Below are 57671 nucleotides of genomic sequence, written 5' to 3' on the forward strand. Positions count from 1 at the left end.
CCGCCGTGGCCGAAACCGCCGTCAGCGGCACGCAGGTCAAACTGAGCGAGGCGCAGGCGCGCCTGATGCAGCCTGGCACCCAGGATATCGATATGGGTCGGGTCGAGGCCATCAAACAGGCGATCCGCAACGGTGAACTGAAGATGGACGCCGGCAAAATCGCCGATGCGCTGCTGCAAGACGCGCAGAGCGATGTTCAATGGATCGCCGGACGCGACTGACAGCGCGCGGCGAGTAGCGGTAAAGGATAAGTCATTACTATGGAAAAGCTGGCACAACTGCTGGATAAACTGTTGGAAACGCTGCAGGCGCTCAATGGCGTGCTGGAGGAAGAGCACGACTTGCTGTGCTCCGGCCAGTTGCCGGGCGTGGCCTTGCAGCGCGTCACCGATGCAAAAAGCCAACTGCTGGCGACGGTCGCTTATCTCGAACAACAGCGCCTGGGGCAGGAAAAAACCTGCGGACAACGCGCCCCCTATGCCAGCCAAGCGCCCCTGGCCGATCGTTGGCAGCGCGTTCAATTGCTGAGCCAAACGCTGCGCGAAAAGAACCAGCACAACGGCCTGTTGCTCAATCAGCAGATCGACCATAACGCTCAGGCGCTGGCCATCCTCAGCAAAAACAACAAATCGCTGTATGGCCCGGACGGCCAGTCGCACGCCGGCAGCCTGCTCGGCAGAAAAATCGGCGTTTGACCTGACTCATTTGCCCGGTGAGCCTATCACCGGGCATGCGTTCACCGGCTTCTGCGCATCCCGTCGCATTTTCTCCCTATCACCTCCTGAATTCCCTTAACGTTATGCGCGAGGCTGCGCAGAACGGATATTTACCTGTTCCCTATCACTGCCTGTTTCGTCATCTTAGCTCGGTCGTTAAACATCTTGATCTGTACCCATTAAGGGTATATTTTCACGCGGAGAGTGAATGACCGACATTTATCTCACAAAAGCCTTCCAGACATTTGCCGGCGATGAACGCATCAGTGATGCCACGATAGTGAAAGCGGCGCGAGAGATGCAAAATCAGCTGTATGACGCCAATCTCGGTGGTTGCGTTTACAAAAAACGCCTCGCCCGGATGGGGAGTGGGAAACGGCGCGGGTATCGGGTATTAATCGCAACGGCAGATGAAGGCAGGATTTTTTTCATGTATGGCTTTGCCAAAAACGAAAGAGACAACATCAATCAGGAGGAGTTAATTTCCTGGCGGCATTTGGCGGCGCTGTATCTGGATTATTCACCATTCAGACTGTATCAGCTGGTCAACTGCGGGGAATTAATAAGGTTACAACTATGAGCAAGATGCTGAAATCGATCCACCAGGAAGTTCAGGGCCTGCACCGCGCCGGTTTCGTCGACGACGTGACCATGCGCACTTTCGACATGCTGTGCCTGCGGCCGGTGAAGCAGTTCGGGCCGGCCGAGATCCGCGCGTTGCGCGAACGGGAAAACGTCAGTCAGCCGGTGTTTGCGCTGTATCTCAACGTCAGCAAAAAGGCGGTGCAGAAATGGGAGCGCGGCGAAGCGCAACCGAACTCCGCCGCGATGAAACTGCTGACGCTGGTGGAACGCAACGGCCTGCAAATTCTGGCCTGATGTTACTGATAATTGACGATCACCTGATTGCCAATCACCCGCAGCGGCGGATTCAGCCCGCCTTGCGACTGCACGTAATAGACAAAGCGCAATTCCGCATTGGCCGGCTCGCCCTGCAGACCGATGCTGCTGCCGCTGCCGCCGCCGAGCGGAATGCAGCGGTTTACCGTGCAAAGCTGGGCCTGCAGCCCCACGGGCTCCGGCCCCAGCAAACGGTAGCGCCAGCTGACGCTGGTGATGCGCGCGCTGGCGTCCGGCAGCGCGTTCGGCGGCCGCAAAGCGGCGGATTCATCGCGCATCCCGCCCTGTTCCAGCGTGACCCCCGCCCCTTCAGCCACCCAGGAGCCGGACACCGCGCCGGCGGCTAGCGGCGCCAGCAAACACAACAAGGACAGACAGCGTTTCATCAGGCGGCTCCAATGGTCGAGGTCATGCGAATCTGGCGATCGTCGTTGATCTCCAGGTTGGACAGCACCACGAGCTGCGGCAGGCTGCGACGCAGGAAGCGCGCCAGTAAAGGACGCAGCGCATGGTTAACCAACAGTACCGGCGGCGCGCTGAGCATCTCTTGCCGTTGCAGCGCCTGACGCGCCTGCTCCAGCAGACGGTCAGCCAGCCCCGGCTCCAGACCGCCGCCGCCCTGCAACGCCTGCAGCAACAGACGCTCCAACTGGGTATCCAGGCCGATAACCTGAATCTCGCCGTTGCCCGGGAACCACTGCTGCGTGATCGCCCTGCCCAGCGCCACTCGCACCACGGTGGTCAATTCATAAGGATCGCTCTGCGCCGGGGCATGTTCCGCCAGCGTTTCGACGATGGTGCGCATATCGCGAATGGACACGCGCTCGGCCAGCAGATTTTGCAGCACTTTGTGCAGCGTCGTCAGCGACACCACGCCCGGCACGAAGTCTTCGGTCAGCTTCGGCATCTCCTGCGACACGCGATCCAACAGCTGTTGGGTCTCCTGGCGGCCGAACAACTCGCTGGCGAACTGGCCAATCAGGTGATTGAGGTGCGTCGCCACCACGGTGCTGGCTTCCACCACGGTAAAGCCCTGGATCTGCGCCTGTTCGCGCAAGGCGCTGTCGATCCACACCGCTTCCAGCCCAAAGGCCGGATCGACGGTTTTATCACCCGCCAGCTCGCCTACGGCATTGCCGGGGTTGATCGCCAGCCAGCGGCCCGGCTGCGCTTCACCGCTGCCGATCTCGACGCCTTTCATCAGGATGCGGTAGCTGGCGGGCGGCAGTTCCAGGTTGTCACGAATGTGCACCACCGGCGGCAGATAGCCCATGTCCTGGGCGAATTTCTTGCGGATACCGCGAATACGCCCAAGCAGTTCGCCGTTCTGCTGAAAATCGACCATCGGAATCAGCCGGTAGCCTACTTCCATCCCCAGCGGGTCTTCCAACTGCACGTCGGCCCAGCTGGCTTCGGCGGCCTGCGGATTCTCTGGCATCACCGGCGCCTCTACCGTCTTCGGCGCCTGTTGTTCACGGCCGCGCAGCCACCAGGCCAGGCCCAGCAGAGCCGCGGTAAACAGCAGGAACACCAGGTTCGGCATGCCCGGCACCAGGCCCAACAGCCCCAGCACCCCGGCGCTCAGCAGCATCACGCGCGGATTGTTGAACAGCTGGCCAACCATCTGCTCGCCGACGTCCTGATCGGTCGCGACGCGGGTGACGATGACGCCGGCGGCAGTGGAGATCACCAACGCCGGGATCTGCGCCACCAGGCCGTCACCGATGGTCAGCAGCGTATAGCTTTCCGCCGCCGCCCCCAGCTCCATGCCATGTTGCACCACGCCGACCAACAGGCCGCCGACTACGTTCAGCACCATGATCATCAGGCCGGCGATGGCGTCGCCGCGCACGAATTTACTGGCGCCGTCCATTGAGCCGTAAAAGTCGGCCTCCTGGGTCACTTCGGCGCGGCGTTTCTTCGCTTCGTCTTCACCGATCAGGCCGGCGTTCAGATCGGCGTCGATCGCCATCTGTTTACCCGGCATGCCGTCCAGCACGAAGCGCGCGCCCACTTCGGCGATACGCCCCGCCCCTTTGGTGATCACCATGAAGTTAATCAGCACCAGGATGATGAACACCACGATGCCGATGGCGAAGTTGCCCCCCACCAGGAAGTGGCCGAAGGCTTCCACCACGCGGCCGGCGGCGGCGGAGCCGGTGTGCCCTTCCAGCAAGATGATGCGCGTCGACGCGACGTTGAGCGACAAACGCAGCAATGTGGAGAACAGCAGGATGGTCGGGAAGGCGGCGAATTCGAGCGTGCGCTGGGTGAACATCGCCACCAGCAGCACCATGATCGACAGCGCGATGTTGAAGGTAAACAGCAGGTCGAGGATAAACGCCGGCAACGGCAACACCATCATCGACAGGATCAGCAGGATCAGCACCGGGCCGGCCAGCACCTGCCACTGCGTATCTTTAAAATTGCCCGGCAAACGAAGCAGGGAGGCCAAATTAGCCATCAGAGTCACTCTCTTTTGCAAAATCCAGTGCTTCCGGCACCGGTAAACGTTCAGGTTTTTTCGGGATCAGGCCGCCCTCACGCCGCCAGCGGCGCAGTTGGTACACCCAGGCCAGCACCTCGGCGACCGCGGCATACAGGGTGGCCGGAATATGCTGGCCGATCTCGCTGTGCCGATACAGCGCGCGCGCCAGCGGCGGCGCCTCCAGCATCGGGATGCGGTGTTCCGCGCCAAGTTCGCGAATGCGCAAGGCGATTTCGCCAGCCCCTTTGGCCAGCACTTTCGGCGCACTCATTTTTTTGTCGTTGTACTGCAACGCGACGGCGTAGTGCGTCGGGTTGGTGACGATCACGTCCGCCTTGGGCACGTCGGCCATCATGCGGCGCCGGGCGATCGCCCGCTGCTGCTGACGAATGCGTCCCTTGACGTGCGGGTCCCCTTCCTGGTCTTTGAACTCGTCGCGAATATCCTGCTTGGTCATCTTCAGCTTCTTGAAGTGACTCCACAGCTGATAAAACACGTCGAATGCCACCATCGGCGTCAGCCCCAGCACCACCAGAAAACCGCAGAACAGGATCATCTGCAGCGCGTTGCCCAGCGCATCGAGCGGCTGCTGGGTCATCAGATGCAGCATCGCCGCCCAGTTGTGCCACAAATAGAGGCCGGTCACCCAACCGACCAGCGTCGCTTTCAGGATCCCTTTCAGCAGCTCGGCCAGCACCTGGGTAGAAAAGATGCGCTTCAACCCGGATAGCGGGTTCAGCCGCTTCAAATCGAACTTGATCGACTTGCCGCTGAACAAAATGCCCCCCAGCAACATCGGCGCGGCGAGCGCCACCAGCACCAGCCCCGCCATGATCGGCAGCAGCGCCAGCACCGCCTGGCGCAGCAACATGCCCAATTGGCGCAGCATCTGTTTATCGTTGCTGACCATGCCGTGATCGAAGTTCAGACCTTGCGTGAGCATCGCCGCCAGCTGTTGCGCCATGTTGCTGCCGGACATCAGGATAATCGCCAGGCCCGAGAGCAGCATCAGTACCGAGGTCAGCTCGCGCGAGCGCGGGATCTGGCCGTCTTCACGCGCCTTCTCCAGCCTGTGGGGCGTGGGGGCCTCGCTTTTTTCCAGATCGCTGTCTTCAGCCACGAAACGCCGTTCCTGTGTCGGGAGGGTAAAGAATGGCGGTCAGCATGCCAAAAAATTGGCGATGTCATTGGCGGAACAACGGGGAAAAAGGCGGGTTATTTAGGGGATGAGGCAATCAAGGGGGAGACGTTACAGCCAATTTTCCAGCCGTAAGCCATCAACGCGCTCAAATTCGCGTCGGTTATTGGTCACCAGAATCAATCCTTCGCTGCGCGCATGCCCGGCGATATGCAGATCGTTTACGCCAATAGGCGTTCCCTGACGTTCCAGCGCAGCCCGAATGTTGCCGTAGTGCGAAGCCGCTTTGGCGCCGTAATCGAGAATGTCCAATCGGGAGACAAAATCCTCAACCACTCTGGCGTTAACCGCCGGACGCGAGCTTTTCTCCACTCCGTGAACCAATTCGCCATAGGTGACCGACGAAATGACCATTTTGCCCGCATAGCGATTGAACGCCTCCAGCACTTCCAGCGGCCGGCGCTTGATGACATAGATAACAATGTTGGTGTCCAGCATATGGCTGAACATCAAAGTTCTTCCCGCTCGCGCTGGTGTTGCCCGGCACGTTCATTGAGGAAGTCATCGCTCACCTCATTTTCCGCGCAGAAGAAACTGTCCCAGGTATTCTCCACCGGCGCAAGAATGCGCTCTTTGCCCACTACGCGGACGGTCACTTTAGAAACGGTATCGGGGAAACGCACCTCTGCAGGCAAACGCACGGCCTGCGTCCGATTATTGGTAAAGACAGAACCTAACGTCATGGCGACCTCCTTTAACTGGAGTACAAATTATAATCGCCACAGTGTATATAGCAACGCTATATACTCAAATCTTTGCGCGACGCTGCGCAACTTTCGGGGCGCGCCGTCGCGCGCCCCGAAAGTCCTCAGAAACCGAGGCTGTCGAGCAGATCGTCGACCTGCGCCTGATTGGCGATCACGCCGACGCCGTTCTGGTCAAGCTGCGGGCCGTTCAGCAGGCTGTCGTTCGGCCGTTTTTCCTTCACCGGCTGCTCCGGCATGTTTTCCATCAGCACCATCAGCAGCTGCTTTTCGATCTCCTGCACCACGTCCATCATGCGCTTGATCACCTGACCGGTCAGATCCTGGAAGTCCTGCGCCATCATGATCTCCAGCAACTGGGCGTTGGTGAAGGCCGTATGGCCCGGCACCTGATCCAGATACTGGCGCGTGTCGTTGACCAGAGAACGCGCGTCGTCCAGTTCGATGGGATTGGCGAACCACTCGTCCCAGCGCCCTTTCAACGCGTTGGCGCCGGATTCCAGCTCCGCCTGGCGCGGTTGCGCCGCCTCCACGCAGTTCAACGCCCGTTCCGCCGCCTGCGCCGTCATGGTTACGACATAGTCAAGACGGTCGCGCGCATCCGGGATCGCCTCTGCCGCCTGGGCGATCGCCTGATCGAGCCCCAGTTCGCGCATGCTGTCGCGCAGCATTCGGGTCAGTTGGCCGATGCGGGAGATGATCTCTCCCGCGGTCGCTGCATCGCTGGCAGGCATTGGAATGTCTCTCATCGCCCTCTCCTTACATGCCCAATTTTTCAAAAATCTTGTTGAGCTTTTCTTCCAGCGTCGCCGCCGTAAATGGTTTCACTACATAACCGCTGGCGCCGGCCTGCGCCGCCGCGATGATATTTTCTTTCTTGGCTTCCGCGGTCACCATCAGTACCGGCATCGCGGCCAGCGCGCTGTCGGCGCGGATGGTTTGCAACAGCTCAAGCCCGTCCATGTTCGGCATGTTCCAGTCGGACACCACGAAGTCGAAACCGCCGGCGCGCAGCTTGTTCAGCGCATCCGCACCGTCTTCAGCTTCTTCGACGTTGTTGAAGCCCAGCTCTTTGAGCAAATTTCTGACGATGCGACGCATGGTGGAGAAGTCGTCCACAACCAGAAATCTGAGGTTCTTGTCTGCCATTGTTACTCCTGAAATAGTTAACCGTTTAATGATGCAACACCGCAGGCCGCCGCACGGCGAACCTGGGTCATATCGCCGCCGGGAAGACCCTGCGGACTGAAATCAAATGCGCAATGCCTGGCCGCCGGCGATCTGCGCCAGCATTCGCTGGCTCATTCTGTCCAGCTCGACCACTTCGCTGACGCCGCCGCTGGCGATCGCCTCGCGCGGCATGCCGAACACCACGCAGCTCGCCTCGTTCTGCGCCAGGGTATAAGCCCCGGCGCGGTGCATCTCCAGCATCCCCGCCGCCCCGTCGTTGCCCATGCCGGTGAGGATCACCCCCACCGCATTGCGGCCGGCGTATTGCGCCACCGAGCGGAACAGCACATCGACCGATGGGCGATGGCGGTTGACCGCCGGGCCGTCATGCAGCTTCACCTGATAGTTGGCGCCGCTGCGCGTCAGCTCCAGATGGCGGTCCCCCGGGGCGATGTAAGCGTGGCCCGGCAGCACGCGCTCGCCGTCCTCCGCTTCTTTCACCGTGATCTGGCAAAGCTTGTTCAGCCGTTCGGCGAACGAACGGGTGAAACCCGGCGGCATGTGCTGGGTGATCAACAGCGCCGGACTGGTGGCCGGCAGCGGCTGCAGCACCTGGCGGATCGCTTCGGTGCCGCCGGTGGAGGCGCCGATGGCGATCAGTTTTTCACTGCTCAGCAGCGGCGCATGGCTGAGGATCGCCGGCGCCGAGCTGCTGGAGCGCTGAGGCAGGCGCGCTCTGGCCGCGGTGCGGATCTTCTCGGCAATCAGCTCGCTGTAGGCCAACATGCCCTCGCGAATGCCGAGTTGCGGTTTGGTGACGAAATCCACCGCGCCCAGTTCCAGCGCGCGCAGCGTGATTTCCGAGCCTTTGCCGGTCAACGAAGAGACCATCACCACCGGCATCGGCCGCAGGCGCATCAGCTTCTCGAGGAAATCCAGCCCGTCCATGCGCGGCATCTCGACGTCCAGCGTCAGCACCTGAGGATTAAATTTTTTGATCAGATCGCGCGCCACCAGCGGATCCGGCGCGGTCGCCACCATTTCCATGTCGGCATGGCCGTTCACGATTTCCGTCATCAGCTGGCGCATCAGTGCCGAATCGTCTACGCATAACACTCTGATTTTACTCATTACCTCTCCTTGGTCAGCCCATACACGGTCTGCCCACGCAAGTAGAAATCCCGGCTGATCTGGCTGAAATTCTCGGAGTGGCCGGCGAACATCAGCCCCCCCGGCTTAAGCAAGGGAACGAAGCGGCGCAGGATGCGCTCCTGCGTCGCCTTATCGAAATAGATCATGACGTTGCGGCAAAAAATGGCGTCGAATTGCCCCGGCAGCGCCCACTCCGGCGCCAGCAGATTCAGCGGCTGAAAGTTCACTCGCGCCGCCAACTCCGGCCGCACGCGCACCAGCCCCTGATGCGGACCGGTGCCGCGCAGAAAATAGCGCTGCATTTGGGTCGGCGTCAGGGTGCGCAGATCTTCCTGGCGGTAAACGCCCGCCTCCGCTTTTTCCAGCACCTGCGTATCGATGTCGCTGGCCCAGACCTGGCAACTGCCGGCCCGCTGCCCCAGGGCATCGCTCAGCGTGATGGCGATCGAATACGGCTCTTCGCCGGTCGAGGCCGCGGTGCTCCAGACGCTGTAGCCGTTCGGCCGCGAGCGCGCATGCTCCGCCAGGATCGGGAAGTGATGCGCCTCGCGGAAAAATGCCGTCAGGTTAGTGGTCAATGCGTTGATGAACGCCTGCCATTCCGCGCTGTTCGGATCGCTTTCCAGCAGCGCCAGGTAATCGCCGAAATCGTGCAATCCCAACAGCCGCAACCGGCGCACCAGGCGGTTGTAAACCATCTCGCGCTTATGCTCCGCCAGCACGATGCCGGCGCGTTGATAAATCAACTGGCTGATACGGCGAAAATGCACGTCCGACAGCGGCAGGCGCTGCACCATTTGCGTCAACATCGACGCAGTATCCCGGTTAGAAGTTGACGGCGCCTGTTTCATGCCGCCTCACCGGAGTAAAACGTGCTGCTTATGCGGTTTGACAATCTTGGGCTTCCTTTACCACGGGTGAAACTGCGTTGTTGCTGTTACCTGGCGCGACGAAGTTATCGTCCGCCAGACGGAATACCGCGACCGCGTCGGCCAGGGTAATGGCCTGCTCTTCCAGCGCGGTGGCGGCAGAAGCGGACTCTTCCACCAGCGCGGCGTTCTGCTGGGTAACCTGATCCATCTGGGTCACCGCCTGCGTCACCTGCTCGATGCCGCGGCTCTGTTCATCCGAAGCCGACGCGATCTCGCCCATGATGTCGGTGACGCGCGTCACCGAACGCACGATGTCCTGCATGGTGGCGCCGGAATTTTCCACCAGCACCGAGCCGTGTTTGACGCGGCTGACCGATTCGTCGATCAGCACCTTGATCTCTTTCGCCGCCTGCGCGCTGCGGCTCGCCAGGTTGCGCACTTCGCCGGCGACCACGGCGAAACCGCGCCCCTGTTCACCGGCGCGCGCCGCTTCCACCGCCGCATTGAGCGCCAGAATGTTGGTCTGGAAGGCGATGCCGTCGATCACGCTGGTGATGGCGCCGATTTTCTGCGAGCTGTTGGCGATATCGTGCATGGTGGTGACCACGTCCCCGGCCAGTTCGCCGCCCTTGGCCGCGGTGGCCGAAGCGTCGCGCGCCAGCTGAGAGGCCTGCCGCGCATTGTCGGCGTTCTGTTTCACCGTCGCGGTCAGCTGTTCCATGCTGGCGGCGGTTTCTTCCAGCGAAGCGGCCTGCTGCTCGGTACGGGAAGAGAGATCGTTATTGCCTTCGGCGATCTCCTGCAGGCCGATCAGAATCGACTCCGCACCGTCGCGCACCGCGCCGACGGTACCGATCAGTGACTGCTGCGTGCGTTGCAGGCTGGCGAACAACATGCTGATTTCATTGCGGCCATACACCTGAATCGGCGTCGCCAAATCGCCGGCGGCGATGCGTTCAAAGTGGCTGCGGATTTGGTTCAGCGGCTGTACCAACATGGTGCGCAACCACCACATGGCGCTGCCGGTCACCACGATCAGCATCAAGACCGCCCCCGCCAGCATCAGGCCCGCCAGCGTGAAGGAGAATTGGTTGGCGTCTCGAGCCTCGCTAATGTCACCGTTGACCAACTGCAGGTACTGCACGAAGTCAGCCTCAAACAGGTCCTGGGTTTTCTGCGTCGGCTGATCCATAAACGCCTGCAGCTCGCCCTTTTCCAGGAAACCGATCAGCTCACGCAGCGCGCCGCGCAGCCGCTCGTAGCTGGCCTTGGTGGTGGCCGTCTGCTGGTTCTGCTGTTCACTGCTGCGTTCAACCGCCATGAACTGATTGAAATAGAGATCGGCCTTCTGCAGCGAACTGCGGGCGCTGCTCATCAATTCGTTCACCTGCTCCTGCGGCAGTTTCAACGCCGCGCGGGTGCCGGCGCGGTTCAGCGTATTGCGGGCCTGCAACAGCGACACCCAGCTCAGGCTGAGCGAATCGCGCTGCTGGCTGCCGAGGGTGATGATGTCGAGGTTGTGGTTATCGGAGCGAAACGCGGAATACGACAGGCCGCTGCTGGCCAACTGCAGAACGCAGAAGGTCATCAACAACAGGAACAAGCTGGTAGAGATACGGATTCGGTTAAACACTGTGAACCTCCTTGCAGCCGGCCGGCGACCGGCCTACGTAGGGAAAAGGGCCTCTGCGAGAGAGGCCCGATACCGGTCAGAACGTTTCCCAGTTATCCTGCAGATCGCTGGCGTTCATTTTCTTATGATTGATTACCGGTGTTACCGTCGCCTTGCTGGTGACAGGCGCTTTAAACTCTTCCTGGCCTTCCGACCTCAGGCGGAATACCGCTACCGACTGGGTCAGCATGCTGGCCTGTTCTTCCAGCGCCGCCGCCGCCGAGGCGGATTCTTCCACCAACGAGGCGTTCTGCTGGGTCACGCGGTCCATTTCCGCTACCGCCTGGCCAACCTGATCGATACCGCGGCTCTGCTCGTCGGAAGCCGAGGCGATTTCGCCCATGATGTCGGTCACGCGGGTGACGGCGTTGACGATGTCGCCCATGGTTTCCCCGGCGCTTTCCACCAGCACGGAGCCCATATCGACGCGGCTGACCGAGTCTTCGATCAGGCCTTTGATCTCTTTCGCCGCCTGCGCGCTGCGCTGCGCCAGGTTGCGCACTTCACCGGCCACCACCGCGAAGCCGCGGCCCTGTTCGCCGGCGCGCGCCGCTTCCACTGCGGCGTTCAACGCCAGGATGTTGGTCTGGAAGGCGATACCGTCGATCACGCCGGTAATATCGGCGATCTTCTGCGAACTGCCGGCGATGTCGTGCATGGTCTGCACCACGTTGGCCACCACCTTGCCGCCTTTCTGCGCGGTTTCGGAGGCGCTCAGCGCCAGCTGTGAAGCCTGACGGGCGTTTTCGGCGTTCTGTTTCACCGTCGCGGTCAATTGCTCCATGCTGGCGGCGGTCTCTTCCAGCGACGCGGCCTGCTGCTCGGTGCGGGAGGAGAGATCGTTGTTGCCCGCGGCGATTTCAGACGCGCCGCTGTAGATGGCGTCCGCACCCTGGCGCACGCCGCTGACGGTCTCGATCAGTTCGCTTTGCATGTGTTTCAGGCTGGCCGCCAGCACGCCCATTTCGTTGCGGCTGTTGACGACGATCTGCTGAGTCAGGTCGCCGGCGGCGATCTGTTTGATGTGGTCGATCATGCGGTTCAGCGGGCGCACCAGGATGTGATGGATACCGGTCCAGACCAGTACGATCACCGCCAGCACCACTACCAGCACCACGATCAGCGTCCAAATGGCCGAGTTGTAGGAGCTGTTGCTGCCGTCGACCGCGATTTGGTACAGCTTGCCGTTTTGCTCCAGATAACCGTTGTAGCTCTGCTCAAAGTTGTCCTGGTAACTCTGCGTAGGCTGATCGAAGAAAGCGTTGATTTTGCCTTCGCCCAGCAGTTGGATCAGCTCGGAGAGCGCACCGTACAGCACATCGTACTGTTGCTTGAGGCGTTCCGCCGACTGAGGATCCTGGCGCGGGTCCTGAGGAATTTTCTCGTACGCGGCGTAGTGTCTTTCCGCTTCACCCAGCTCTTCCTTCGCTTTGGCCAGCAGTTCATCAATGGTGGCGCCGCTGCCGATCTTGTTGGTATCCATCATGTAGCGAATACCGGCGCGGTTCAGGGAGTTACGCGCCTGCAGCAGGTCAACGCGGCTTTCACTCAGCTGCAGCTGCTGCTGGCGGATCGTTTGCAGAACGGTAAAGTTTTCCTTATCGCTTTTCAGCGAGGAGAAAAAGAGTCCGCCCGAAATCAACTGCAAGGCGCCAAACAGCACCAACACCAGCAACAGGCTGGTGACCACCTTCATACGATTTAACATGATTTCCCTTGTTGAAGCCCGCGCAGACAGGCTCTGATGACGTTGAATGTGAGAGTTATCGGCGCCGTGCGGCAAAACTTTATGCGGGAAAGTAACTATTTTTAGTGGGGGTTCCGGGCGCGGCTGAGGCCATCGCGACAGATCAGGGAAAGTGAAGGTTAAAGGGGGCGGCGCCCCGCCCCTTGAGTCTGAAATCAGACGCTTTTCGCCACGCTGTCGACCAGCGACATCTCTTCGCTGCTCAGCAGCTTTTCGATATCCACCAGGATCAGCATGCGCTCGCCCAGCGAACCGAGGCCGGTGAGATATTCGGTCGCCAGAGTCACCGCGAACTCCGGCGCCGGACGGATCTGATCGGCGGTGAGCGACAGCACGTCGGAGACGCCGTCAACCACGATGCCCACCACGCGCTGACCAAAATTCAACACGATCACCACAGTGTTTTCATCGTAGGAAACACTCTGCTGCGAAAATTTCACCCGCAGATCGATGATCGGAACAATCACGCCGCGCAGGTTGGTGACGCCCTTGATGAACGCCGGGGTGTTGGCGATGCGGGTCACCTGATCGTAGCCGCGAATTTCCTGCACCTTGAGGATGTCGATGCCGTACTCCTCGTTGCCCAGGGTAAAAATCAGAAACTCTTGCCCTACCGTTTCGCCAGCCAATTTGCTGACGGCTGCCAATCCTGCCATATCATTCACCTTTTAAATCAATAAACTCATTATTATGCGGCGGCGTCCGTCAGACGCTTTTCACGGTTCAAGGTTTGCAACGCCGAGACATCGACGATCAAGGCCACGCTACCGTCGCCCAGAATGGTCGCGGCGGAGATGCCCGGCACTTTGCGGTAGTTGCTTTCCAGATTCTTCACCACCACCTGATGCTGGCCAATCAGCTGATCTACCAGCAACGCATAGCGGCGGCCGGCGCTTTGCAGGATCACCACGATGCCCTGCGTGGCGTCGGTTTTGGCGCCATCCACTTCGAATACCCGATACAGCTCCACCAGCGGCAGGTATTCGCCGCGCACCTGCAGCACGCGTTCGCCGCCGGCCAGCGGATGCAGATCTTCCGCCTGCGGCTGCAGCGATTCCATCACCGCGTTCAGCGGCAGGATAAAGACTTCGTCGTTTACCTTGACCGACATGCCGTCGAGGATCGCCAGCGTCAGCGGCAATAGGATGCGGATGGTGGTGCCTTTACCAGCCTGCGAACGGATCTCGACGTGGCCCCCCATCTCCTGAATATTCCGTTTCACCACGTCCATGCCGACGCCGCGGCCGGAAACGTCGGTCACCTGCTCGGCGGTGGAGAAGCCCGGCGCAAAGATCAGCATGCCGACCTCTTCGTCGCTCATGCTGTCGCTGACCGCCAGCCCTTGCGAAGCCGCCTTGGCGAGAATTTTTTCGCGGTTCAGCCCGGCGCCGTCGTCGATGACTTCAATACAAATGTTGCCGCCCTGGTGTTCGGCCGACAGCACCAGATTGCCCACCGCCGACTTGCCGGCGGCGATACGGGTGGCCGGCTCTTCGATACCGTGATCGAGGCTGTTGCGCACCAGGTGCGTCAACGGATCGATAATGCGTTCGATCAGGCTCTTGTCCAGTTCGGTCGAGCTGCCCTGCAGCGTCAGCTCCACCTGTTTATTCAGCTTGCCGGCCAGATCGCGCACCAGCCGCGGATAGCGGCTGAAGACGTATTCCATCGGCATCATGCGGATCGACATCACCGATTCCTGCAGATCGCGCGCGTTACGCTCCAGCTGGCTCATGCTGTTCAGCAGATCGCCGTGGTTCACCGGATCCAGCGTGCCGGAGCGTTGCGCCAGCATCGATTGGGTGATCACCAGCTCGCCCACCAGGTTAATCAGCTGATCCACTTTTTCCACCGCCACGCGGATGCTGGTGGATTCGCTCGCCTTGGCGCGCGCTTTTGGCGCTTCGGCCGGTTTCGCGGCAGGCGGCGCGGCGTTCGCGACCGGCGCAGGCTCCGGTAAGGCGGCCACTTCCGGTAAGCTCGCTTCTGCGATGGCCGGTTCGCTCTGGGTCGGCGTCGAGAAGCTGATTTGTTCCGGTTCCAGCACAAAGCACAACACGGCGCTGATGTCGTCTTCACTGGCGGAGGTGAGCAACGTCACGTCCAGACTGTGTTCCGTCTGATGTGGATCTTTAACCTCGCCTAGGTTGCCCAGCTCTTCCAACATCAAGGGGATTTCACTGGCTTTCAGCCCGTTCAGGCTGATGCGCATGCCGCCCTCGATCGCCGCCGGCGCGGCCGATGGCTTAACGACAGGCTGTTGAACGGCCGGTTGAGCCGCAGGCGCCTCTTGCTGCTGTTGCGCTTCCAACGCCAGCTGGCGCAGCGCCTGACAAATGTATTCAAAGCTTTCAGCGTCAGGCTGTTGCGAGGTTTTATAGGCGTCCAGTTGCTCCTGCATAATGTCTTTGGTTTCCAGAAACAGGTTGATAATCTCGGTGCTCAGGCTCATTTCCTGGCGTCTTGCACCGTCCAGCAGGTTCTCCAGCAGGTGGGTGGTTTCCTGCAGCACCGAAAAACCAAAGGTCGCCGCGCCGCCCTTGATCGAATGCGCCGCGCGGAAGATGGCGTTCAACGGCTCGATATCGGGGGCCAGCGGATCCAGCTCCAGCAGGTGTTGCTCCATGTCGGCCAGCAACTCGTCTGCCTCATCAAAGAAGGTCTGATAAAAATCGCTAATGTCCATGCTCACGGGGTCACCTCTGGCTGTGAGTCGCGGTTAGTCGGTGCGGGTGCGGACGCCGGTGGTTCCGGCGCCTGATCGGCCGGTGCTATCGCCGGGGATGCCTGCGGTGGAGCGCCTGGCGTTGGCGCCACCGGTTCCGGGGCCGTCGCCGAGGGTTCCGGCGTTTGGCTGGCCGGTGCGGTCGCCGACGGCGCCAGCTGCTTCAGGCTGTCCGGCTGGGCGATATCCATCGCGTTGCTTTCGGCATTTTCGTGCTCGATGCCCTCTTGCGTTTGCTTGTTCAGCACCAGCACGGTGATGCGACGGTTAATCGCGTCATCGGCGCCATGCTGTTTCAGGCTCATGGTGGCCGCCATGCCCACCACCCGCAGCACCTTGCCTTCCGCCAGGCCGCCGGCGATCAGCTCGCGCCGGGAGGCGTTGGCGCGATCGGCCGACAGTTCCCAGTTGCTGTAGCCGCGCTCGCCGGTGGCGTAAGGGATGTCATCGGTGTGGCCGGACAGGCTGATTTTGTTCGGCAGGTCGTTGAGGATCGGCGCTATCGCCCGCAGAATATCGCGCATGTAGCTCTCGACCTGCGCGCTGCCGGTTTTGAACATCGGCCGGTTCTGGCTATCGATAATCTGAATGCGCAACCCCTCGTCCATCATGTTGATCAGCAGATGCGGGCGCAGCGCCTTCAGGCGCGGATCGGACTCAATCAACTCATCCAGCTTTTCGCGCAGCTTGTTCAGGCGCAGCTCTTCGGCGCGCGAGTCCGGCGAATCGACCTGTTTTTTCACCAGGCCGTGCTGCTGCGTAGGATCGTCGCCGCCGCCAGGAATGGGGCTGCTTTCGGAACTGCTCTTGTCGCCGCTGGTCAGGGCAACCTTGAGCGGCGTACGGAAATATTCGGCGATTTGCGTCAGCTCCTGCGGGCTGGCGATCGCCAGCAGCCACATCACCAGGAAGAACGCCATCATCGCCGTCATAAAGTCGGCATAAGCGATCTTCCAGGAGCCGCCGTGATGGGCGGCATGATGCGACTTGCGCTTTCTGACCAGAACGACCGGATGATTCTGTTTCATGCTTCTTCTTCTTCCGTCGCCTGCTGCGCCGGCGCTTTCACGCGGCGCACGTGTTCTTCCAGCTCAACGAAAGAAGGACGTTCGGTGGTATACAGCGTTTTGCGGCCAAACTCGACTGCGATCTGCGGCGCGTAACCGTTCAGGCTCGACAACAGCGTGACCTTGATGCACTGCATCATCTTGACGTTTTCGGCGCTCTTCTGGCGCAGCAACGTCGCCAGCGGCGAGATGAAGCCGTAGGCCAACAAAATGCCGAGGAAAGTACCGACCATGGCGTTCGCGATCAGCGCGCCCAGTTCAGCGGCCGGACGGTCAGCCGAAGCCAGGGCGTGCACCACCCCCATCACCGCCGCGACGATGCCGAACGCCGGCAAGGAGTCGCCCACCATCGCCAGACTGCCGGCGGGCACTTCGCTTTCCTGCTCGTAGGTTTCGATCTCTTCGTCCATCAGCGCTTCGATCTCGAACGCATTCATATTGCCGCTCACCATCAGCCGTAAATAGTCGGTAATGAACTCCACCAGAGTGTTATCGGCAAGGATGCGCGGATAATTAGAGAAAATTTCACTTTCTTGCGGATTATCGATATCGAACTCGAGCGACAGCATGCCCTGCTGGCGCGATTTGGCCAGCAGACGGAACAGCAACGCCATCAGATCCATATACAGATCTTTGTTGTATTTGGAACGGCGCATCAGCCGCGGCAGCGCGCGCAGCGTGGCTTTGATCGCTTTGCCGTTGTTGCCGACGATGAAGGCGCCGACGCCCGCCCCGCCGATAATCAGAAATTCCGCCGGCTGATACAACGCCCCGAGATGACCGCCCACGATCAGGTAGCCGCCAAACACCGCACCCAATACCACGAGATAACCCAAAATAACTAGCACACGCATTCCTTAAATTAACAATGTGGATGGAAGGTGGGGCAAACGCGCCCTGGCGCGACAGACCAGGCTGCATGTCTGGGGGCGGCATGCCGCCCCTGCGTATCACACGTCGGTATTCATTGCCGAGAGCCGGCAACGTGGCGGCTCAGATGGCGCGTTTGACCTGCTCGTCCAGCAGTTGAGGAATAATATCGGCCAGTTGCGGCGAAAGTTTACGTCTTTTTACGGCGCGGGATGGGGGTTGGCATAAACTGCAGATGAAACCATTCAGCGGCTGGTGCGCGTGGGTGATAAATGCGCCGCCGCAGCAGCTGCAGGCGGAAAGCTGCAACATGCCGCTATCGACGAAGCGCACCAGCGTCCAGGCGCGGGTCAGCGCCAGCAACGGCGCCTCGCCGGCCTGCTGCGGACACTGCTCGAGATAGAGGCGATAGGCTTTGATCACCGCCTCCACGCCGCTGCACTGCCCGCTTTTCATCAAAAACAGGTAAGCGTTGTAAAACATCGACGAGTGAATATTTTGTTCCCAGGTCATAAACCAGTCGGTTGAGAACGGTAACATTCCTTTTGGCGGCGGGCTGCCGCGTAACTCCTTGTAAAGTTTAATCAAGCGCCCGCGGCTGAGCTGGGTTTCACTCTCCAGCATCTGCAATCGGGCTCCCAGCGAAATCAGCTCCATGGCGAGCTGAATGTCCTTGGCTTCTTGAACGATACTTTTCTCAACCATCATCAGGCTCTTTTCTTCGTCGGGCTAGCGTCTTTACTCGATAGCTCTTGCAGTAAATGGCTTGATAGCAAAATGCCGGTATGGATTTGTTGCAGATCGTCGACGCGCGACTCTTTGGTCAGGCGTTCGATGGTCTGGCTTTCGTTAAAGCGGAAGTGGCAAACCAGCTGGTTGGTCTCGGCCAGTTTAACCATTTGCGGCAAAGTCAGCTGCGCCAGCGCATCGGCCATGGTTTCATCAATACCCAGGCGAAACATTGCGGACGCTTTTTCATCGTTGATCAAACGCTGTGCTAAAAGTAAATATGACAGATTGATGTCATAAATATGCTTAAGTAATTCAGACGTACCCATATTCCCCATCCCGACAGACTATGTTTAAAAACATACGCTGGGTGATAAATTTTATCGCCCGTGACTTGGGTTGTTTCCCAAAGTTGGCAAATTAATCTCTCAAAAACGACTGCTATAATTTTCGACAATCGCTAAATTCGACCACTGTTCAGTATTTGCTACGAGCGTAAACCAACGTGTATGGATGTACAGCATTCTGCTTCGATAGTGTTTAGTCACCATGAAACTATTTTTACAAATTTAATAAGATTATTCCTAAAGCAGCGCAACTCTACCCCCGAACCATTAGCACACACAATGTAAGTGAGAGGCAATTTTAAATACAATGTGACATAGATCACAAAAATAAAAAATAATTAAGCCAAATACGCCCAAATACGCTCACTTATTGACCGTCATTTTGCTCACAAAACAGCCATAGGTAAAAAAACGTCTTAAAAACAATGTTTATCCGCCAAAAAAATATCTTTTTTAGATCAATTCGAACAAAAGCATCACCAAACCAAAATAACAGAACAAAAATCTGCATATAGGCAACAAACTCAGTATAAATAACCATTTGAGTTGCTAAAAAATATCCAAGCCGAAAAATAACCAATGTAAACTATGAGGTTATTAGCTATCGGATTTGACTTAAGCCTTCAGCCTGAGGCTGTTCTAATTTTCAACATCAGGTGATTATGGCTTATCAATGATTCGCAGGCGTAGTGAACAAGCCAACAGACGTAACGATATGTTTCCGTATTAGCACGATGCAAGAGTGCTTTTTTTGAGTTAAATTCCCCCAAAACGTTATATCGGCAGCAATTCATAAAACTTTAATGCTTTTTATTTCTTTTTCTGACGCCGAGATAATTCCCCCTCCCCCCAGAGATTATTTACATGGCTTTGGCTTTCATTACTTCATTGTCATAAAATAAAACGCAGTTTTATTTTACTGTTCATATTTTTTCATCGAAAAAAACGGCTTTTCAACGCAAGCAGCGGCGACAAACATCGTCCAATGCCGCGACGGCGCCACGGCCGGGTGAAAAAATCACCCAAAAGAGGCCCGGCATGGCACCGTGCGCTTGCCCACAGCACGAACGACGACGCGTCGGCCGTCAACCGCCCTGAGACTTTCCCTATTTCTCCATTAATCAGCAGGCTGAGATTGCTGACGGCGCACTGGCATATTATGATTTACCAAAGCGCCGCTACGGGCGGCGCGACATCATTACCCAGTGCAATTTATCTAATTGAAATGATTTTTGTCAGGTCGTACATCGCTGCCTCGACGGCGTCGCCGTGAGTCGCTATGTGTTATTCACCCGGCTTTAACTATTAACAGGCTATATTTTAATCATGACCGATACGCTCGAATATCTGCTGACATTTCGTAAATGCTCCTCTTTGGACAGCCTGGAGAAGGTGTACGACAAACTGAACTACTCCATTGAAAACGATACGGAAATGAGCAATATGTACCGTGCCGCCGACCACCGTCGCGCCGAGCTGGTTGCCGGTAAATTGTTCGATCTGGGCAAGGTGCCGAAAACGCTGTGGGCACAGGTGCTTTAATTTAGTGAAATTACGTGCGGCAACGGTTTTATCTTTTATTGCTATATAACCGGGGCACATTCAGCTTTTATTGCCGCGCGTGATATGAAACACATTTATTCCCCCCGCCAGGTTCTACCCTTTATCCGACGCAGTACTTCCACCAAGGCCGCCGATGCAGCAGCCTGAAACACGATGGATACAACAAGGAGTCGGATATGGGGTATCAAAACGTTCTGGTTACCGTCGCCGTTGCCCCTGACAGCCACCGCCTGGTGGAAAAGGCCGTCTCCATCGTTCGCCCCTACGGCGGCAGCATCACCCTGTTGAGCACCCTCGCCAATCCGGAAATGTACAATAATTTCGCCGGGCCGATGCTGGGCGATTTGCGCTCGCTGATGGAAGAGGAAACCCGGCTGTTTATGGAGGAACTGCGCCAACGCGCCGGCTACCCTATCGCCGATACGCTGATCGTGCATGGCGAGCTGGGTGACAGCCTGGCATTCGCCAGCCGCCGTCAGCCGTTTGACCTGCTGCTCTGCGGCAATCACCGAGACAGCATGATGAACAAAGTCTCCTGTTCCGCCGCCCGCTTTATCAATATCAGTCATATCGACGTGTTGATCGTTCCGCTCTGAGCTAAGCACATTCGGTCACGTCGCCTCAGCGCTCCTGCACTAGGCTTAACGGACCTTGTTTGCCGCACCACAAAGGAGCTTTCGATGTCCCCTTCTCAACAGAACCGCCGCTTCCTGCTGGCCTCGCGTCCGAACGGCGAACCGACAGCGGCGAACTTCCGTCTCGATACCGTCCCCGCACCGCAACCCGGCGCCGGCCAACTGCTGCTGCGCACCGTATATCTGTCGTTGGATCCTTATATGCGCGGACGCATGAGCGATGCCCCCTCCTATGCGCCGCCGGTGGAGATCGGTCAGGTGATGGTGGGCGGTACGGTATCGCGCGTGGCGGCCTCACAGCATCCCGATTTCAACGTCGGCGATTGGGTATTGGGGTATGACGGCTGGCAGGAATATGCGCTGTCCGACGGCAGCGGCCTGCGCAACCTCGGCCCGCATTTGCCGCACCCTTCCCGCCTGCTGGGCGTGCTCGGCATGCCCGGTTTTACCGCTTACATGGGGCTGCTCGACATCGGCCAACCACAGGCGGGTGAAACGCTGGTGGTGGCCGCCGCCAGCGGTGCGGTTGGTTCGGTGGTCGGCCAAATCGGCAAACTGAAAGGTTGCCGCGTCGTCGGCGTCGCCGGCGGTGCGGAAAAATGCCGCTATGTGGTGGAAGAGTTGGGTTTCGACGCCTGTATCGATCACCGCGCCCCAGACTTTGCCGAACGGTTGGCCGCCGCCTGCCCACAGGGTATCGACATCTATTACGAGAATGTCGGCGGGGCGGTGTTCGACGCCGTACTGCCGCTGTTGAACACCAAAGCGCGTATTCCGGTATGCGGCATCATCGCCCATTACAATGCCACCGGGTTACCTGCGGGGCCGGACCGCTTGCCGCTGCTGGAGGGGCTGATCCTGCGCAAACGCATCCGTATGCAGGGCTTTATCATCTTCGACGACTACGGCTCACGCTTTGACGAGTTCTTGCAACAAATGAGCAGTTGGGTCGAACAGGGGAAAATCAAGTTCCGCGAAGACATCGTCGACGGGCTGGAGCAGGCGCCGCAGGCGTTTATCGGCCTGCTGCAAGGCAAAAACTTCGGCAAACTGGTGATCCGCGTCGCCGACGAATAACCCGTAGCAGGGCGTGGTACGCCGCGCCCTGCTTTTAATGTACGGCGCCGTCGCCGAATCGCACATCTTCCTCTACCGTCAGCGTCACCTGAACGACAGTGCGCACCGCTTCCACCATCGTCGCCAGTGCCATGCTCGGCTTGCCCGGGTGCGCTGCCGCCAGTTCATGGCTGTACGGAATATGCACGAACCCGCCCCTGGCCCGCGAATGCTGCGTCTCCAGATAGTGACGCAGACCATAAAAAATGTGGTTGCAGTTGTAGGTGCCTGCCGTATAAGAGACCGCCGCGGGGATCCCCTGCCGGCGCAGTTGCTGCACCGCGGCCTTGACGGGCAGCGTACTGAAATAGCCCACCGGCCCGCCGGCAACCACCGGCACGTCAATCGGCTGTTTACCGGCATTGTCGGGAATGCGGGCATCGATCAGATTGATGGCCACCCGTTCCAGGGATATCTCGGCCCGGCCGCCGGCCAGCCCCAGACAAATCACCGCCAGCGGCTGCAATGCCTCAATCGCCGCGATCAACCGCTGATTGGCTACGCCCAATACGCAAGGTAGCTCGAGCACCACAATCTCCGCGCCGGCAATATGTTCACCGGCCAACGCCTGCGCAATTTGCCAGGAGGGATTCACCGCATCCCCCTCGAACGGCTCAATGCCGGTGATCAAAACTTTGTTCATCATTTCCCCTGATTGAAGGCTAAATTCGTGTACTTCCAGCCTAAAGAACGCAGTATGATTCTGGAAATGGATTATCTGTATATAGAGTATTCATAAAATGAATTTATCCAGCGTCGATCTCAACTTGCTGGTGGTGTTTGAGGCGTTGTATCAGACGCGCAACGTCACCGCCGCAGGCCGGCGTCTTAATCGCGCGCAACCTTCCGTCAGCAATGCATTGGCGCGGCTGCGCATTCTTCTGAACGATCCGCTGTTTGTTCGCAGCGGCGGCGGCATGGCCCCCACGCCGCGCGCCCACCAGTTGATGCCGCAAATACAGCGGGTGCTTGAACAGATCCATCTGGCGTTGGCGCCCCCAGCCCGTTTCGACCCGGCCACCGCCGGGCAGCGGCGTTTTACGCTGGCGGCCGGCGACTATGCCGATATCTTGCTGCTGCCCGCCATCATCAGTCGATTGCGTCAGACCGCACCCGGCATCGATATTCGCGTTTCACGCCTGGATCGCCACAATATTTACCGTCAGTTGGATAGCGGGGAGGTGGATATCGCACTGGGAGGGCATCTTTCCGGGGCGGAAAGCCACTATGTGCGCACGTTGTTTGAAGAGCATCTGGTGTGTATCGCCAGCCGTTCACACCCACAGCTGGCGGATGGCCGCTGGGATCTGGCGCGCTACCTCAGCCTGCCGCATGGGCTGTACGCACCGGCAGACGACGGCTCTGCCAGAGGGTTGGTCGACCGGCGTCTGGCGGAAATCGGCGGCCAACGGCGCGTTGCCGTGACCTTTTCACACATTGCCGCTCTGCCGGCGGTGGTCGCCGACAGCGATCTGATCGCCACGCTGGCCGCCAGCGCGGCCCGGCATTTTTCCGATCCGCAACGCGTACGCATTCTCCCGCTGCCTGACGAGCTGGCCATCGCGCCTTTCCCCATTGAGCTGATCGCCGGCCGGCAGGCGCAACGCGACCCGGCTTTAATCTGGCTCTGCGAGCTTATCGGGCAACTCTCCTTCGCCTTCTCTCCACGCTAACGGCGACATTCGCTGCATTTTCAACCGTTCAAACGCATGTTCCCAGGCCCGTCGGTGGGCCCTGGAACGCCCACCAAATAGGAATCATCCGAATTAACATTCGCCAAATTTATATATTTGATCATCTTTAACTGGCAAATGGTAAGGATAAAAAACAGTCAGTGACTTTTTTTACGCAAAAAAAGAGTTGTTTTATAAGCACGTTGGCTTATGTGTTACAAATTTACTTTTTGGTATTACCAATTCCCCAATAATTTGAGATAAAAAATGATCTATGCGCATCTATATGTTTTAAATAATAAAAAACAAGATCGTGAGCGAGTTAACGAATTGAGCATTGATCCACAAGGCTATTTTGCAAATGCAGTGCTCTATTGTAGACTGCACAAATCGTGCCTTTGTGTAAACTTTGTTAAATCTTTCGTCAATTCCTGTCTCCATTCGTGACAGATACGCCATCGGGATCGCGCGTCAATTCTCGTGCGGTAGCTATGCCTAAACCGGGGAATAGTATGGATCGTCTTATCATTGCGCACACGCCTTTGCCCGCCCATCAGCTGTTGTTCAGAAGCCTTTCCGGTGAGGAAAAACTGGCCGGCCTGTTCGAATTCGACGTCGAGCTGCTCAGCCCCGACAATCGGCTCGATCTGAAAGCGCTGCTGGGACAAAAAATTACGCTGGAACTGCGGGGCAATCCGTTGGCGCCGCGTTATCTCAACGGCAATATCACGCGCATGACCCTCTCCGGACGAGAAGCCGGCGGCAACCGTTACTATATCTACCGCGCCGTGCTGCGCCCCACGCTGTGGTATCTGACGCAAAACCGCGATTTTCGCATCTACCAGGAACAGACCGTTCCCGACATCCTGACTCAGGTGCTGGGGCAGTATCAGGTGAAGATCGATAACCGCCTGAGTTACGACTACCGCATCTGGGGGTACTGCGTGCAGTACCAGGAGAGCGATTTCGATTTCATCAGCCGCCTGATGGAACACGAAGGCATCTATTATTATTTCACGCACCAGCAAGACGGCCATACGCTGGTGCTGGCTGACGCGCCGGCGGCCCATCAGGAACTCGCCGGCTACGCCAGCATTCCCTATCAGCTCGCGGAAGGCGGCCTGGTGGAAAACAAAGACAGCATCAACAGCTGGAGCGTTTCTGACGCCATCACGCCCAGCCTGTATAGCCTGGATGACTACGATTTTCGCAAGCCGCGCGCTCGGTTGCTGGAGGCCCGGCAAAATCCCGCCTCATTCGCGCAGGACAAAGCCGAGGTGTTCGACTGGCCCGGCCGTTATACCGATCACGCCCATGGCCAGTTTTACGTCAAGGTTCGCCAACAGGAGTTCGAAGCGCAGCATGAGCAGATGAGCGGCGAAGGCAATTCGCAGGGCATTGCGCCCGGCTATCGTTTTCAACTGACCCAGGCGCCGCGTATGGAAGACAACCGCACCTACCTGGTGGTCAGCGCACATTACTTCATGCAGGAGAACAGCTACACCAGCAACGATAACGACGTCGGCGAACAGCGAACCGAATTTCAGGTCGTTCCGGCGGATATCAATTGGCGCCCGGCGCGCACCACGCCCTGGCCGAAAACCCATGGCCCGCAAACTGCCGAAGTGGTGGGCCCGGAAGGCGAAAGCATCTGGACCGATAAATATGGCCGGGTGAAACTCAAATTCCGTTGGGATCGCCACGGCAGCGGCAACGAAACCAGCTCCTGCTGGGTGCGCGTCTCCAGCGCCTGGGCCGGCTGGAAATACGGCGGGATCCAGATCCCGCGCGTCGGTGAGGAAGTGGTGGTCGACTTTATCAACGGCGATCCGGATCGCCCCATCATCACCGGCCGCGTTTACAACGAAGACAGCATGCCACCGTGGGATCTGCCCGGCGACGCCACCAAAATGGGCTTTATGAGCCGCAGCAAAGGCGGCGGCGTCGACAACGCCAGCTTCCTGTTCCTGGAAGACTCGCCCGGCAACGAATCTTTCGACATGCACGCCGAACGCAACATGAACATGACGGTGGAGAACGACAAGAACGTCAATATTGACGGCAGTCGCACCACCACCATCGGTCGCCAGCAGGACGACACCGTCACCGGCGACGCCACGTTCCTGTACAAAGCGAAACGCACCACAACGGTCAATGGGCTGGAAACCGCCAACCTGAACGCTCACCAGACGGTGAACATCAAAGGCGGCCGCGACCTGACGATTATCGACGGTGGCGATAAAATCGACATCACCGGCAATCAGTCCTTCAAGCTCGACGGCGCGCAGACGCAAAACATTACGCAAACCCAGCATGTCACGGTGAAAGGCAACCAGACCCTCGACATTACCGAGGGGCAACAAACCAGCACCATCAAGCAAGGGCAGACGGTCAACATCACCTCCGGCGGGCAGCACACCACCATCACCGCCGGCGGGCAGGAATTGACGATTAAAGGCGGCGGCCAAACCGCCACCGTAACCGGGGATGTCACCGAGACCTACAAAAACGATCAGAGCACCACGATCACCGGCACGCTGACCATCAAGGCGAAAACGATCAATATCACCAGCGCGGACGGCGTATCGGTGCAGACACCGAGCTGGAAAGATAACTGCCACGGCTTGAAATGGGTGGCGACCGGGGCCAACTTCGCCTTTTACGGTTCAAATCTTGCGTTGACAGGAGCCAGCCTGAAACACACGATGCTGGATATCTCGCACAACCCGCTGTCGATCAGCAAAACCAATTTCAAGCTCAGTAATGATCCCATGACGTTCACGCAGCTTGGCGCGCTGGTGACCAACGGTGCCTTACGATTGAGCACCAAGGCGCTGGCGATCTTCTTGTAAAGGGACTCCCATGTCGAAGGCCAAAAATGTTTTCACCGTTATCGGTTTGATTTTATTGGCTCCCATTCTCAGCCTGGTGGGCTTTTTCAAATTCATCACGGTCGATATCTGGGGTTATTTCAAACATATCGGTTCTTCCCTCAGCGTGATGGAGAACGGTATTTCCGCCTCAGGGCAAATCGTCAGCATTCGCCAGACCAACCTGTGGGACGGGAATCGGCCGGTCTGCGAAGTCGAAGTCAAGTACATCGCCCAAGACGGGAAAAACCATACGGCCGTGGCGAAAGGCCCGATCAGCGTCGTGGATCTGCCGCGTTATCAGCCGGGCCATTTCATCGCGATAAAGTACGATCCGAAGAATCCCAAAAAAGCGGTGATCGAAGAGCTTTCCCGGCTTTGAGCGAAAAGCATCCCTTCAATCACGCGATCCGATTTCAACGTTCCGTAAACGGCTTACCGTTCATCAGTTCGCGAAATCACCTTGCATAAGGAAGTGTCACGATGGGCACGTTCATTGCCTTTTCGACGCAGGACAGCCTCTGGGGACAAGTCCTGTTTACCTTCTTTGGCATCCTGGTTGGCTGCGTATTGCTCGCTGCGATCGGCAAAACCTTTTTGTCGGCCAACCGAGCGGCCACGTTGCCTGTGCGGCTGCTGATCTTTGTCGCGCTGATGCTGGCGCTCCTGAAATACAACCAGCAGGTGATGTCTGCGGTAAATGCCCCCGCAGAACTGATCGGATTGCTGATTTTTCCCGGCTTTTTGATGAGTTACCTGGGTGCGGCGCCCACCGGCAGACTGGCGCTGGCGATAGAGCTGCCCTGTTTTGCGGCGCTCGCCGCGCTGCTGATCCTGGGCACCAATGACATCGGCTTCTTTGCGCCCTATCACCTGGAGAGCGCCGGCCAATTGATCGCCAAGGCGATCGCCGCGGCGTTGTCCGTGGCCGCCGTGCTGCTGGCTCGTGGAATAAGCGGAAAGGACAACGCACTGTCCTCTTGATCATCCATTTCGAAGCGGGGCGCTCCCCGCATTGGCGATCGGCTCTGAACGCCGCATCGTTTTCTTCATCTGTTGTGACATAGCCTGATATCTATTAAACCGAAAAACGGATTGTTTTTGAGCAAGCAGCCTGGCTGCCGGCTGATATCCACAGGAAGCTTTACACACACAATGAAAGTCGTAAAACCTCTGCGCCTCAGCGCGCTTCATCGTCCCTTCTCTTGGCAAGGGCAAAACCATCTGGGCGTTTCCGTTTTGGCCTTGGCCGACATGGGGGCAGCCCCGCGCCTGCGTCCCGAACCGGAGTTGTGGCAGTTGGCCGCCGACGAACTCACGTTGAGCGGCGGCGTGCTCGATTTGGCTATCCCAAAAGCCTGCGCGGAGTTTCTCGCCACCGGCAATGCCTACACCCATCATCAACAAGACAAAACCGCTTGCGCCGTGAAGATCCAGCTTGATTCGCTGGAAAAAACGCTGGTGGTTTTCGGCGATCGCCATTGGATCAACGATCGTCCCTCTACTCCCCTCCCTTTTGCAGAAATGCGTCTGGACTGGCGCCGGGCTTACGGCGGCGCACAGTTCGCCGATAATCCGCACGGCATCGGCGCCACCCCAGAAACATTTCCGCAAGGCCGCATCCATCGCCTACCCAATGTTGAATCCCTACAGGGGCGCCTTGCGTCTTCTCGGCAAAGCGCGCAACCGGCAAGCTTTGACGCGTTGGATATCACCTGGCCGCGCCGCTTCTCCCGCATCGGCAAAAACTACGACGCCGACTGGTTGAAAAACGGCTTTCCCGGCTTCGCCAACGATATCGACTGGCGCCTGTTCAACATGGCGGAAAGCGATCAGCAGTTTCCTCAACGCGACAGCTTGCCGCCCCGGGCCGCCTATCGGATTTGGAACATGCACCCTTCAGACCCGGTGCAGCAAGGGCATTTGCCGCCGTGGCGCGCACGCTGCTTCATCAACCGGCTGCGCGGCGGCGAAACGCATTTCGAAGAGATCGCGATGCGCCACACCACCGTCTGGTTCTTCCCCCATCGGGAACAGATGCTGCTGATTTATCAGGGCAGCACGCGCATCAATGAAGACGATGCGGCCGACGTGATGCAGCTGATGCCGGCCCTGGAAACCGAAGGCGAGCCCCGCTCCACCGCGCATTATCGGCAGGTATTGGCCCAGCGGCTGGATAAAGAACGGGGTGCTCTGCACGCTTTTCGTGAGCAAGAGTTGCTGCCGGAGGCGTGCATCGGCGCCTGGCTGGATACGGAAACGCCGACGCAGCAAAGCCCGATGGCGGAAAATATCGCCGCCTACGAGCACCAGCAACGCGAAGAGCATCGCCAGCGTCTGCTGCGCGAGGGGCAAGACATTGATGAACTTTTCCCGCGCCCGTCGCAAGAGGCGCCGCCGAAGCTGGACCAGCTCGCCGAATTCGTCGAGCGTCTGGAAAGCCAGGCCGAGGCGCAGTATCAGGACATGCTCAAGCTGACGCAAGCCGAGGGTATCGATCCGCTCAACCCCGGTGGGGACCATGTGCCGCCATCCGGTGCGGAAAGCTACCAGCAGCAACGCGATCTGCTGTTCCAGGAGGCACGCCGGCATCCTGACGCATTTAGCGATAAACAGCGTGGGGAAAGCGAACGCGCGCTGCACCAAATGTATTTAATGTCGGCACAGACGCAAAGCCCTGCACTGCGCCTGCGTGGCGATCTGGCGCAAATCATTCGCCAACGCGTCGCCGCCGCCATGCTGCGCGAAAAGGATCTCAGCGGCCTGGATCTCACCGGCGCCGATCTGTCCGGCATGGATCTCTGCCAGGCTAACTTGCGCGGCGCTTTGCTGGAAAACGCCGATCTGCGCCAAACCCAATTGGTGGGTTGCGATCTTCGCGAGGCGATGTTGGCGCGAGCCGATCTCAGCGGCGCCGTCTTACAGCAGGCCGATTTGAGCCACGCCTCCTTGGCCCTGGCGAAATGTGAAGCGACGGATTTCGGCGGCGCGCAGTTGCACGAAACCAACATCCAGCAAACGTTGTTTCAACGCTGCGATTTCACGATGGCGTCGTTACGCGACTTGCTGGGGTACGAAACCCTGCTCGGGCAGTGTGACTTCAACCGCGCCACGCTGGCCAACATTACGCTGATGGAGCTGCAACTGGAGCAGCTGACATTCAGCCACGCCCGGCTCGACAAAGTCAGCTTCGTCAAATGCCGGCTGCTGGCGGTGAACTTCGATCGGGCGCGGCTAGAGAGCTGCGCCTGGGTTGATACCGAGACGCAAAGCCTCAGCTTCCGCGCCGCACGCCTCACCGCCTGCGCCTTCGCGGCAAAGACGCTGTTGCCGCAGGCGGATTTCGGCGACGCGACGCTGAACCAGTGCAATTTGCGCCAGATGCCGTTGCAGCGGGCTAATTTCAGCCGTGCGCGCCTCGACAACTGCGACCTGTCGGAAGCCCGGCTGAACGAGGCCGATTTCCGTCAGGCCAACGGCAGCGGCAGCCTGTTCATTCGCTGCGATCTGTCCCAGGCCAACCTGCGCGACGCCAATTTCATCGCGGCGATCCTGCAAAAATGCGTGCTGTCAGGCGCCGACCTGCAGGGCACCAATCTGTTCCGGGCCGATTTGTCGCAGTCGCAAGTGGATCAGGCGACCCGGCTCGACGGTGCCTATACCGCCAGGGTGAAAACCTTGCCTCGCCACAACGGGAAGGAAGTATGACGTCAAAACCTGAGCAGATACGCCAGCGCGTGAAACGCGGCGAGCTGATTGCCGGTGAGGATTTGCACGGCCTGTCATTCGCCGGTATGGATTTGGCCGGCGGCATGTTCAACGAACTGAACCTGAACGGCGTGAACTTCTCCGATTGCGATCTGCGCGACAGCGTCTTCAGCGATTGTCGGCTCGAACACGCTCAATTTGCGCGGGCGAACCTGAAGCAAACGGCCTTCAATCAGTGCGCCATGGCGGGCGGCCGCTTCAGCGAGAGCCATATCGAACTGACGATGTTCAACGACTGCCGGCTTGAACAGAGCGACTTTAGCCGGCTGTCGCTCAACCAAAGCCACTGGATGTCATGCCAATTGGCCGGCGCGAATTTTTCCGCCACTCAGCACGATCGCACCACCTTTTACGAAAGCCCGCTCGACGGCGCAGATTTAAGCCATACGAGGCTGTCACTTGTCACGTTCTTTCGATTAAATCTCTGTGAAACAAGGTTTGAAGGGGTTGATTTCGACCGCGTCACGTTTTTCGAATGTGATCACCGCGGCAAAAGTTACGCCGGGCAGCGTCTCATCGCCTGCCAGTTTACCGATAACCAACTGGACGACGTCGATTTCAGCCAGGCGACGTTGCGTCAAAGCAACTTCAAGGGCGCTTCGCTGCTGCGCGCCAACCTGACGGGCGTGCAAGCGCAGCAGTCACTGTGGCTGGAGGCCAATCTGACCCACGCGCAGTGCCGCAGCGGGCAGTTCGATCAGGCGATCTTCAGCGAAGCGACGCTGGACGCCGCCAACTTTAGCCAGGCGCGCCTGTATCAATGCGTGTTCCAGCGCAGCCGCGCGGCGCGCTGTGATTTCAGCGACAGCGACCTGACCTACGCCGACTTCTGTTACGCCGACATCGGCGCCGCCGATTTCCGGCGCGCGCGTTTTATGCGCACCCGCATGCACCGCGCCCACCAGCAGCAAACGCGCTGGGGCGATCGCAGCGGGATCCTCGAGCGCGACGAAGAACTGTACGCCGCCGAAACCTGGAGCGCACAGCGCCAGAGCCGAATCTGAATGCATTGACCACTTCACGAGGGGATCACCATGAGCGTTGCCAACACAACTCGCGCCGTCAACATCGCACCGCCCCAGCAGGCCGCCGGCCAGGTCGTCAACCTGTTGCCGGACGGCAGCCTGGTGGTGGAGTGCGAAGGCCGCGGCTGGCATTGCCGCCGGGCGGCGAGCTGCCTGCTGACGCCGGCCCTCGGCGATAACGTGCTGGTCGCCGGCTGCGGCCATCAGCTGTGGGCGATCGCCGTCCTTGAGCGCGCAGAGCCGCAAAGCGCGGCGCGGCTCTGCGTCGCAGGCGATCTGCACATTGAAACGCCGAACGGCTCTCTGTCGCTGCACGGCGCGCAGGCGCTGAACCTGAGCGGCGACGCCATGACGTTGCAAGCGAACAGCGGCGACTGCCACGTCGACAAGATGAAATACAGCGGCGAAGAGCTGTCGGCCTTCGTCAGCCTCAGCCGCCTGGTCGGCAAACGCTGCGAGTCGCTGTGGCATTCGGTCAGCCAGATCAGCCATTCGCTGTTCCGCAAAGTGCGCCAGACCGAGCACGTGCGCGCCGGGCAGCTGGATTACCAGGCGGAAGATTACGCCCGCATTCATGCGCGCAACACGCTGATTACCTCGAAAGACATCACCAAGCTGGATTCGGAACAAATCCACGTCGGATAACCTGCGGAGGCCTTTATGTTTGCCAACAGCCAAATGATCGGCGTGGACCTGGCGTTTCCCGACGTCTGTCTGACGCCAAGCCCGGCGCCGGTGCCCGTGCCTTACCCGGATATCGCCCTGGCGCCGACCGCCATCCCGAATGCGTTCAACATTCTGTTCGTCGGCACCCCGGCACACAACATGGCGACGGTGACGCCCCTGACCAACGGCGACAACCCCGGCGTGGCCACCGGCGTCGCTTCCGGCACGGTGATGGGGCCGTCCCGCCACCTGACCGGCGCCTTTACCGTGCTGCTCAAAGGCACCCCGGCCACCCGGTTGACCAGCCTCAGCCTGCAGAATTCGACCAACGCGCTCGGCATGCGCATCGTGCCGAGCCAATTAAAAGTGTTGCTGCTTGCGCCCTGATGACGGCGCCTTATTACACAGCCATTCAATCAAGAAAAAGAGGACATTGTGAAAACACGGATTACCCTGACGCTGCTGACCGTCCTGACGCTTGCCGGTTGCTCCACCCCGCCGCCACCGCCGCCGGCGCTCAATAACGACGCCATCGTCAGCAGTGAAGTCAATGGCGTCACGCTAAAACACCGCGCCGCGGTGAGCGCGCCGAAACAGTTCAAGCCGATCGGTGAGGAATACCGCAGCCTGTACGCCGCCAGCATCATGAGCAGCCCCGATTATACCGGCACCGCCGTCGGCAGCCTGGACAACGCCGCCGCGTTCTACGCGCTGGGCGAAGTGGAAAACAACTGGCTGGCGATCTCCGCCATTCGCGGCGGCGACCTGGTGGGTTATATCCAGGCCAACGCCGGCGTGCCGGAAGCGCGCTACAAATCAACGCTGCGCAAAGATCTGCCGCGCCGCGCGCGCGCCGCCAAACAGGACTGCGTCAAAGTCGGCGGCGACAGCAAGGCGTGTAAAAACGCCGGCTCAGCCACCTGGATCCTCCAGTAGTCAGTACGCCTGCGGGCGACGAGATTCCCATGATGACGACCCCTATCGCTTCCCGCTGGTGCGGGATGCTGTTTCTGCTGCTGGGCGCGTTGGCGCTCGGCGGTTGCATGTCTTCCGCCAAAAGCGTGCCGTCGCGCTACAGCCTGGTGTTCGATGCCGATCGCCAGGTCAACGCCGCCGCCGGCGCGCAACCGGCGCCGATAAAAATTCGCGTGCTGCTGCTGCGTTCGGATGCGGAATTCATGGATGCCGACTTCTTCAGTCTGCAAAACGACGCCAAAAGCGTGCTCGGCAATAGCCTACTGGACAGCGATCAGTTCTTCCTGACGCCGGGCCAGACCGGCAAGACGCTCGGCGGGCAAAGCGCATTGGACGCACGTTACATCGGCGTGATCGCCGAGTATCAAAACCTGGACGGCAAGGCCTGGCGCATTTCGCTGCCGCTGCCGGAGCCCACCGAAACCAATTTCTACAAGGTATGGCAATTCTCGCCGGATGAGCTGGAAGCGCATATCGTCGCGGGCGTGAATGGCCTGCGCCCCGTAAAAAAGGTCGACTGATCTACCGCTGCGCTGAAGCGAAGTAACTATAGGTGTGATGATGAAAGATGCTCATAAGGTTGTCTGGACTGAGGGGATGTTTTTACGCCCTCACCATTTCCAGCAGGCGGAAAACTATCTCGAAGGCTATATGCGCAACTGGGGCCAGGCCCACAGCGGCTGTTTCTGGGGGTTCCTGACCCTGGATCTGGACCAAACGCTGCTGCGCCAGGGCAAGATTGCGCTCAACGCCGCCAGCGGCATCATGCCGGACGGCACGCCGTTTCGCTTTGCCGGTGCCCAGCAGGCGCCCGCGCCGCTGAGCATCGCCGACAACAAGACCGGTGAAAACGTGGTGCTGGCCCTGCCGACTTACCGCGCAGGGCGTGAAGACGTGATCTTTCAGGAAAGCCCGGAGGCGCTGGCGCGCTATCTGGCTTACGAGAATGAAGTCGACGATCTCAACGCCGTCTCGGTGGGCAGCGCGGCGCTGCAATTCGGTCGCCTGCGCCTGCGGCTGATGCTGGAGAGCGAGCTGAACGCCGAATGGACGGCGCTCGGCGTTACCCGCGTGCTGGAAAAGCGCGGCGACAACAGCCTGCGTCTTGATACGGCGCAAATCCCGCCGATGCTGAACTGCCAGGGCAACCCGGTACTGAAAACCTTCATCAACGACCTGCAGGGCCTGCTGCAGCAGCGCAGCCAGCAGATGAGCCAACGCCTGCTGCAGCCGGGCCGCGGCGGCAGTTCCGAAATGGTCGATTTCATGCTGCTGCAGCTGATCAACCGCCATCTTGGCCAGGTGAGCCATGCCTATCACCTCGACCATCTGCACCCGGAACGCCTGTTCGCCGATTGGCTGCAGTTCGCCACCGAGCTCGCCAGCTTCTCGGCGCAGCGCACCCCGGAAGGCCGCCTGCCGGTGTACGACCACGACAACCTGGCGCTGTGCTTCGGTAAGCTGATGCTGTTGCTGCGTCAAGGATTGTCAGTGGTGCTGGAAGACAACGCCATTCAGCTGACGCTGGTCGAACGATCCCACGGGTTGAACGTCGCCACCGTGCAGGACACCAAAATGATGCGCGACTTCGGTTTCGTCTTGGCAGTGCGCGCCGACGTGGCCGCCGAGGTGTTGCTGACCCACTTCCCGGCGCAGATGAAGATCGCCCCGGTCACGCGCATCCGCGATCTGGTGCAGCTGCAGCTGCCGGGCATCGGCCTGCGCACCATGCCCGCCGCGCCGCGTCAGATCCCCTATCACGCCGGCTATACCTATTTCGAGCTGGAAAAAGGCGGCGACCTGTGGAAACAGATGGAAAAATCCAGCGCCTTCGCCCTGCATCTGGCCGGTGAGTTCCCGGGGCTGGACATGGAATTTTGGGCGATTCGCAGCCATACGGACCGGTAACCTATGACTCAGGAAAATAGCATGGCGCCAGCGGCCAATCCGCTGGTGGACGCCGCCAACCCGCTGCTGAACGCCATTTCGCAGATCCGCCAGTCGGCCACGCACGCCAACCCGGCGCAGCTGCGCCAACAGCTGATCGACGAAATGCGCCGCTTCGAGATCCGCGGCCAACGCGCCAATCTGCCGTACGAAGTGATCATCGGCGCGCGTTATTGCCTGTGCACCGCGCTGGATGAAGCGGCGGCGCTGACCCCGTGGGGCAGCAACAGCGTGTGGTCCGGCAGCGGGCTGCTGGTGACCTTCCATAACGAAACCTGGGGCGGCGAAAAGTTTTTCCAGCTGCTGGCCAAGCTGTCGCAGAGCCCGCGTGAGCACATCAACCTGCTGGAACTGATCAATTATTGCCTGCTGCTGGGCTTTGAAGGCCGCTATCGGGTCATGGAAAACGGCCGTTCTCAGCTGGAAACCATGAAGCAGCGCCTGCTGCAGCTGATCCGGACGGTGCGCGGCGGCTACGCCCCTCCCCTGTCGCCTCATGCGTTGGATCTGCCGGTACAGCAAAAACTGTGGCGCCCGCTGGTGCCGCTGTGGGCCTGCGTGGCGCTGACCGGCTTCCTGGCTTCGCTGCTGTTCATCGCCCTCAACTGGCGGCTGGGCGACAACACCAGCCCGGTGCTGGCGGCGATTTACCAAACCAATCTGCCGCAGGTGGCGATCGGTAACCCGGCGCCGGCCGCGCCGCCGACGCTGAGCCTGAAAAGCTTCCTGCGCAAAGAGATCGCCGAAGGGCTGGTGGTGGTGCGCGACGAAGCGCAGCAAAGCGTGGTGATCCTGAAAGGCGATGGGCTGTTCGACTCCGCCGCCACCACGGTGCGCGCCAACTATATCCCGGTCATCGACCGCATCGCCGCCGCCATGAACGGCGTCAGCGGCAAGATCCTGGTCACCGGCTACAGCGACAACCTGCCGATCCGCAGCGCCCGTTTCGCCTCCAACTGGGAGCTGTCGCTGGCGCGCGCCGAAGCGGTCAGCGCCCGCTTGCAAAAACACCTCGCCAACCCGCAGCGGGTCAAGGCCGAGGGCCGCGGCGAGAGCAACCCCGTCGCGCCGAACGATAACAAAGTGAACCGCGCGTTGAACCGCCGGGTAGAAATTACGCTGTTGGTCGCCCCGGAAAACACCCAGGCGGAAATCAACGGCTTGCCGCAAGGAACCGGAAAGTAATGCTCAGTACGTTATTCTCCATCATCACCAGCCGCCTGCTGTGGGGCTTTGTCGGCATTACCGCGCTGGCGTTCATCATCTGGATGATCGGCCCGCTGGTGGCCATCGGCGACTATCGCCCGCTGGAGCCGGAACTTAACCGCCAGATCGCCATTGGCGTCATCTACCTGATCTGGTTCCTGTGCCGCCTGATCCCGCGCCTCTACAGCGCCTGGTTCAACAGCCGCCTGCTGAGCAACCTGCGCGCCGCCGAAACGGTGCCGGCGGAAGACGGCAAGCCAGAGGTTAAACAAGACGATCAGCTGGCGCAGCGCTTCGACGAAGCGGCGCAGCTGCTGAAAAAGGCGCGCTTCGCACCGGGCCAGGGCGACGGCAAACACCGCTGGATGACCCGCTTTAGCCGCCAATACCTGTACCAACTGCCGTGGTATGTGATCATCGGCGCGCCCGGCGCCGGCAAGACCACCGCGCTGGTCAATTCCGGCCTGCACTTCCCGCTGGCGGATCGCTTCGGCAAATCCGCGCTGCGCGGCGTGGGCGGCACCCGCAACTGCGACTGGTGGTTTACCAACGACGCCGTGTTGCTCGACACCGCCGGCCGCTACACCACCCAGGAAAGCCAGCGCGAAGAAGACGCCGGCGAATGGCAAAGCTTCGTCGCGCTGCTGAAAAAATATCGCACCCGCCAGCCAATCAACGGCGTGATGGTCACCATCAGCGTCGCCGATCTGCTGAGCGACAGCGCCGAAGCGCGCGCCGCCCAGGCCAGCGCGCTGCGCAAACGCCTGATCGAACTGCACGAACAGCTGGGCATTCACTTCCCGGTCTATGTGCTGGTGACCAAAACCGACCTGCTCAACGGCTTTATGGCCTATTTCTGCAGCTTCGACAAAGCGCAGCGCGACCAGATCTGGGGATTCACCTTCCCTTACGAACGCTCGCGGCAGCCGGACTTCAACCTGAACGCCGCCTTCGAACAGCAATACGCCCTGCTGCAACAACGGTTGGATGCGGCGCTGCCGGATACGCTGCTGATGGAGCACGACGCGCGCCAACGCGCCGAAAGCTATCTGTTCCCGCAGGAATTCGCCGCGCTGCGCCCGCTGCTCGGCCACTATCTGGAACAGGTGTTCGCCACCTCCAGTTTTGAAACCCGCTTTACCCCGCGCGGCATCTATTTCACCAGCGGCACCCAAGAGGGGCTGCCGTTCGACCGGGTGATGGGCGAACTGAACCGCTACCTGCAGCTGCCGACGGCCAACTCAGGGGCGCAGGCCAACGCGGCCTGGGACAGCGTGGGCCAGGAAACGCCGATCCCGGCGGCCAAGGGCCAGAGCTTCTTCCTGAAAGAGACGCTGGAATCGGTGATCTTCCAGGAGTCCGGGCTGGCGGGCAGCAACCGCTGGTGGGAATACCGCAACCGCGCCCTGCACTGGGCGGGTTACATCGCGCTGGCGGTGATCCTGGCGGTGCTGGCGATGCTCTGGTTCACCAGCTACGGCAACAACAAGGCCTACCTGGCGGAAGTGGCCGCCAAGGTGCCCGGCGTCGAGCGCCAGGGGCAAAACCTGACGCAGGTGGGCAACGGCGACATGTTCTCGCTGCTGCCGTTCCTCAACAGCCTGCTGCACCTGCCGGACAGCCAGAACTTTTCGCTGGACGATCCGCCGTTCACTTACCGCATGGGGCTGTTCCGCGGCGATCAGGTCGGTGACGCCGGCAATGCCCTGTACCAAAAAGCGCTGAAAGAGCTGCTGCTGCCGCAGGTGGCGCAACAGATCGCCACCACGCTGCGCAACGACAACCACGGCGACGCGGACTTCAGCTATGAAGCTTTGAAGGCCTACCAGATGCTGTACCTGCCGAAGCAGTACGACGGCAAATTCCTGCGCGCCTGGGTGATGCTCAACCTGCAGCGCAACCTGCCGCAGGGCAGCACCCAAAAACAGCTGCAACAGATCGAATGGCACCTGAGCCAACTGCTGGATGCGCAGATCCAGGCCTCGCCCTACGCCAAAGATGAACAGCTGGTGGCGCAGGCGCAGGCCGCCATCAATCGGGCGCCGCTGTCGCAGCGCGTCTATGGCCGCCTCAAGCGCTTGCTGCTGAAACAGACCGACATCAAGCCGGTCAGCCTGGTCGATTTGGCCGGCCCGCAGACCGAGCTGGCGTTCAGCCGCAAAAGCGGCAAACCGGTCACCGACGGCGTGCCGGGCCTGTTCACCTCGCAAGGGTACTGGAAAGCGTTCAACGACAACATCGATCCGGTGACCGATACCCTGCGCAAGGAAGACGTCTGGGTGTTGAACAGCCAGACGCCGGAGCAGAAGAGCGCCGATTTGACCAAGACCATCCGCCAGCTGTACATGCAGGATTTCATCAGCGCCTGGGATGAGCTGCTGGGGGATATCCAACTGGCCAACATCGGCAACCTGACCCAGCGCATCAGCAGCGCGCGCCTGCTGTCAGGCAACCCGTCGCCGATGCGCAACCTGCTGGTCAACGTCAGCAAAAACGTCACCCTGCGCGACGAGAAAAGCGACGCCGATTCCCGCTCGCTGCTGGCCAAAACCGAAGACAGGCTGAATCAAAACGCCAACCGCACGCTGGAGGCGCTGTTCACCAACCGGCCGGCCAACGCCGACGGCGACGTGTCGGCCCAGCCGGAACAGCTGGTGATGGCGCACTTCGCGCCGCTGCTGGAGCTGGCGCAAAGCCAGGGCGAAGGCAATAAGGCGATCCCTTTCGACAGCGTGCTGAAACAGGTCGATGAGCTGTACAGCTACCTGACGGCGGTGCAAGGCGCGGCCAACAGCGGCATGTCGGCGCCGCCGAGCGACATCATCCCGCGCCTGCAGGCCGAGTCCGGCCGCTTGCCGGTGCCGTTCAAACAGATGCTGCTGTCACTGGCGATCGGCGCCAGCAGCGACACCCAGCGCAAAGAGATGGAGAACGTGAAAAAGCGCATCAGCTTCGAGGTCGGCAGCTTCTGCCGCCAGGCGATCGCCGGGCGTTATCCGCTGGTGGCCCGGGCGCGCCAGGAAGTGACGCCGGACGATTTGGCGCGCATGTTCGCGCCGAACAGCGGGCTGATGGACAGCTTCTTCCGCGACAACCTGCAGGGCAAGGTCGACACTACCCGCGCCAACTGGCGCTTTACCCCCGGCGTGGACGGCAAGACGCTGCCCGGCGGCGAAGGCATCCTGCGTTCGTTCCAGCAGGCGCAGCGCATCCGCGACGCCTTCTTCGCCAACGGTACCGCGACGCCCTCGTACCGCGTGACCGTGCGGCCGGTGCGGATGGATAACGACATCCTCAACCTGACGCTGGATATCGACGGGCAGCTGTTCAAATACAGCCACGGCCCGCAGGTGCCGCTGGTGGTCAGCTGGCCGGGCACCCGCAATACCAACCAGGTGCATCTGCAGCTGGCGCTGGCCAACGGCACTACCGCCAGCCTGGTGACCAGCGGGCCGTGGGCGCTGAACCGCCTGGTGGATATGGCGCAGTCTTCGGGCACCGGCGGCCTCGGCCGTCAGGCGACGTTCAATCTCGACGGCCACCGCGTCACGCTGGAGTTCACGCCCAACAGCATTCGCAATCCGTTCCAACTGCCGGCCTTCTCGTGCCCGTAGCCCCGAAAGGACATGACCATGAGCACTGATTCAAGCGCCCCGACGAGCATCGGCTGGTACGGCAAACTTCCTTCCGCTGGTGACTTCCTGCAACGCCGTTTGCCTGACCCGGTGATCAACAACTGGGCCCACTGGTTCCATAACGGGCTGGTGAATTTGCAGCGCGATGCGCAGGGGCCAAACGATCACCCGTTCAGCAACGCGCCGGTGTGGAACTTCGTGATCCCCGCCACGCTCGGCAGCCAGTACGTGCAGATGGGCTGCCTGTTGCCGGCGCGCGACCGCGTCGGGCGGCGTTACCCCATCTGCGCGCTGCGCCTGTTCAGCCAACAGGATTGGCGCCCGCAACAGCTGAACATGGCGGCGAGCTGGTACCAACAGCTCGGCCATACCCTGCTGAACGGTGTGCGCAACGGCTTCTCCGCCGAACAGATCGACCGCACGCTGCAGGCGATCCCGGCGCTGCCCAGCCCGCCGGCGGAAGCGGACTCCGAGATATTGTCGATTATCGGGTTCCAGCATCCGGACGTACCGGGCCTCGGCTGGCAACAGGCCGCCGACTGTTTCGATCCGGCGCAGTACACCAGCTTCTGGTGGACCAACCAGGCCGACGGACACCCGCTCTACACCCACGTGCACAGCGGCAACCTCACCGTGCAGCTGTTTTCACTGCTGTTCGAGCCCAACGGCTGGGCGCGCCCCGGCCGCGGCGGCCAGTACCCGCAAATGTTTGATTAACATCGCTCGTTGAAGGAAATTTTATGGCTATCGACACCGATACCCTGCTGGCCCCGGTTGACGCGGACACGCCCTGCGGCGACAACCTGGAATACGACGCCGACTTTCTGGCCATGGCGCGCGCCGCCACCGGCAAGGCCGAACAACAGTTCGGCAGCACCATCATTCCGGAAGAAGCGCCGGACTGGGTGCAGGTCGAGCGCCTCGCAAGCTCGCTGCTGGCGCGCACCAAAGACCTGCGCATCATGCTGTATCTCACCCGCGCCTGGACCCAGCTGCGCGGATTGCCGGGCTATGCCGATGGGCTGACGCTGATCCACCAGGCGATACTCCGCTACTGGGATGCCCTGCAGCCGTCGCTGGAGTTCGACGGCGAGGCCGACCCGCTGTTTCGCATCAACGCGCTGGCCGACCTTGGCGACAAGGCCGCGCTGGCCGCCAGCGTGCGCGCCGCGCCGCTGCTGAAAAGCGCCGCCGGTGAAATCTCGCTGCGCGATGCCGGCGCCCTGCTCGACGGCAGCAAGCAAGAGTGCCCCAACTTTCCCGGCGGCCGTGCGCGGCTGCAGGATGAGCTGGCGCAGCAGGATCGCCCCGAAGGCGCGCTGGTGATGCACATCGCCAACACCCTGGCCGCCATACGCAGCGAAGTCACCCGCCATCTGGGTGAAAGCGCGCTGCCGGAAATGAGCGCGCTGACCAAGGTCTTTTCGCTGGTGGCGCTTGCCGGCCAGAGCGAGGCCCCGGCCGCCACCGAAGCGGACGCCACACAGGAAACCGCCGCTGAGCAGCCACCGGCCGCCGTGCAGAGCGCCTCTGCCCCACTCAACTGGCGCAGCGCGCAGATCCAGTCGCGCGACGACGCCCAGCTGATGCTGGACAAGGTGAAAAACTATTTTCGTCTTCATGAGCCAAGCCACCCGGCGCCGCTGATGATCGATCGGGTACAGCGACTGATTACGCTGGACTTTATGCAAATCGTCCGCGATTTGGCGCCCGATGGGCTTAACCAACTGGAGACCATTCTCGGTCGCCCCAACCACGAGGAGAACAGCTAGCCGCCGACTTTTGTTCTCTTGACGACACCCGATACCGTCTGCCCCTGCGCAGACCCGAATCAGAACCTGACTCTCCCAGCCGGACGAGGCGCGTTCCCAATCGCCATTAGATGGAGTAAATCATGTCAAACTCGAAATCCCGCAGCGGGCAGAAATTCATCGCCCGCAACCGCGCGCCGCGCGTACAGATTGAATACGATGTCGAAATTTATGGCGCAGAGCGCAAAATCCAGCTGCCGTTCGTGATGGGCGTGATGGCGGATCTGGTGGGGAAAGCAGTCGATCCGCAAGCCAGCGTGGAAGAGCGCAAGTTCATGGAAATCGACGTCGACAACTTCGACGAGCGCATGAAATCGCTGAAGCCGCGCGTCGCTTACCAGGTTGACAATACCCTGACCGGCGAAGGCAAGCTGAACATCGATCTGACCTTCGAAAGCATGGAAGACTTCTCCCCCGCCGCTATCGCCCGCAAGGTCGACGCGCTGGACAATCTGCTGGATGCCCGCACCCAGCTTTCCAACCTGCTGTCCTACATGGACGGCAAGAACGGCGCCGAGGAGCTGATCTCCAAGATCCTGCAAAACCCGGCGCTGCTGAAATCCCTGACCGACGCGCCGAAGCCGGCGGTTAACGATGACAACAACGAGCGTGAGGATTAATCGATGAGCAACTCGCCTCAGCAACAAAATGCGTTGCAAACCACCGAGACTTTTTCCAGCGATGAGTTCAGCGCGCTGTTGAACAAAGAGTTCCGGCCGAAGACCGATCAGGCCAAAGAAGCGGTCGAGAACGCGGTGAAAACGCTGGCGCAGCAGGCGCTGGAAAATACCGTCACCGTTTCTTCCGACGCCTATCGCACCATCCAGGCGCTGATCGCGGAAATCGACGAAAAGCTGTCGCAGCAGATCAACCAGATCATTCACCACGACGATTTCCAGAAGCTGGAAGGCGCGTGGCACGGCCTGCACTACCTGGTCAACAACTCTGAAACCGACGAGATGCTGAAGATCCGCTTCATGAGCATTTCCAAGCAGGAGCTGGGCCGCACGCTGAAGCGTTATAAAGGCGTGGGCTGGGATCAGAGCCCGATCTTCAAGAAAATCTACGAAGAAGAATATGGCCAGTTCGGCGGCGAGCCGTTCGGCTGCCTGGTGGGCGACTACTACTTCGATCACAGCCCGCAGGACGTGGAGCTGCTGGGCGAAATGGCCAAGATCGGCGCCGCCTCGCACTGCCCGTTCATCGCCGGCACCGCACCGAGCGTGATGCAGATGGAGTCCTGGCAGGAGCTCTCCAACCCGCGCGATCTGACCAAGATTTTCCAGAACACCGAGTACGCCGCCTGGCGCAGCCTGCGCGAATCGGAAGATGCGCGCTACCTGGGCCTGGTGATGCCGCGCTTCCTGGCGCGCCTGCCGTATGGCATCCGCACCAACCCGGTGGACGAGTTTGACTTCGAAGAAGATACCGACGGCGCGACCCACGGCAACTACACCTGGACCAACGCCGCCTACGCCATGGCCGCCAACATCAACCGTTCGTTCAAAGAGTTCGGCTGGTGCACCGCCATTCGCGGGGTGGAATCCGGCGGCGCGGTGGAAAACCTGCCGTGCCACACTTTCCCGAGCGACGACGGCGGCGTGGACATGAAGTGCCCGACCGAGATCGCCATCAGCGATCGCCGCGAAGCCGAGCTGGCCAAGAACGGCTTTATGCCGCTAGTGCACCGCAAAAACTCCGACTTCGCCGCCTTTATCGGCGCGCAGTCGCTGCAGAAGCCGGCGGAATATTACGATGCCGACGCCTCTGCCAACGCCCAGCTTTCCGCGCGCCTGCCGTACCTGTTCGCCTGCTGCCGTTTCGCGCATTACCTGAAGTGCATCGTGCGCGACAAAATTGGCTCCTTCCGCGAGCGCGACGATATGGAGCGCTGGCTGAACGACTGGATCATGAACTACGTGGACGGCGATCCGGCCAACTCCTCGCAGGAAACCAAGTCGCGCAAACCGCTGGCCGCGGCGGAAGTGCAGGTGGAAGAGATTGAAGACAACCCGGGCTATTACAGCGCCAAGTTCTTCCTGCGCCCGCACTACCAGCTGGAAGGCCTGACCGTCTCCCTGCGCCTGGTGTCGAAGCTGCCTTCGCTGAAACAAAACGACGCGTCCTGATGGACTGAAGTCAGGCCGCGATCGCGCGGCCTGGCTGATGTATCAACCTCATCGTCAGCCTATCGCAGAAAACCCGGATCGCATGTGGAACCAAGATAACGCGAAATAATTAAGCATTGAGCCATTAGCACTTAATAGTGGCTCGGTAACCCGTACCGATAGTTTTCGGTATTTAAGAAGGTGCATGGCACAAGGATATAAATTGGTAATGCATTACCACACTTGCAATTCCTGCTGCTATTACCTGAGTTTTTCAACGTAACGTTAATACTACTGTTAACCCTTAATAAAGAGTGAAGAAACTATGGCTATTGATATGTTCCTGAAAGTTGAAGGTGCCAGCGGCGAATCCAAAGATTCGAATCACAAAGGCTGGACCGACATTACTTCTTTCTCCTGGGGCGCTTCTCAACCGGGCAATATGGGCGTTGGCGGCGGCGGTGGCGCCGGTAAAGTGTGCTTCAACGATCTGCACGTCAACGCGCTGATCGACAAGTCAACCCCGGCCTTGCTGAAACACTGCTCAAGCGGCAAACACCTGACCAAGATTGAGCTGTCGGTTTGCAAGGCGGGCGGCACCCAGGTTGAATACGCAAAAATCACTCTGGAAGACGTGCTGGTCACCGCCGTGCAGTACACCGGTGCAGGCGGCGAAGACACCGTGGGCGTCACCTACTCCTTCCAGGCGGCGAAAGTGAAACAGCAGTACTGGGAGCAGAGCGACAAAGGCGGCAAAGGCGCCGAAAGCAGCGCAGGTTGGAACATCAAGGAAAACCGCGAAGCTTAATTTGTCTGCCCCCGGCTACGGCCGGGGGTTCATAACATGGATACAATGGAGAGTCAGGATGAAAAAACCTCTATTTGGACCCGCATGGATTCGTTTTTCTGAAGTCAATATCAATGTAAAAAAAGTGGGTGCATTGATTGGTGGAAAAGTAGAAAGCAATATTGAAAACGGTATTTTTGAAAATGCTTGTCCTATACGAATGAGTTATGTACTCAACTATACAGGCATACCAATTCCCTCTAACTCCGGTTATGCGACTGTGTCTGGTAAAGATAAAAAATGGTATCTTTATCGTGTTAACGATATGATTCTCTTTTTAGAAAAGAACTTCGGCAAGCCTGATATCACGGTGAAATCCCCTACCCCAGCTAAATTCTCAGGTAAAAAAGGGATAATGGTTATACAAGGAAATGGCTGGCGAAATGCCAGAGGACATGTCACATTATGGAACGGTGACATTTGCTCTGACTCTTGTCATTTCATGGGGGATCCTGAGAATGGATCTTTTGTTCCTGAAGTAGCATCACTTTGGATATTAAAATGAAGACTACCCACATCGCCCTTGCTCTTCTTCTCGTTTCTCCTATGTTGCTGGCGGAAGATATAAAAATAGAAAACTTACCTCAAAGCGAAATTTATGAAAATTGGCTGATTAGCCGCTGTATTGGGAAATCTACTGACTCAGAAAAAACCAAGCAAGATGCCTTCCGTTCCGCTTCCGCCTATTTAGAATTCAGTAAACTCCCCATGGATGCATTCGAACAAGGCGAAAAACTGGCTGAACAGTACGCAAATAAAAATAGTCAAGGCTCAGTTAAAGGAAGTTATCATACTTTAGATTGCCTTTCGCTGCAGAGTTCCAGTGAGGCTAAAGCCATCTTCGAACGTTACTCTAATTAATAATTAATATTGTAAGTTGCAATTTTATAAAACCATCAACTTAAGAAAATTAGAGTTTTATTAATTATTTTCACTGGGTATTCGCCATCAAGCATTGAGATACTCATGCGCTGGTTATGTATTACTCTGCACAAACCATACGGATTTTGGAGTGTTGAGATGAAAAAAATCCTTATCTCTTTTCTTTGTATATATGCTACTTGTGCTATAGCACAGAAAAACCAAGAAGAACCCATTGAAAAGTGGCCACCGCAAGCGGCGTACCGAAACTATTTGCAAAACTACAAGGATATTGCTCTGACCTATTGCATTTCCGTCGCTTATAAGACATCACCAGAGGCTAGCAAAGATGCAATTGCCTCATCGAATGGAATCGATGCTTGGTCATACTATGCAATTCGTGATGAAGAATCCCCTATCATCAAGCTGACAAAGCAGTATTTGCAAAAGAATTACAATGCTAAGGATGGGAAAAGCCGCTTAGACTTAATGAAGTGCATGGATATGTACCATAGTGAAGAGCTTGATAAACTTGCGAAAGATTATGTACAGCGCCCTAATGATAATTGGGTGAAAGACAATCCGGACAGAGTAAATGAAAATCCTCCTCGGAAATAATCAGTGAAAAAAATCTCACTGACTGTGGCCATCACCGCAACGTTGAACGTCAATGCAGCGACAGAAATTGACTATTCCCCTGCCGAGTACCTCAAAAACTACGCGCTCAGCGTTTGCATTGCCGAGGGGTACTCAGCAAAAGAAGTCAAAAACGATGCCGCCGCCGCCGCTCGGGGTTACATGGAGTTCGGCGATTATTCTCTGGAGGCGCATACCGCCGTCAGGGGGCTGGCAAAAGAATTTCTGGCAAAGTGCATCGATCTTGTACACAGCCAAGAGCTGCAAGCCATCATCAAGAAGTACCAAGGGAAAGACGACAGCTGATATCAGAGTTGCTCAAACGACGGCTCATATCAAAGGTTATCTCGAATGAGAAGATACACGTACTTTTTAATGTCTCTGCTGCTCGGAAGCCATGTAGTCCTTGCTGAAAACTCGCTCAATGCTTTATCGCAAGAGGCACTATATAAAAATTGGTTAGTCAGCCGTTGCATTGGGAAGTCCACTGACTTAGAAAAAACCAAACAAGACGCCTTCCGTTCCGCTTCCGCCTATTTAGAATTGAGTAAACTGCCGATGGATGCATTCGAACAAGGCGACAAGCTGGCTGAACAGTACGCCAATAAAAATAGCCAAGGCTCAGTTCAGGGGACTTACTATACTTTAGATTGTCTTTCACTGCAGAACGCCAGTGAAGCTGAAACCATTTTTGAACGTTACTCAAAGTAATAGCCGCAGTGATAGAATTCATTTTTTTGCAGCCATCATCCTCAAATTAATTACATTTTTATCACTTATAATTTATTACTTGAAAATATACCAGCACCATTAATCATCAGTCATTGGGAAAATATTCCTTGGCTTTCTATTACTCAGTACAAACCATATGGAATTTTAGAGCATTGGGATAAGGAAAAAAACAGTGATCGATGACGTCACACTTTCCACCTACTCTTACTCATTTGTGTTTTTATACTTTTTCCTGTCAGTCTTAGTATTTGTCGGGCTTTATCACCTAAAACAAAAAACCAACAATAAAAAATCCTATTCTCTTTTTGTGATGGCTACCATAGTGAATTTATTTGCAAGCATCATCCAGGGTTTAGTGTTTAACTATGGTTCTGAGATACTAGATCCAATGCTCAATATAAAATTTCAAGACTATGATGAGGTGTGGTACGCCAGTATTATATTCGCCCTTACTTACCTGTCTCAATTACCAACTAACCTCTATTACAAAAGAAAGACTAAGAATAATGCGAATAATAGCAAAGACATCACCTGACATATACAGCCTCACGTTATTACATTGAAGTTTTCGATCATATAATGCGTTAACCCAAAAATTAGTCACTCACATTCAAAGATCTCTCTTAGGAAAGAAATTAAGTCAAACTCATCCAGTTATCGAGTTCCACTGTCTGGCCATAAGATCTAATCAGCAGGAATGCCTTATGCGATTTTCCATTGTAAAAAATAAAAGCGGCCAGGTTCCGCCGCAGAGCAGTTGCGATTTTCTGCCGCCGGGCGGCACCATCGGCCGCAGCGTGGACAACAACCTGGTGCTGCCGGACGAAGAGCGCGCCATTTCCCGCCTGCAGGCTATCGTGCATATTTCCGCTGACGGCGAATGCCGCATCACCAACCGCGGCAACGTCACCCGCGTGCTGCTGAACGACATTCCGCTGGAGCGCGGCCGCCAGGTTGAATTGCAGGATGGCGACGTGCTCGGCATCGACGATTACCAGATTGAAGTCAGCGCGCTGCAGCAACACGCCGCGCCACAGGCTCAACCGGTGGCCAAGGTCGCCGCCGTTGCTGCGGCGGCAGCCCCTGTTACCGCTGCCAAAGAACCATCCGCCGCGCCAATCCCCAACGAAATCTGGGACAGCCTGGTGGAAGAGTTTACGCCGAACGCGCCGGCGGCCGCCGCACCGCCGCCGGTCGCCAGCCCGGATAATCATCCGCTGCTGGATACCTCCACTCGCGAGCTGAACCCGGCCGATCCGCTGGCGCAGCTGGCGGGCGAGGTCGATCTGCGCCAACTGCAGCAACAGCAAACCGATCCGGCGGCGCTGTTCAATACCGACACCACTTTTGAACGCGAACACATTCTGGCCGACACCACCCCCAGCGCGCTGCTGGCGGAGCAGGCTGCGCCGACGCGTCCGGCAACACCGGCCCGAAATGCGCAGCAACCGGAGCAAGAGCTGGATCCGCTGGCGCTGTTCGGCGGCTCATCCGCGCCCGCTTCGCCAGAGACGCTGAACAGCAACGATCCGCTGGGGCTGCTGATGGGCGGCGCCGTGCCGCTGGCTCAGCCGGAGGAAGCGGTACTGCCGCCGTCCCCGCCGCCAGCACCGGCTCCGGCCGCCGCACAGCCGGTAGCGCCGCGCCCTCAGCCAACGCCGCCGCCCGTGCAGATGCCCGAACCGCAATCCCAACCCGCGCCGCAGTTCAGCCCGCAGGAGCCGCCTGCGCAGCCGCCGCGTCCGCGCCAGGGCAACCGCCTGGGCATCGATCCGGTTGCCTACCAGTCCGCTCAGCGGCAGCACGCTGCCGCGCCGAATGGCGACACCTTGGAAGGATCGTTGCTGGCGGCGCTGCTGCAAGGCATCGGTCTCGACGATCTGCAGCCGCAGCCGCATTTCGACGAACAACAGATCCGCCTGGCCGGGCGCCTGCTGAGCCTATTCTCGCAAGGCACCGTCGCCCTGCTCTCATCCCGCTCGATCCTCAAGCGCGGCGTGAAGGCCGAGATGACCATGATCCTCGACGAAGCCAACAACCCGTTCAAGTTGCTGCCTTCGGGCAAAACGGTGCTGATGCAGATGTTCGGCAGCCAGATGCCGGGCTTTATGCCGCCGGAGCAGGCGGTGCGCGACGCGCTGATCGACCTGCAGGCGCACCAGTTGGGGATGATCGCCGGTATTCGCGCCATCATCGCCGCCATGCTGCAGTCGTTTAACCCGGAGCGTCTCGAAGAAGAAGCGCGCAAGGAAGGCGTGGCGCCGCGTCTGTCGCTGCCCGCCAACCGCAAGGCCGCGCTGTGGGACTACTTCGTGAAGAACTATCAGCAAACCTCCGGCGAAATCGAGGACGATTTCCACACCCTGTTCGGCGAAGCCTTCCTGCACGCCTATGACGTTGAAGTGAATCAATACAAAGACTCACAGACCAAACCGGACGCGTAATGAATATCACCATAGCCTCTACCTCCAACCAGGGCGGCCGCGCCTCCAACCAGGATCAGACCGGCGAGGTGCTCGGCAACCGCGCCGCCTGCTTCGTGGTGTGCGACGGCATCGCCGGTTTTCCGGGCGGCGATATCGCCGCCAAACTGGCACGCGACACCATTTTGCAAAACTTCGACGGCGAAAAGCACCTGAACGCCCAGAGCATTCGTCAGCACATCACCAGCGCCAACGCAGCCATCCACCAGCAGCAGCGGCAGTCGGACGAATACAGCAAGATGGGCACCACGCTGGTCAGTCTGTTTATCGATCGCGATTACCAGCTGGCCTACTGGGCGCACGCCGGCGACAGCCGCCTGTACCTGTTCCGCCGCGGCTACCTGCATGCCGTCACCACCGACCACAGCCTGATCCAACAGATGCAGGACGCCGGCTACCAGACCAACGGCATCAACAGCAACCTGCTGTATTTCGCGCTGGGGCTCAACGAAGAGCGCGACGCCACGTACAGTGACGTGCTGCAGCTGGAAGACGGCGACGTTTTCCTGCTGTGCACCGACGGCTTCTGGCACAGCTTCAGCCAGGCCGAACTGGAACAGTCGCTGCACATGGTCAACTCCCCCAGCGAGTGGATCGCCCTGATGCAGCAGGCATGGAAGAAAAACAATAACAGCGATAACTACAGCGCTATCGCCGTCTGGATTGGCTCACCGCAGGAAACCACCCTGCTGCATTCGCTGGCGGATGCGGAGCGGTTTCTGAGCCGCGACTGAGCAGCGCACATTCACAGCAAGGTTCACTATGAAATATTGGATGCCGGGGCTCGTCGCCCTGATGGCGGTGCCGACCGCGCAGGCGATGAACTATCGCCTGGTTTACTCCCCCAGCCAGAAGCTGGAAGTGTTTATCGATGACGTCAAAAACAGCAATCCGGCAAGCTGGTGCGGCAAAAGCATCCCGCTGCGTATCGTCTCGGCGCAAAGCCAGGATCCGGCGGTGCTGAACGACTTTCTGCCGCGCGTCGGCAATCTGTTGGAAAAGCAGTGCCCGAAAACCGGCCACCTGCCCTGGACGCTGACCGACAAGCGCGGAGAGAAACTGGCCAGCGGCGAAGCCGCCAAAACGCGCGGCTGGAAACCGGTGGTCAAACAAGAGGCCTCCGAGCCGCAGGAAACCCCGCCGCAACCGGCGATCCCTGCGGCGGTGGCCGTGACTTCTCCGCAGGCGGACAGCGCGCCGGCTCAACGTTTCAGCCTGCCGCAGGGCTGCCACTTCCGCACCTTCTGGCGTGACGAGGCCAACGGCGGCTCGCTGTTCATTCCCGCCGGCGCCGCGCTGCGCTGCGGCGAGGACGGCTGGCTGCAGGGCAGCGGCGCGGTCACGCTGCAACAGGGCGGCCAAACCCTCTCACCGACGCTGTGGTTCCTGCAAGGTTACCCGCTGGCGCAGGTTAACGGCGGCGATCGCGCGCTGACCGTCGTCAGCGCCAACGCCCAACGGCTCATTTTGGGCGGCAACCCGCAGGCGCCGGGCAGCTTCCTGCTGCTGAACTTCGAACCGAAGCTGCACGCCTGGGCGTTTAACGGTGAAGCGATCGTTGAAATGCCGCGCGTCGACGCCGCCGACGAGAACAAGATCAAACAGCGCGTGCAGCAGGCGCAAACCGCCTGGCAGCCGCTGCTGAGCGCCCCCGCCCCGCTGACTTTCAAACTGGTGGAAAAGCTGGCCGCAGACCGCGTTGATCCTGCCAGCGGCAGCTACCTGTCGGTTAACGGCGCCACTCACTGATTATAAGGAAAGCCTGTGAAATCATTAGCAAGCATGCTGCAAGGCCAGTCGATCGGCGCGGCCATCACCGCCGTCGAAAACGATATCAAGGCGAAACCGGCGGATGCCGACCTGCGCGCCGCGCTGGTGCAACTGCTGTGCCTGAGCGGCAACTGGACGCGCGCCAACGCGCAGCTGAAATCCTGGCAGGCGCTGAAACCGATCGCCCAACCGACCACGCTGCTGCTGATGCAGTCAGTCAACGCCGAGCTGCAACGCCAGGCGGTGTTTGCCGGCACGGCCGCGCCGGCGCTGCTGCGGCAGGATCAGCCTTGGCTGAAACTGATGGTGCAGGCGCTGCATCAGGATGTGCAAGGGGCGGCCGAACAGGCCCAGGCGCTGCGCGATGAAGCGCTGGAGGCCGCCCCGGCCGGCGCCGGGCGGTTAACGCTGGCCGAAGGCGAACAAGAACGGCAGCTGCGTTTCGACTGGCTGACCGACGGTGACGGCCGCCTCGGGCCAGTATGCGAACTGGCGCTGAACGGCGTTTACTACTGGCTGCCGTTTGCCGACATCGCCGCGATCCAGTTTCAGGCGCCGCAGAGCGCCATCGACCTGGTGTGGAGCCATGCGCTGGTGCGCCTGACCGATGGCCGCGAACAGGTGTGCCAACTGCCCGCCCGTTACCCGTTGCCCGAAGGCAGCGACGACGCGCTGCTGCTCGGCAAACGCACCGAATGGCAACCGCTGGGCGACGGCACCCACTATGCGGGGCTGGGCCTGAAAACCTGGCTCAGCGAAAGCGATGAATTCCCACTGCACAGCCTGCGGCAGCTGAGCTTCGACGCGAGCGCCTGACCATGAACGATAAGCGCCCACCCCACTACGACGGCGGCGATCTGCGCCACCAGGGCTATCGCTATCGTCAGGACAGCGAACGCCTGACCTCGCGCGACAAAATGCAGCCGGTGCTGCTCGATATGCTGACCGACGACGAACCGCAGAAAAAGCAGGAGGCGCAGGTGCGCAACCTGGTGTCGCACAGCGAGCTGCGCCGCCGGGTATTGCGCGATCTGCAGTGGCTGTTCAACTGCGTCAACAGCGAATCCAATCTGGATCTCGGCGATTTTCCGCAGGTGCGGCGCTCCACCCTGAATTACGGCATCGCCTCGCTGGCGGGCAAGCGCATGTCGGACATCGAATGGCTCGACATTCAGCGCGCGCTGACCGAATCCATTCTCCATTTCGAGCCGCGCATTTTGCCCGAGGGGCTGCAGGTGCGCTGCATCTCGGATACCGGCTCGCTGGAGCTGCACAACGTGCTGTCGATCGAAATCAAGGGCCGCCTGTGGTGCGTGCCCTATCCGCTGGAGTTTCTGTTCCGTACCGACGTGGATCTGGAAAACGGCCACTTCGATCTGAAAGACATAGGGTAAGGCGATGGACAGTAAACTGTTAGATTATTACAACCGCGAGCTGGCCTATCTGCGTGAGATGGGCGCCGAGTTCGCCGAACAGTACCCGAAGGTCGCGGGCCGTCTCGGCATGCGCGGCATCGACGTGGCGGATCCCTATATCGAGCGCCTGATGGAAGGCTTCGCCTTCCTCACCTCGCGCGTGCAGTTGAAAATGGACGCCGAGTTCCCGCGTTTTTCTCAGCGCTTGCTGGAGATCATCTACCCCAACTACCTGTCGCCGACGCCGTCGATGGCGATCGCCGAACTGCAGCCGGACAGCAGCAAGGGCGATATCAGCAACGGCTTCGTGGTGCCGCGCGGCACCATGATGGACAGCCAGACGCTGAAGAAAAGCGGCATCACCTGCAGTTACACCACGGCGCATGACGTCACGCTGCAGCCGGTGCGCATCGCCGGCGTCGAGCTGGGCGGCATTCCGGCCGATATCCCGCTGGCCTCGCTGGGGCTGCAGCATAGCGGCTGCGTCAGCGCGCTGCGCATTCGTCTTGAGTGCTACGAAAGCGTGACGCTCAACAACCTGCAGCTGGATCAATTGATGTTTTACCTGGCCGGGCCGGACATGCAGGCGCAGCAGTTACTGGAGTTGCTGATGCAGCACAGCGTCGGGCTTGTCTGCCAAACGGTGGAGGCTCAGCCACAGCGGCGGGCGCTGGCGTTGGACGGGCTGCGGCAGGAGGGCTTCGCCGCCGATCAGGCGCTGCTGCCCAACGATCTGCGCAACTTCGAAGGCTACCGGCTGCTGCAGGAGTATTTCGCCTTCCCGGCGCGCTTCCAGTTCTTCAGCGTCAACGGCCTGCGTCCGCTGCTGCAGAGCGTGCGCGAAGGGAAAAAGGGGCTGCGCCAGTTCGAGATCGTGGTGCTGCTGGATCGGCATGATGCCGCGCTGGAACGGGTGGTCGACGCCGCCCACCTGGCGCTGCACTGCACGCCGGTGATCAACCTGTTTCCGAAGATCGCCGAACGCATCGCGATCAACGAAAAAAACCACGAATACCATCTGGTGGTCGACAATATCCGGCCGCTGGATTACGAAGTGTTTTCGGTGCAGCGGCTCGGCGGCAGCGCCAGCGAAAAACGCTACGAGCAAGAGTTTCGGCCGTTTTACAGCACCCTGAGCGCGGACGATGGCAACTATGGCGCCTACTTCTCGCTGCGGCGCGAACAGCGCACCCTGTCGGAACACGCCCGCCGCTACGGCACCCGCACCGGTTATGCCGGTTCGGAAGTGTTCGTGTCGTTGGTGGACGAACGGCAATCGCCGTGGCACAGCGATCTGAAATACCTCACCGCCGACGTGCTGTGCACCAGCCGCGACCTGCCGTTGATGCTGTTGCAACAGGATCAGGGCAACTTCGTGATGCCCGATTCGATCCCGATCAAGCAGGTCTCGCTGCGCAAAGGCCCCACCCCGCCGCGCCCGGCGCTGGCCGAAGGGATGATCACCTGGCGGCTGATCAGCCAGCTGCAGCTGAACTACCTCAGCATGATGGACGGCGATCCGGAACAGGGCGCCGCCAGCCTGCGCCAGCTGCTGGGGCTGTACGGCAACCTGAGCGAGCCGGCGATCGCCAAACAGATCCAGGGCGTGCGCCACTGCAACCTGCGGCCGGTCTATCGGCGTGTGCCGGAGCCCGGCCCCATCGTATTCGCGCGCGGCATCGCCATCGATCTGACGGTCGATGAACAGGCGTTCTCCGGCAACAGCCCTTACCTGCTCGGCAGCGTGTTGGAGCGCCTGTTCTCGCGCCTGGTGGCGATGAACACCTTCACCGAGATGACGCTCTCCAGCCAGCAGCGCGGCGAAATCGCCCACTGGCAGGCGCGCATGGGCAAAAGGACGCTGATATGAGCGCGGAAATGATCGCCACCGAACTGGCGCCGCCGCAGATCAACGCGCTGTATCGCCTGCCGGACGACTTCTGGCCGCGGCTGCGCAGCGCGCCTTACAAACACGATCTGTTTCAGCTGCTGCGGCGCATCGACGCCCAGGGCGGCCAACCCTACCTGCTGGGGCGCGCGCCGCTGCCGCGCCACGAGATGCTGCGCCTGGGCCAGGAGCCGTCGCTGTCGTTCGCGCCCTCCACGCTGGCGCAGGTGACGCCGCGCGCCAACGGCTCGCTGCACGACGTTTCGATCTTCAGTTTCGGCCTGTTCGGCCCCAACGGGCCGCTGCCGCTGCACCTGACCGAATACGTGCGCGAACGGGTGTATCACCATCAGGACACCACCCTGCTGGCGTTCACCAACCTGTTCCATCACCGCCTGACGCTGCTGTTTTACCGCGCCTGGGCCGACGCGCAGCCGACGGTATCGCTGGATCGCCCGGACAACCGGCGCTTCGACGAGTACCTGTCGAGCCTGATCGGCATCGGCCAGCCGGCGCAGCAAGAGCGCGACAGCATCAACGCCCACGCCAAGCATTTTATGGCCGGTCATCTGATTCGCCACAGCCGCGATCCGGAAGGCCTGAGCAAGATTTTGCAGCAGTATTTCAAGGTGCCGGTGCGCATCGTCGAAAACGTGCCGCACTGGCTGCGGGTAGAACCGCGCGAGCAGGCGCGGCTCAAGGCCGGACGCGGCGCGCCGCGGCTCGGCGAGTCGGCCTTTCTCGGCATCGCGGTGCGCGATATCCAGCACAAGTTCCGCATCGAGCTGGGGCCGATGCCGCAGCAGGACTATGACCGTTTCTTGCCGGGCGCCGATCTGTGCCGGCAACTGCGCGACTGGGTGCGCCAATATCTGGGCATCGAGTTCGTCTGGGAAGTGCGCCTGATCCTGGCGAAGGAACAGGCGCACGGCATCCAGCTCGGCGGCGCGCAGCGATTGGGCCTGAGCAGTTGGCTGGCCGACCATCGGCGACAGCGCGATCTCGACGATCTGATCTTCAGCCCTGAACCGCTGGAAAACCCGTTCTGACCCTATTTCGGCTGGCGCCCTGCGGCGCCAGGCCACCCTGAGACCTGAGGAAAACCATGTCTGAAATCAGCCGCTCGGTATTATTTGGCAAACTGGATAGCCTGTTATTCACCTCTCTGGAAAGTGCGACGGCGTTTTGCAAGCTGCGCGGTAACCCCTACGTCGAACTGGCGCACTGGCTGCATCAGCTGATGCAATCGCCGGACGGCGATCTGCAGCAGATCGTCCGCCACTTCGCGTTGGACGAGGCGCAGCTGGCGCGCGACATCGTCGAGGCGCTCGATCGCCTGCCGCGCGGCGCCAGCGCCATCTCCGATCTGTCCGAGCACATCGACAGCGCGGTAGAACGCGCCTGGGTCTATGGCTCATTGAAATTCGGCGCGGCGCGCATCCGCGGCGGCCACCTGCTGCTCGGCATTCTGAAAACCTACAGCCTGCGCCATCTGCTGAAGGCCATTTCCCCGCAGTTCGAGCGCATCAACGCCGATCTGTTGATGGAGCAGTTCGCCGCCATTACCGCTCACTCGGCGGAAAACGCCGAGGATGCGCCGGCGGAAAGCCGCGCCGAGAACGCATCCGGCGCGGCGCGCAGCGGTGAAAGCGTGCTGGCGCAGTATGCCCAGGATCTGACCGCCAGAGCGCGCGACGGCGAGATCGACCCGGTGGCCGGCCGCGATGAAGAGATCCGGCAAATCATCGATATCCTGATGCGCCGCCGCCAGAACAACCCGCTGCTGACCGGCGAGGCCGGCGTCGGCAAAACCGCGGTGGTGGAGGGCCTGGCGCTGCGCATCGTGGCTGGCGACGTGCCGCCGCAGCTGCGCGACGTGAAGCTGTGCCTGTTGGACATCGGCATGCTGCAGGCCGGCGCCGGCGTTAAGGGCGAGTTTGAAAAACGGCTGCAGGCTGTGATCGACGAAGTGCAGTCCAGCCCGACGCCAATCATCCTGTTTATCGACGAAATTCACACACTGATCGGCGCCGGCGGCGCCCAGGGCACCGGCGACGCCGCCAACCTGCTGAAACCGGCGCTGGCGCGCGGCCAACTGCGCACCATTGGCGCCACCACCTGGTCGGAATACAAGAAATACATCGAGAAAGACCCGGCGCTCACCCGCCGTTTCCAGGTGGTGCAGGTGCACGAACCGAGCGAAGACAAAGCGCTGCTGATGCTGCGCAGCACCGTCAGCCCGCTGGAGCAACACCACCGCGTGCTGCTGCTGGATGAAGCGGTGGATGCCGCGGTGCGGCTGTCCCATCGCTATATTCCGGCCCGCCAGTTGCCGGACAAGGCGGTGGCGCTGCTGGATACCGCCTGCGCGCGCGTGGCGGTCAGCCAACACGCCGAGCCCGCCCAGGTTGAAGACTGCCGCCATCGCATCGATGCGCTGCAGATCGAATTGGATATCGCCCGCCGCGAGGCCAAGGTCGGCATCGGCGATCCCCTGCGCCCGCAGGAGATTGAAGCTCAGCTGACCGCGCTGCGCCTGGAGCTCAAACAGCTGACCGAGCGCTGGCAGCAAGAGCTGACGCTGATCCAAGAGATCATCACACTGCGCGCCCAGCTGCACCGGCAGGAAGCGGAGGAGCCTGCCGGCGAAGAAACGGAGGCGGGCCCTGACGCCGACGCGCTGCGCGCCCAACTGGGCGAGCTGCAGCAGCAACTGAGCGCGCTGCAGGGCGAAGCGCCGCTGATCTTCGCCGCCGTCGACGCCAACATCGTGGCGGCGGTGGTGGCCGACTGGACCGGCATCCCGCTGGGCCGCATGGTGAAAAACGAGATTGAAGCGGTGCTGCAACTCTCCGACACCCTGAACCAGCGCGTGATCGGCCAACGCCATGCGCTGGATCTGATCGCCCGCCGGGTGCGCACCTCACGGGCGCGGCTGGACGATCCGAACAAGCCGGTCGGGGTGTTCCTGCTGGCCGGGCCCTCCGGCGTCGGCAAAACCGAAACCGCGCTGGCGCTGGCGGAAACCCTGTACGGCGGCGAGCAGAACGTCATCACCATCAACATGAGCGAATTCCAGGAGTCGCACACCGTTTCGACGCTGAAAGGCGCGCCCCCGGGCTATGTCGGCTACGGCGAAGGCGGCGTGCTGACCGAGGCGGTGCGCCGCCGCCCATACAGCGTGGTGCTGTTGGACGAGATCGAGAAGGCGCATCCGGACGTGCATGAGATCTTCTTCCAGGTGTTCGACAAGGGCTGGATGGAGGACGGCGAAGGCCGCCATATCGATTTCCGCAACACCATCATCATTCTGACCTCCAACGTCGGCACCGATCTGATCGCCGGGCTGTGCAGCGATCCGGAGCTGCTGCCGGAGCCGGAGGCGCTGAGCGGCGCGCTGCGCCAGCCGCTGCTGTCGGTGTTCCCTGCCGCCTTGCTTGGCCGTCTGCTGGTGGTGCCGTATTACCCGCTGACCGACGCCACGCTGGGCAACATCGTGCGCCTGCAGTTGGGCCGCATTCAGCGCCGCCTGGCGGAGAATCACGACATCGTCTGCACCTTCGACGACGCGGTCATCGAGCAGATCGTCAGCCGCTGCACCGAGGTGGAGTCCGGCGGCCGCATGGTTGACGCCATCCTGACCAACACCCTGCTGCCGCAGATCAGCCACACCCTGCTGACCGG

Annotated in this window: 56 protein-coding genes (2 of these 56 running past the window's edge); 38 read left to right on the plus strand and 18 right to left on the minus strand. The window is 59.8% G+C overall.

From position 1 onward, the window contains the following. The 4 genes from flgM to WFM45_RS10795 all read left to right on the plus strand — a co-directional run. Window positions 1-221 carry the 3' portion of a flagellar biosynthesis anti-sigma factor FlgM gene (gene flgM, locus WFM45_RS10780; protein WP_004934832.1) on the plus strand. Its footprint begins 91 nt before the window's first position, so the window shows 221 of its 312 coding nt (coding positions 92-312); its start codon lies off the left edge, out of view; its stop codon occupies window positions 219-221. A gap of 39 nt (window positions 222-260) precedes the next feature. Further along, a complete protein-coding gene (locus WFM45_RS10785; protein ID WP_004934835.1) occupies window positions 261-695 on the plus strand; it encodes a flagella synthesis protein FlgN in 435 nt (144 codons plus the stop codon). 229 nt (window positions 696-924) lie between these two features. Continuing rightward, on the plus strand, window positions 925-1296 hold the full coding sequence (locus tag WFM45_RS10790) for a type II toxin-antitoxin system RelE/ParE family toxin (protein ID WP_048324006.1): 372 nt from the start codon (window positions 925-927) through the stop codon (window positions 1294-1296). Then, window positions 1293-1595 carry a helix-turn-helix domain-containing protein gene (locus WFM45_RS10795; RefSeq protein ID WP_033632742.1) on the plus strand — a complete coding sequence of 101 codons (303 nt, stop codon included), beginning with the start codon at window positions 1293-1295 and terminating at the stop codon, window positions 1593-1595. Before WFM45_RS10790 ends, WFM45_RS10795 begins: the two co-directional genes overlap by 4 nt. 2 nt (window positions 1596-1597) lie before the next feature. Here WFM45_RS10795 and WFM45_RS10800 read toward each other — a convergent pair whose 3' ends face one another. The 17 genes from WFM45_RS10800 to flhD form a co-directional block, all read right to left on the minus strand. Beyond that, on the minus strand, window positions 1598-2002 hold the full coding sequence (locus tag WFM45_RS10800; protein ID WP_060559818.1) for a flagellar protein FlhE: 405 nt from the start codon (window positions 2000-2002) through the stop codon (window positions 1598-1600). Continuing rightward, on the minus strand, window positions 2002-4080 hold the full coding sequence (flhA, locus tag WFM45_RS10805; RefSeq protein ID WP_103085412.1) for a flagellar biosynthesis protein FlhA: 2079 nt from the start codon (window positions 4078-4080) through the stop codon (window positions 2002-2004). The genes WFM45_RS10800 and flhA overlap by 1 nt, the downstream gene beginning before the upstream one ends. Next, window positions 4073-5224, minus strand: a complete 1152-nt coding sequence (flhB, locus tag WFM45_RS10810; protein ID WP_021504091.1) for a flagellar biosynthesis protein FlhB — start codon at window positions 5222-5224, stop codon at window positions 4073-4075. The genes flhA and flhB overlap by 8 nt, the downstream gene beginning before the upstream one ends. Before the next feature lie 129 nt (window positions 5225-5353). After that, entirely contained in the window at window positions 5354-5752 is a 399-nt protein-coding gene (vapC, locus tag WFM45_RS10815; protein ID WP_019452963.1) for a type II toxin-antitoxin system tRNA(fMet)-specific endonuclease VapC, read from the minus strand. Further along, the gene (vapB, locus tag WFM45_RS10820) at window positions 5752-5985 is read right to left on the minus strand and encodes a type II toxin-antitoxin system VapB family antitoxin (protein ID WP_004934853.1); all 234 of its coding nucleotides are present in this window, start codon (window positions 5983-5985) and stop codon (window positions 5752-5754) included. The genes vapC and vapB overlap by 1 nt, the downstream gene beginning before the upstream one ends. Window positions 5986-6110: 125 nt before the next feature. Continuing rightward, a complete protein-coding gene (cheZ, locus tag WFM45_RS10825) occupies window positions 6111-6755 on the minus strand; it encodes a protein phosphatase CheZ (protein ID WP_004934858.1) in 645 nt (214 codons plus the stop codon). 10 nt (window positions 6756-6765) lie between these two features. Next, the gene (gene cheY, locus WFM45_RS10830; protein ID WP_004934862.1) at window positions 6766-7155 is read right to left on the minus strand and encodes a chemotaxis response regulator CheY; all 390 of its coding nucleotides are present in this window, start codon (window positions 7153-7155) and stop codon (window positions 6766-6768) included. A gap of 102 nt (window positions 7156-7257) precedes the next feature. After that, a complete protein-coding gene (locus tag WFM45_RS10835; protein ID WP_049277000.1) occupies window positions 7258-8307 on the minus strand; it encodes a protein-glutamate methylesterase/protein-glutamine glutaminase in 1050 nt (349 codons plus the stop codon). Beyond that, complete coding sequence (gene cheR / locus WFM45_RS10840) at window positions 8307-9179, minus strand: protein-glutamate O-methyltransferase CheR (RefSeq protein ID WP_025159837.1); 873 nt, start codon at window positions 9177-9179, stop codon at window positions 8307-8309. Before cheR ends, WFM45_RS10835 begins: the two co-directional genes overlap by 1 nt. 28 nt (window positions 9180-9207) lie before the next feature. Further along, window positions 9208-10833, minus strand: coding sequence for a methyl-accepting chemotaxis protein (locus tag WFM45_RS10845; RefSeq protein ID WP_004934871.1), 1626 nt, complete (start codon window positions 10831-10833; stop codon window positions 9208-9210). Between the two features lie 76 nt (window positions 10834-10909). Further along, on the minus strand, window positions 10910-12580 hold the full coding sequence (tsr, locus tag WFM45_RS10850; RefSeq protein ID WP_033632739.1) for a methyl-accepting chemotaxis protein: 1671 nt from the start codon (window positions 12578-12580) through the stop codon (window positions 10910-10912). 194 nt (window positions 12581-12774) lie between these two features. After that, the gene (cheW, locus tag WFM45_RS10855) at window positions 12775-13275 is read right to left on the minus strand and encodes a chemotaxis protein CheW (protein WP_004934876.1); all 501 of its coding nucleotides are present in this window, start codon (window positions 13273-13275) and stop codon (window positions 12775-12777) included. Between the two features lie 32 nt (window positions 13276-13307). Continuing rightward, window positions 13308-15311 (minus strand): chemotaxis protein CheA, encoded by a 2004-nt coding sequence (gene cheA, locus WFM45_RS10860; protein WP_044031008.1) that lies wholly within the window; start codon window positions 15309-15311, stop codon window positions 13308-13310. After that, complete coding sequence (motB, locus tag WFM45_RS10865; RefSeq protein WP_033632737.1) at window positions 15308-16372, minus strand: flagellar motor protein MotB; 1065 nt, start codon at window positions 16370-16372, stop codon at window positions 15308-15310. The genes cheA and motB overlap by 4 nt, the downstream gene beginning before the upstream one ends. Continuing rightward, window positions 16369-17259 carry a flagellar motor stator protein MotA gene (gene motA / locus WFM45_RS10870; RefSeq protein ID WP_015378266.1) on the minus strand — a complete coding sequence of 297 codons (891 nt, stop codon included), beginning with the start codon at window positions 17257-17259 and terminating at the stop codon, window positions 16369-16371. The genes motB and motA overlap by 4 nt, the downstream gene beginning before the upstream one ends. Window positions 17260-17404: 145 nt before the next feature. Next, window positions 17405-17989: a flagellar transcriptional regulator FlhC gene (gene flhC / locus WFM45_RS10875; RefSeq protein WP_016927281.1), complete on the minus strand. Its 585-nt coding sequence runs from the start codon at window positions 17987-17989 to the stop codon at window positions 17405-17407. Beyond that, window positions 17989-18339 carry a flagellar transcriptional regulator FlhD gene (gene flhD / locus WFM45_RS10880; RefSeq protein WP_004934891.1) on the minus strand — a complete coding sequence of 117 codons (351 nt, stop codon included), beginning with the start codon at window positions 18337-18339 and terminating at the stop codon, window positions 17989-17991. The genes flhC and flhD overlap by 1 nt, the downstream gene beginning before the upstream one ends. A 1344-nt stretch (window positions 18340-19683) precedes the next feature. Here flhD and ydgT point away from each other — a divergent pair. The 3 genes from ydgT to WFM45_RS10895 all read left to right on the plus strand — a co-directional run bounded on the left by ydgT (window position 19684) and on the right by WFM45_RS10895 (window position 21632). Further along, a complete protein-coding gene (gene ydgT / locus WFM45_RS10885) occupies window positions 19684-19899 on the plus strand; it encodes a transcription modulator YdgT (protein WP_004934895.1) in 216 nt (71 codons plus the stop codon). Window positions 19900-20096: 197 nt separating this feature from the next. Next, the gene (gene uspC, locus WFM45_RS10890) at window positions 20097-20516 is read left to right on the plus strand and encodes a universal stress protein UspC (protein ID WP_016927278.1); all 420 of its coding nucleotides are present in this window, start codon (window positions 20097-20099) and stop codon (window positions 20514-20516) included. Window positions 20517-20600: 84 nt separating this feature from the next. Then, a complete protein-coding gene (locus tag WFM45_RS10895) occupies window positions 20601-21632 on the plus strand; it encodes an NADP-dependent oxidoreductase (protein WP_015378268.1) in 1032 nt (343 codons plus the stop codon). Window positions 21633-21666: 34 nt separating this feature from the next. On the opposite strand, the gene pcp is transcribed toward WFM45_RS10895, so the two are convergent. Continuing rightward, window positions 21667-22314 (minus strand): pyroglutamyl-peptidase I, encoded by a 648-nt coding sequence (gene pcp / locus WFM45_RS10900; protein WP_004934904.1) that lies wholly within the window; start codon window positions 22312-22314, stop codon window positions 21667-21669. Window positions 22315-22411: 97 nt separating this feature from the next. Between pcp and WFM45_RS10905 the strand changes: the two genes are divergently transcribed. From WFM45_RS10905 to tssH, 31 genes are all read left to right on the plus strand, one after another. Then, complete coding sequence (locus tag WFM45_RS10905; RefSeq protein ID WP_103085415.1) at window positions 22412-23344, plus strand: LysR family transcriptional regulator; 933 nt, start codon at window positions 22412-22414, stop codon at window positions 23342-23344. A gap of 512 nt (window positions 23345-23856) precedes the next feature. Next, the gene (locus WFM45_RS10910; protein WP_103085416.1) at window positions 23857-26196 is read left to right on the plus strand and encodes a type VI secretion system Vgr family protein; all 2340 of its coding nucleotides are present in this window, start codon (window positions 23857-23859) and stop codon (window positions 26194-26196) included. Window positions 26197-26206: 10 nt separating this feature from the next. Next, window positions 26207-26596: a DUF3592 domain-containing protein gene (locus tag WFM45_RS10915; protein ID WP_004934914.1), complete on the plus strand. Its 390-nt coding sequence runs from the start codon at window positions 26207-26209 to the stop codon at window positions 26594-26596. Window positions 26597-26697: 101 nt separating this feature from the next. After that, the gene (locus WFM45_RS10920) at window positions 26698-27198 is read left to right on the plus strand and encodes a hypothetical protein (protein WP_015378272.1); all 501 of its coding nucleotides are present in this window, start codon (window positions 26698-26700) and stop codon (window positions 27196-27198) included. Window positions 27199-27369: 171 nt separating this feature from the next. Next, on the plus strand, window positions 27370-29922 hold the full coding sequence (locus WFM45_RS10925; protein WP_336955523.1) for a DUF2169 family type VI secretion system accessory protein: 2553 nt from the start codon (window positions 27370-27372) through the stop codon (window positions 29920-29922). Beyond that, window positions 29919-30986 carry a pentapeptide repeat-containing protein gene (locus WFM45_RS10930; protein ID WP_076740728.1) on the plus strand — a complete coding sequence of 356 codons (1068 nt, stop codon included), beginning with the start codon at window positions 29919-29921 and terminating at the stop codon, window positions 30984-30986. The genes WFM45_RS10925 and WFM45_RS10930 overlap by 4 nt, the downstream gene beginning before the upstream one ends. Window positions 30987-31016: 30 nt before the next feature. Continuing rightward, on the plus strand, window positions 31017-31652 hold the full coding sequence (locus WFM45_RS10935; protein ID WP_015378275.1) for a DUF3540 domain-containing protein: 636 nt from the start codon (window positions 31017-31019) through the stop codon (window positions 31650-31652). 15 nt (window positions 31653-31667) lie between these two features. Then, window positions 31668-32060, plus strand: a complete 393-nt coding sequence (locus tag WFM45_RS10940; protein WP_004934933.1) for a DUF4150 domain-containing protein — start codon at window positions 31668-31670, stop codon at window positions 32058-32060. 48 nt (window positions 32061-32108) lie between these two features. Continuing rightward, window positions 32109-32609, plus strand: a complete 501-nt coding sequence (tagV, locus tag WFM45_RS10945) for a type VI secretion system accessory protein TagV (protein ID WP_060559826.1) — start codon at window positions 32109-32111, stop codon at window positions 32607-32609. A gap of 29 nt (window positions 32610-32638) precedes the next feature. Further along, window positions 32639-33169: a type VI secretion system lipoprotein TssJ gene (gene tssJ, locus WFM45_RS10950; RefSeq protein WP_015378277.1), complete on the plus strand. Its 531-nt coding sequence runs from the start codon at window positions 32639-32641 to the stop codon at window positions 33167-33169. A gap of 40 nt (window positions 33170-33209) precedes the next feature. After that, on the plus strand, window positions 33210-34556 hold the full coding sequence (gene tssK / locus WFM45_RS10955) for a type VI secretion system baseplate subunit TssK (protein ID WP_135638823.1): 1347 nt from the start codon (window positions 33210-33212) through the stop codon (window positions 34554-34556). Window positions 34557-34577: 21 nt separating this feature from the next. Then, window positions 34578-35780, plus strand: a complete 1203-nt coding sequence (locus tag WFM45_RS10960; protein WP_004934945.1) for a DotU family type VI secretion system protein — start codon at window positions 34578-34580, stop codon at window positions 35778-35780. Then, window positions 35780-39415: a type VI secretion system membrane subunit TssM gene (tssM, locus tag WFM45_RS10965; protein WP_103085419.1), complete on the plus strand. Its 3636-nt coding sequence runs from the start codon at window positions 35780-35782 to the stop codon at window positions 39413-39415. The genes WFM45_RS10960 and tssM overlap by 1 nt, the downstream gene beginning before the upstream one ends. A gap of 18 nt (window positions 39416-39433) precedes the next feature. Then, a complete protein-coding gene (tagF, locus tag WFM45_RS10970) occupies window positions 39434-40153 on the plus strand; it encodes a type VI secretion system-associated protein TagF (protein ID WP_004934950.1) in 720 nt (239 codons plus the stop codon). Window positions 40154-40176: 23 nt separating this feature from the next. Next, a complete protein-coding gene (gene tssA / locus WFM45_RS10975) occupies window positions 40177-41208 on the plus strand; it encodes a type VI secretion system protein TssA (RefSeq protein WP_336955534.1) in 1032 nt (343 codons plus the stop codon). A 122-nt stretch (window positions 41209-41330) separates the two neighbouring features. Beyond that, window positions 41331-41867, plus strand: coding sequence for a type VI secretion system contractile sheath small subunit (gene tssB, locus WFM45_RS10980; protein ID WP_015378282.1), 537 nt, complete (start codon window positions 41331-41333; stop codon window positions 41865-41867). Window positions 41868-41870: 3 nt separating this feature from the next. Beyond that, entirely contained in the window at window positions 41871-43376 is a 1506-nt protein-coding gene (gene tssC, locus WFM45_RS10985; RefSeq protein ID WP_004934958.1) for a type VI secretion system contractile sheath large subunit, read from the plus strand. A gap of 304 nt (window positions 43377-43680) precedes the next feature. Then, window positions 43681-44163: an Hcp family type VI secretion system effector gene (locus tag WFM45_RS10990; protein WP_004934962.1), complete on the plus strand. Its 483-nt coding sequence runs from the start codon at window positions 43681-43683 to the stop codon at window positions 44161-44163. A 58-nt stretch (window positions 44164-44221) separates the two neighbouring features. Beyond that, on the plus strand, window positions 44222-44707 hold the full coding sequence (locus WFM45_RS10995; RefSeq protein WP_071796739.1) for a type VI secretion system amidase effector protein Tae4: 486 nt from the start codon (window positions 44222-44224) through the stop codon (window positions 44705-44707). Then, window positions 44704-45063, plus strand: a complete 360-nt coding sequence (locus WFM45_RS11000) for a T6SS amidase immunity protein Tai4 family protein (protein ID WP_033643555.1) — start codon at window positions 44704-44706, stop codon at window positions 45061-45063. The genes WFM45_RS10995 and WFM45_RS11000 overlap by 4 nt, the downstream gene beginning before the upstream one ends. Window positions 45064-45222: 159 nt before the next feature. Continuing rightward, window positions 45223-45681 carry a T6SS amidase immunity protein Tai4 family protein gene (locus WFM45_RS11005; protein WP_016927257.1) on the plus strand — a complete coding sequence of 153 codons (459 nt, stop codon included), beginning with the start codon at window positions 45223-45225 and terminating at the stop codon, window positions 45679-45681. A gap of 12 nt (window positions 45682-45693) precedes the next feature. Then, window positions 45694-46005: a T6SS amidase immunity protein Tai4 family protein gene (locus WFM45_RS11010; protein WP_336955724.1), complete on the plus strand. Its 312-nt coding sequence runs from the start codon at window positions 45694-45696 to the stop codon at window positions 46003-46005. Between the two features lie 69 nt (window positions 46006-46074). Next, window positions 46075-46410, plus strand: a complete 336-nt coding sequence (locus WFM45_RS11015) for a T6SS amidase immunity protein Tai4 family protein (protein ID WP_336955543.1) — start codon at window positions 46075-46077, stop codon at window positions 46408-46410. 725 nt (window positions 46411-47135) lie between these two features. Continuing rightward, entirely contained in the window at window positions 47136-48875 is a 1740-nt protein-coding gene (tagH, locus tag WFM45_RS11020; protein ID WP_336955545.1) for a type VI secretion system-associated FHA domain protein TagH, read from the plus strand. After that, window positions 48875-49648, plus strand: a complete 774-nt coding sequence (locus WFM45_RS11025) for a PP2C family protein-serine/threonine phosphatase (RefSeq protein ID WP_004934976.1) — start codon at window positions 48875-48877, stop codon at window positions 49646-49648. The genes tagH and WFM45_RS11025 overlap by 1 nt, the downstream gene beginning before the upstream one ends. A gap of 28 nt (window positions 49649-49676) precedes the next feature. Continuing rightward, window positions 49677-50663, plus strand: coding sequence for a hypothetical protein (locus tag WFM45_RS11030; RefSeq protein WP_060559833.1), 987 nt, complete (start codon window positions 49677-49679; stop codon window positions 50661-50663). Between the two features lie 15 nt (window positions 50664-50678). Then, window positions 50679-51500, plus strand: coding sequence for a type VI secretion system accessory protein TagJ (locus WFM45_RS11035; protein ID WP_267872906.1), 822 nt, complete (start codon window positions 50679-50681; stop codon window positions 51498-51500). A 2-nt stretch (window positions 51501-51502) separates the two neighbouring features. After that, complete coding sequence (locus WFM45_RS11040; RefSeq protein ID WP_004934985.1) at window positions 51503-52078, plus strand: type VI secretion system baseplate subunit TssE; 576 nt, start codon at window positions 51503-51505, stop codon at window positions 52076-52078. Between the two features lie 4 nt (window positions 52079-52082). After that, entirely contained in the window at window positions 52083-53969 is a 1887-nt protein-coding gene (gene tssF, locus WFM45_RS11045; protein ID WP_082996665.1) for a type VI secretion system baseplate subunit TssF, read from the plus strand. Then, window positions 53966-55036 (plus strand): type VI secretion system baseplate subunit TssG, encoded by a 1071-nt coding sequence (gene tssG, locus WFM45_RS11050; RefSeq protein ID WP_033632720.1) that lies wholly within the window; start codon window positions 53966-53968, stop codon window positions 55034-55036. Before tssF ends, tssG begins: the two co-directional genes overlap by 4 nt. Window positions 55037-55092: 56 nt before the next feature. Further along, on the plus strand, window positions 55093-57671 hold the 5' portion of the coding sequence (gene tssH, locus WFM45_RS11055; protein ID WP_336955555.1) for a type VI secretion system ATPase TssH. 79 nt of this gene lie beyond the right edge of the window; 2579 of the gene's 2658 nt are visible here — the first part of the coding sequence; its start codon is at window positions 55093-55095; its stop codon lies off the right edge, out of view.

Source organism: Serratia sp. KG1D (assembly GCF_037150675.1).
Lineage (GTDB): Bacteria > Pseudomonadota > Gammaproteobacteria > Enterobacterales > Enterobacteriaceae > Serratia > Serratia nematodiphila.

What these genes read in the sequence shown, in the direction of transcription:
- flhA (WP_103085412.1), bottom strand. Translation starts at nt 4,080, where the DNA reads ATGGCTAATTTGGCCTCCCTGCTTCGTTTGCCGGGCAATTTTAAAGAT.
- motB (WP_033632737.1), bottom strand. Translation starts at nt 16,372, where the DNA reads ATGAAACAGAATCATCCGGTCGTTCTGGTCAGAAAGCGCAAGTCGCAT.
- cheY (WP_004934862.1), bottom strand. Translation starts at nt 7,155, where the DNA reads ATGGCAGACAAGAACCTCAGATTTCTGGTTGTGGACGACTTCTCCACC.
- WFM45_RS10905 (WP_103085415.1), top strand. Translation starts at nt 22,412, where the DNA reads ATGAATTTATCCAGCGTCGATCTCAACTTGCTGGTGGTGTTTGAGGCG.
- WFM45_RS11005 (WP_016927257.1), top strand. Translation starts at nt 45,223, where the DNA reads ATGAAAAAAATCCTTATCTCTTTTCTTTGTATATATGCTACTTGTGCT.
- tagF (WP_004934950.1), top strand. Translation starts at nt 39,434, where the DNA reads ATGAGCACTGATTCAAGCGCCCCGACGAGCATCGGCTGGTACGGCAAA.
- WFM45_RS10790 (WP_048324006.1), top strand. Translation starts at nt 925, where the DNA reads ATGACCGACATTTATCTCACAAAAGCCTTCCAGACATTTGCCGGCGAT.
- WFM45_RS10960 (WP_004934945.1), top strand. Translation starts at nt 34,578, where the DNA reads ATGGCGCCAGCGGCCAATCCGCTGGTGGACGCCGCCAACCCGCTGCTG.
- flhD (WP_004934891.1), bottom strand. Translation starts at nt 18,339, where the DNA reads ATGGGTACGTCTGAATTACTTAAGCATATTTATGACATCAATCTGTCA.
- WFM45_RS10995 (WP_071796739.1), top strand. Translation starts at nt 44,222, where the DNA reads ATGAAAAAACCTCTATTTGGACCCGCATGGATTCGTTTTTCTGAAGTC.
- pcp (WP_004934904.1), bottom strand. Translation starts at nt 22,314, where the DNA reads ATGAACAAAGTTTTGATCACCGGCATTGAGCCGTTCGAGGGGGATGCG.
- tssC (WP_004934958.1), top strand. Translation starts at nt 41,871, where the DNA reads ATGAGCAACTCGCCTCAGCAACAAAATGCGTTGCAAACCACCGAGACT.
- vapB (WP_004934853.1), bottom strand. Translation starts at nt 5,985, where the DNA reads ATGACGTTAGGTTCTGTCTTTACCAATAATCGGACGCAGGCCGTGCGT.
- tssF (WP_082996665.1), top strand. Translation starts at nt 52,083, where the DNA reads ATGGACAGTAAACTGTTAGATTATTACAACCGCGAGCTGGCCTATCTG.
- WFM45_RS10795 (WP_033632742.1), top strand. Translation starts at nt 1,293, where the DNA reads ATGAGCAAGATGCTGAAATCGATCCACCAGGAAGTTCAGGGCCTGCAC.
- vapC (WP_019452963.1), bottom strand. Translation starts at nt 5,752, where the DNA reads ATGTTCAGCCATATGCTGGACACCAACATTGTTATCTATGTCATCAAG.
- tssM (WP_103085419.1), top strand. Translation starts at nt 35,780, where the DNA reads ATGCTCAGTACGTTATTCTCCATCATCACCAGCCGCCTGCTGTGGGGC.
- tagH (WP_336955545.1), top strand. Translation starts at nt 47,136, where the DNA reads ATGCGATTTTCCATTGTAAAAAATAAAAGCGGCCAGGTTCCGCCGCAG.
- cheZ (WP_004934858.1), bottom strand. Translation starts at nt 6,755, where the DNA reads ATGAGAGACATTCCAATGCCTGCCAGCGATGCAGCGACCGCGGGAGAG.
- WFM45_RS11030 (WP_060559833.1), top strand. Translation starts at nt 49,677, where the DNA reads ATGAAATATTGGATGCCGGGGCTCGTCGCCCTGATGGCGGTGCCGACC.
- WFM45_RS11040 (WP_004934985.1), top strand. Translation starts at nt 51,503, where the DNA reads ATGAACGATAAGCGCCCACCCCACTACGACGGCGGCGATCTGCGCCAC.
- WFM45_RS10990 (WP_004934962.1), top strand. Translation starts at nt 43,681, where the DNA reads ATGGCTATTGATATGTTCCTGAAAGTTGAAGGTGCCAGCGGCGAATCC.
- WFM45_RS10895 (WP_015378268.1), top strand. Translation starts at nt 20,601, where the DNA reads ATGTCCCCTTCTCAACAGAACCGCCGCTTCCTGCTGGCCTCGCGTCCG.
- WFM45_RS10935 (WP_015378275.1), top strand. Translation starts at nt 31,017, where the DNA reads ATGAGCGTTGCCAACACAACTCGCGCCGTCAACATCGCACCGCCCCAG.
- flhC (WP_016927281.1), bottom strand. Translation starts at nt 17,989, where the DNA reads ATGATGGTTGAGAAAAGTATCGTTCAAGAAGCCAAGGACATTCAGCTC.
- tsr (WP_033632739.1), bottom strand. Translation starts at nt 12,580, where the DNA reads ATGTTAAATCGTATGAAGGTGGTCACCAGCCTGTTGCTGGTGTTGGTG.
- WFM45_RS10835 (WP_049277000.1), bottom strand. Translation starts at nt 8,307, where the DNA reads ATGAGTAAAATCAGAGTGTTATGCGTAGACGATTCGGCACTGATGCGC.
- WFM45_RS11000 (WP_033643555.1), top strand. Translation starts at nt 44,704, where the DNA reads ATGAAGACTACCCACATCGCCCTTGCTCTTCTTCTCGTTTCTCCTATG.
- WFM45_RS10915 (WP_004934914.1), top strand. Translation starts at nt 26,207, where the DNA reads ATGTCGAAGGCCAAAAATGTTTTCACCGTTATCGGTTTGATTTTATTG.
- tssJ (WP_015378277.1), top strand. Translation starts at nt 32,639, where the DNA reads ATGATGACGACCCCTATCGCTTCCCGCTGGTGCGGGATGCTGTTTCTG.
- WFM45_RS10800 (WP_060559818.1), bottom strand. Translation starts at nt 2,002, where the DNA reads ATGAAACGCTGTCTGTCCTTGTTGTGTTTGCTGGCGCCGCTAGCCGCC.
- cheR (WP_025159837.1), bottom strand. Translation starts at nt 9,179, where the DNA reads ATGAAACAGGCGCCGTCAACTTCTAACCGGGATACTGCGTCGATGTTG.
- uspC (WP_016927278.1), top strand. Translation starts at nt 20,097, where the DNA reads ATGGGGTATCAAAACGTTCTGGTTACCGTCGCCGTTGCCCCTGACAGC.
- tssB (WP_015378282.1), top strand. Translation starts at nt 41,331, where the DNA reads ATGTCAAACTCGAAATCCCGCAGCGGGCAGAAATTCATCGCCCGCAAC.
- WFM45_RS10920 (WP_015378272.1), top strand. Translation starts at nt 26,698, where the DNA reads ATGGGCACGTTCATTGCCTTTTCGACGCAGGACAGCCTCTGGGGACAA.
- WFM45_RS10910 (WP_103085416.1), top strand. Translation starts at nt 23,857, where the DNA reads ATGGATCGTCTTATCATTGCGCACACGCCTTTGCCCGCCCATCAGCTG.
- tssG (WP_033632720.1), top strand. Translation starts at nt 53,966, where the DNA reads ATGAGCGCGGAAATGATCGCCACCGAACTGGCGCCGCCGCAGATCAAC.
- WFM45_RS10930 (WP_076740728.1), top strand. Translation starts at nt 29,919, where the DNA reads ATGACGTCAAAACCTGAGCAGATACGCCAGCGCGTGAAACGCGGCGAG.
- cheW (WP_004934876.1), bottom strand. Translation starts at nt 13,275, where the DNA reads ATGGCAGGATTGGCAGCCGTCAGCAAATTGGCTGGCGAAACGGTAGGG.
- WFM45_RS11025 (WP_004934976.1), top strand. Translation starts at nt 48,875, where the DNA reads ATGAATATCACCATAGCCTCTACCTCCAACCAGGGCGGCCGCGCCTCC.
- tssK (WP_135638823.1), top strand. Translation starts at nt 33,210, where the DNA reads ATGAAAGATGCTCATAAGGTTGTCTGGACTGAGGGGATGTTTTTACGC.
- tssA (WP_336955534.1), top strand. Translation starts at nt 40,177, where the DNA reads ATGGCTATCGACACCGATACCCTGCTGGCCCCGGTTGACGCGGACACG.
- ydgT (WP_004934895.1), top strand. Translation starts at nt 19,684, where the DNA reads ATGACCGATACGCTCGAATATCTGCTGACATTTCGTAAATGCTCCTCT.
- WFM45_RS11015 (WP_336955543.1), top strand. Translation starts at nt 46,075, where the DNA reads ATGTCTCTGCTGCTCGGAAGCCATGTAGTCCTTGCTGAAAACTCGCTC.
- WFM45_RS10785 (WP_004934835.1), top strand. Translation starts at nt 261, where the DNA reads ATGGAAAAGCTGGCACAACTGCTGGATAAACTGTTGGAAACGCTGCAG.
- WFM45_RS10925 (WP_336955523.1), top strand. Translation starts at nt 27,370, where the DNA reads ATGAAAGTCGTAAAACCTCTGCGCCTCAGCGCGCTTCATCGTCCCTTC.
- WFM45_RS10940 (WP_004934933.1), top strand. Translation starts at nt 31,668, where the DNA reads ATGTTTGCCAACAGCCAAATGATCGGCGTGGACCTGGCGTTTCCCGAC.